The sequence below is a fragment of the Blastococcus saxobsidens DD2 genome (assembly GCF_000284015.1).
GTDB classification, from domain to species: Bacteria; Actinomycetota; Actinomycetes; order Mycobacteriales; family Geodermatophilaceae; genus Blastococcus; species Blastococcus saxobsidens_A.
In genome coordinates this window covers 3,249,903-3,306,989 of the sequence record NC_016943.1, presented here as the reverse complement: position 1 = coordinate 3,306,989, position 57,087 = coordinate 3,249,903, and the positions used below count along the sequence as shown (strand labels likewise).

Here is a 57,087-nt window from a genome sequence, read left to right as displayed (position 1 = left end):
ACGACATCGGGCAGATCCACCCGGCCGGTGAGTCCATCGGGCTCGAGAAAATCCAGCAATACCTGGACGACGGCATCCTCGACCCGGACTACATCCACGCGGGCGCGCTCAGGTACTTCGAGGAGGAGGGTCTCACCATTCCCGGTGCCTGATGACTCGGCCTCCGCCATGAGTCGTCACTGACCGCTTTGCCTCATGGTTCCGCTTGGGCCGTAGGTATCACCTACGGCCCAAGCGGGACCACCTCCTGTGACGAGCAGCTACTCGGAGACGTTGATGGTCAATGAAAAAAAAGCGGGGCGGCCGCAGTCGCGCGAGGCCGCAATCGATCCGGATCTCGCACACGACGCCGAAGTCACGGAGCCGGCCACCTACGAGGGGGCCGTGGACCCTGTCGATCCGCCAGATGAGGAAAAAGAAGGCAAGCCCTTCCGCTACACCATCGCGTTCCTGTGCGTGGCATGGACAGCCTTCCAGCTGTACACCGCTGCTACCGGCGTCCTGCCTGCTTTGCAGTACCGCTCCGTCCACCTGGCCTTCGGGGCCGTCATCGCGTTCCTGATCTTCCCCGCGTTCCCCAAGCGCACGAGGGATCGGCACCGGTTCACCGTCGAAAAGGTGATCATGGCGCTCGTGGCCCTGGCGGCTATCGGATACGTGATCGTCAATCACTTCGCTCTCTGGACCACGACCTCCAGCGTGACGACCACCCAGATGGTCGTCGGCCTCGTGCTGATCGTGGTCGTGCTCGAACTGGCGCGCCGGAGCATCGGCTTGGCCATCCCGATCATCGGCGTCGTGTTTCTGATCTACTCCTATGTCGGTGAGTCCCTGCCGGGCGTCCTGGGGCACGGCGGGTTCGACCTGCCGCAGATCGCCTTCTACCAGGGCCTCAGCCTGCAGGGCATCTTCGGGATCCCCCTGGGCGTCATCGCCACGTTCGTTTTCCTCTTCGTGCTCTACGCCGCACTTCTCCAGGTCTCCGGCGCCGGGCAGATCTTCATCGACATCGCCACAGGCCTCTTCGGGATGGTGCGCGGCGGCCCAGCCAAGGTGGCCGTCGTGGCAAGCGCGTCGTTCGGCACCATCTCGGGCAGCGCCGTGGCCAACGTCGCCAGTACCGGGCCGTTCACCATTCCATTGATGCAGAGGATCGGCTATAGGGCGCGATTTGCGGCCGCCGTGGAAGCAGTTGCTTCTTCGGCAGGCCAAATCACGCCCCCACTGATGGGCGCGTCGGCATTCCTCATCGCCGAGATCCTCGCGGTTCCGTTCTGGTCCGTCGCAGTGGCAGCCGCAGTCCCGGCCTTCCTCTACTTCGCCGCCGTCTTCATCACCGTGGACATCGAAGCCGCGAAGCACCATCTCACCGGGATGCCTCGTGAGGAGCTGCCCAGCGTCCGGAAGGCCGTCAAACGTGGCTGGCACCTGTTGCTGTCGCCCGCGCTCCTCGGCGTGCTTCTCATCGTGTACCAGCTGTCGCCGGCGCGGTCGGCCTTCTACACGATCTGCCTGACCCTGGTCCTGGCAATGATCCACCCGTCCACCAGGATGAATCCGGCTGAGCTGGTCAATGTCGCCGTCGTGGGTTGTAAGTCGGTCCTCGAGGTGACCATCGCGACCGCCAGTGTCGGCATGGTCATCGGAGTCATGACCCAGACCGGTCTCGGGTTCACGCTGTCGGGACTTCTTATCGATGCAGCCGGCGGCTACCTGATCGTCTTGCTGGTCCTAACCATGCTGACCTCCTTGGTGCTCGGTATGGGCCTGCCTACCGTTGCGGCCTACTTGGTGCTCAGCGTCACGGTGGCGCCGGCGTTGATCGAGTTCGGAGTCAATGAACTCGGGGCTCACCTGTTCATCTTCTACTTCGGGATCCTGTCGGCGATAACCCCGCCGGTCGCGCTGGCTTCCATGGTGGCCGCAGGTATTGCCAAGTCGCCTCTCTGGCCAACGAGTTTGACCGCCTTCCGACTCGCCATCCCCGCGTTCATCCTCCCATTCATGTTCGTCTACAACCCGTCTCTCCTGCTGCAGCAGGACAGCATCCTCAGAATTGTCGTCGGGGTGGTCTCGGCGTTGGCGGGTGTCTACGGCGTAGCCGCCGGGCTCCAGTTGTTCATCTTCCGGAGGATGAACCCGGTTCTTGCCGTGCTATCGGTCATAACCGGTTGCGTCCTGATCGCTCCCGGGCTCTACACCGCTGCCATCGGCTTCGGGGTCCTCGGTGCGATCTTCGCGTATCAGCGGTTCGGCGGCTCCCGTGGCAAGGAACAGGGGGCGCGGGTCGGGGACAGCTCGACGGCGCCCGCGGGGGCCACCGCAACCGACCAGCCGGCTGGCCGCCAATGAGCATCGGCAGGTCCCGGCGGTCATTCGACTGTCGACTTACCTCTGAAGGAGACGTATGACCCAGCGGTCACTCGAAAAGTTGTTGAGGCCCTCGTCCATCGCGGTCGTCGGCGCATCCGACGATCCGACAAAGGTCAGTGGCCGCCCCATCGCATACCTCAAGCGCTATGGCTTCGCGGGGAAAATCTACCCGATCAACCCCCGCCGTACCGAAGTCCAGGGCTTGACGTGCTATCCGTCGATCGAAGCGACGCCCGGAGCCGTGGACCTGGCCGTCATCGCCATCCCTGCGACCGCGGTGGTTCAGACCCTCAACGACTGCGTGGACGCGGGAGTGCGCAGCTGCATCATCTTCAGCTCCGGCTTCTCCGAGCTCGGCGAGGAGGGTGGTGCCCTCCAGCGGGAGATCACCGGGATCGCGCGGCGGTCGGGGATGCGCGTCCTGGGGCCGAACTGCCAAGGCGTCTTCAGCGTGGGGACGAAGGCAGCTCCGACTTTCGCTTCCGCGTTCGCTCAGGGAGACCTGACGGTCGGGTCCGGGGCCATCGTCAGTCAGAGCGGCGCCGTGGCGGCGATGCTGTACCAACTGCTGGGCAACGCCGGGAGCGGTATCCAGTACTACGTCGCCACCGGGAACGAATCCGACGTCACCGTCGCCGACGTGATGCTCGACGTGGTCCGTGACCCCGAGGTGTCGGTGGTGCTCGGGTACCTGGAAGACCTGAAGGATCCGGACGGCCTGGCCGACGCCGGGCAGGTCGCGCGGCAAGAGGACAAGCCGATCCTCGTGCTGAAGTCGGGACGGACGGCGGAGGGCAAGGTCGCGGCCTCGTCCCACACCGGTGCCCTGGCCGGAGACGACGACGCCGTCGACGAGTTCTTCCACAAACACGGCATCGTCCGCGTCGGTGACCTGATCGAGCTGGCAGCCTTCAGCCAGATGTTCGGGCAGAAGAGGCGGGCCGCCGGGAGACGGGTCGCCGTCATCACGAACTCCGGTGGACTCGGCGTGATGGTCGTCGACCAGTGCAAGGCGCTCGGCCTCGAGATCGCGGTCCTGCAGTCGGACACCATCGCCGGGCTGAAGGCCATGCTTCCGACCTTTGCCTCGGCGGCGAACCCGGTGGACGTGACCACTCAGCTCCTGGTCGAGCCCCGCTTGCTCTCCCGCGCCGTGCCGCTCCTCATGGAGGACCCGGGTGTCGATGCGGTCCTCGCGAGCTTCGGTGCCTTGGGTGGCGGCTACGACATCGACGCGATCATCGGTGACCTGGCACAGGCCAACGACGAGCACGATGCGTTGCTCGCTGTGGGCTGGGTTGGCAGTCACCAGAGCATCATCCAGCGGTTGGGTGCGGGGGGAGTTCCGGCCGCACAGAACCCCAGCCTCGTCGTCCGGTCGCTGGCTGCCTACGTCGACTTCAGTCTCGATCGAGCCGACTCGGCCGGAGACGACTCGGCGACATCCGCGCGGGGCGCCGTGGCGAACGCGGCCACGGCTCCCGGGCTCGTGTCGATCCCTGATGCCGCTGCTGTCATCGCCGCCTACCAGCCGCTCACGGACGACGGCTTCCTGAGCGAATACAACTCCAAGCGGCTCCTCGACCAGCTCGGCGTCTTCCAGATGTCCGACGTCCTCGTGGCGCCCACATCGGCGGTCACGGATGGTCCCGCCCAGCTGACTTTCCCAGTCGTCGCCAAGGCATCGTCGCCGGCTATTCCGCACAAGAGCGATCACGGCCTGGTGGTGCTCAATATTGCGGACGAGCAGAGACTGGAGACGGTTGTCAAGGAGCTCATCGCGCGGGCAGAGGACATCGCGCCGATGGGCACGGTCGAGGGTGTGCTCGTCCAGAAAATGGTGAAGGGAGGTTTCGAGGCATTCCTGGGCGTCAAGCAAGATCCCACATTCGGGCACGTCGTCGTGGTGGGTGCCGGTGGCGTCTTCATCGAGATATTCAGCGACTACCAGTGTGTTCTGCCGCCCATCAGCTACGGATACGCGCTGGACAAGGTGAAGGCACTCAAGGCGTTTCCTGCCATGACCGGGGCACGTGGTGGGGACGAGGCGGACTACGAAGCCCTCGCCCGATTGGTCGTGGAGGTCGGGCGCGTCGTCGAGCACTTGGGCGACGCCCTCCTCGAGATGGACCTCAACCCTGTGAAGGTGCTGCCCAAGGGGCAAGGCGTGGCCGTCCTCGACGCCTTGATCAGGTTGCGGACGGACGAGTCGGCGGCCCGGATGTCCTAGCCGGCCACCGGAGCGAAGGGTGCACGCCTGGTGGGGACGGTCCGGCTCACACGTCCGGACGAATGGCGGTCCGGCCGCCCCCGTGGCCGCGGTGTCGCATCTCCGCCCCTCCGCATTGCCAGCACGACCGCCGTCGGAGCAAGCCGCGGTCCGCCGCCGGTTTCTGGCTCGTGGTCCGGGCCCCCAGTGCACGCGAGGCTGAGTGATCGGGGAATTCCCCGCACCGGTCCGGGTTTTCCGGAGGGCTTCTATGGCCTAGGGTTCCAGTAATGCCGCCGAGTGGGATTCGGGCCTTTGCGTGACTGCCCCTGTCGCAAATCGATGTCCACGGCGGCGCTACTCATCTGAGGTTAGCAATGGTAGAGGCGGCTTTCTCGGCGCGAGTAGGGAGTGGCTGGCCATGGATCAGAGTTGCCGGTGGGCGCATTGCACGAGTGCCCGAATCGCATGACAGACAGAAAGGATTGCGCGTGAGCGAGTCGCTAGATCTGTACCCCTATGCGGTGTATGTGGAAGGCCTGAAGAGCCGTGAGCTGCGGTATCAGCATTGCGATGCCTGCAGTCGCTCGATCTTCCCTCCTCGGGTGCTCTGCCCTTCGTGCGCCTCCACGGAACTGTCCTGGCGGGTGAGCTCAGGACGTGGCGTCGTGTACTCCGCGACGACGATCGAACGACGCGATGGGTCCTACAACGTGGCTCTGGTGGACGTGGACGAGGGCTTCCGGATGATGAGCCGCGTCGACGGGTACCCGGAGGCTGAGATCCCGATCGGGCTCGCTGTCACGTGCGCCTGGCGGCCCGCACAGGAGGCCGACGCGTACCTGCCCGTCTTCGAGCACCGTGGGGGATCCGATGACTGAGCAGCTCCGCGGTAGCGCGGCCATCGTCGGGATCGGTGAGGCCGGGGTCGGCCATGTCGGCCGAGGGGTGATGCCGCTCGACCTCCTGGCGGAGGCCACGCGCACGGCTCTCGATGACGCCGGCCTGTCCCTCTCGGACGTGGACGGACTTTTCTCGGCGTCGGCCTACTACCCGATGGCGGCGCTGAACGTCGCCGAGTACCTCGGGATACGCCCGCGCTTCAGTGACGGCACGAATGTCGGGGGGAGCTCCTTCATCGCTCACCTGCAGCATGCCGTTGCCGCCGTGAATGCCGGAATGTGTGACGTCGCCCTCATCTGCTACGGGAGCACCCAGCGGTCGGACAGCGGGGGCCTCGTGTCCATCGGTGAGCAGTCCCCGTACGAGCGGGACTACCGGCCTCGGTACCCGCTCAGCGCCTATGCGCTGGCGGCGGCCAGGCACATGTACGAGTTCGGCACGACGCGCGAGCAGCTCGCGGAAGTGGCCGTGGCGGCACGGCAGTGGGCCCAGCTCAACCCGGATGCCGTGGTACGGGACCCACTCACCGCAGAAGATGTCCTGAACTCGCGCGTCGTCTCCTCACCTCTGTCGGTGCTCGACTGCTGTCTGGTCACTGATGGCGCCGCGGCAGCGATCGTCACGCGCGCCGAGCGCGCTGCCGACTCGCCGAACCCGGCGGTGTTCATCCTGGGTACCGGCGCGGCGCACTGGCATCGCAGCATCACCAACATGCCGGACCTCACGACGACCGCGGCTGCGGACTCGGGGCCGCGCGCCTTGACCGCGGCCCAGGTGCAGCACTCCGACATCGATCTCCTCATGCTGTACGACGCCTTCACCATCAATACCCTGCTGTTTCTGGAAGACCTGGGGTTCTGCGGGAAGGGCGAAGGCGGGCCCTTCGTGGCAGGCGGTCGAATCCGGCCGGGTGGTTCGCTGGCGGTGAACACCAACGGCGGGGGCCTGTCCTACGGGCATCCCGGGATGTACGGCATGTTTCTGATCATGGAGGCGGTCCGACAGCTCCGTGGTGCTGCCGGAGACCGGCAGCTGGAGAAGCACGACGTCGCCCTCCTCCATGGGAACGGCGGGGTGATGTCGCATCAGGCGACAGCCATCCTGGGTACTGCGGCGGCTCTCTGATCCGACTCCGAAGAGTCGATATGCCGCCATGGCAGCAAACGGGGGCGTGTAGCAGCCCCATTCCTCGACAAGGAGAAGACGGTGCCGGAGAGCAAGGACGTCGAAGTCAGCACAAGGGGACGGATCGGGATCCTCACCATCAATCGCCCCTCCGTCCGTAACAACCTCGGCGGTGATGTCGTCCGCGGCATCTACGAGGCGCTCGACGCGTGGCGGGACGACGATGCGGTAGGCGCAGTGGTCCTCACCGGCGCGGGGGACAAGGCCTTCGCGGCCGGCGCAGACATCGGGGAACTGCAGCGTCGGGTGCCGACGGATGCCCTCGTGGGCCGGATCTCCGGCCTCCTGAGGACCCTCGAGGAATACGAGAAGCCCACGATCGCAGCGGTGAACGGGTACGCCCTGGGCGGAGGGTGCGAGGTGGCCATGGCCTGTGACATCCGTGTCGCCGCCAGGAATGCGAGGTTCGGTCAGCCGGAGGTGAACCTCGGCATCATCGCGGGAGCGGGTGGGACGCAACGGCTCGCCCGTCTGGTGGGCAAGGGACGGGCTCTGGACATGCTCCTCACCGGACGCCTCGTGAGCGCGGAAGAGGCCGAGCGCTACGGGCTGGCCACCTACGTCGTCGATGAGGGCGCGGCGCTGGAGTGTGCGGTGGAGGTAGCTGAAGGACTGCTGGGGAAGGGGCCGTTGGCCCTCCGGCTGACCAAGCTCGCCGTGCACGCCGGAACCGACGTCGACATGGACACGGGCCTGCTCGTGGAGCGGTTGGCGCAAGCCGTTGCTTTCGCCAGCGCCGACAAACTGGAAGGGACCAAGGCGTTCCTGGAGAAGCGCGAGGCCTCCTTCACCGGACGCTGACCATCGCCACATCCTAGAAAGGCGCGAAATGGACGTGAACAATGTACTCGTCGTCGGTGCGGGCGCGATGGGCAGGCAGATCGCCATGCTCTGCGCCCTGAGTGGCCGCAACGTCGCACTCGTCGACGTCGATGCAGGGATGTTGACCACCGCAGAACAAGAGTTGCGGTCCAGAATCGGCCGCAACGTGGAGAAGGGGCGCCTTGCTCAAGAGCAGATGGATGCGGCGTTCGGGCGGATGCGGATGACGACGTCGCTGGAGGAGGGGGCTGCCGACGCCGACTTCCTCATCGAGGCGATCGTCGAGAAGGTCGACGTGAAGCGGGACCTCCTGTCGAAGGTGGACAAGATACTTCCCCCGCACGCGATCATCGCAACCAACTCCTCGACGATCGTCAGTTCGCGGTTGGCCGACGCCACGTCGCGTCCGGATCGGGTCTGCAACATGCACTTCTTCAATCCCGCTCTTGTCATGAAGTGCGTGGAGGTCCTTGGCAACCCGGAGACATCCGAAGAGACGATCGAGACGACCGTCGCTCTCACCAAGAGCATCGGCAAGAGCCCGGTCCTCCTGAGGCAGGAGATCTCGGGATTCGTCGCCAACCGTCTCTTGGCCGGCATCCAGGACGAAGCGGTGTCCCTGTACGAGAAGGGAATCGCCTCGGTCGCAGACATCGACACGGCGGCGCGTGAGGCGCTGGGACATCCCATGGGCCCGTTCGAGTTGATGGACATGACCGGTATCGACGTGAACTTCTACGTGCGCACGGCTCGCTTCGAAGAGAGCCGTGACGAGGCGCAGAAACCCAAGCGTGCCGTGGTCGAGAAGTTCGAGCGCGGCGAACTGGGGCGCAAGACCGGAGTCGGCTGGTATCGCTATGACAGCGCCGGCAAGAAACTCGGGCCCGCCGATTGACCCGGTGCACATCCCCGTGGCCGCTGCCGTAACGCGCATGCAGGCGGTCGCTGCGCCCGGGGGCGGACACGCGGGCACGGATCCCCGAGTGTTCACCTCATGACGCTGCCCGTCGGGCGGGGAGGCGGCCGCGGCCGCCTCCCCGGGGACGGTGACGTGCTCGGCGGCCGCGGGCGCTCCCATGTCGGCCCGCCACCGTGCGGCACAGGCCTGAGGGCCGGGGGACTCGGGGAGGCCCGGGCCGCCCACGGCCCGGCACAGGTTGGTGCTGAAAGAGGAGTCGCGGTCGTCCCGGACGACGCATGTGCGGATACCGGCTCGCATTCGATGGTCGGCCCACAGAGCCCTCCGGGGAGGGCTACGTTCCCGACCCGCCGTTCGCGGGTCGCCGACTGACGGAAGGCGATCAGTCCGAATGGTTCTCGGGCCGCAGCGCGAGGCCGGCAAGCCTGCACCGAAGCAGGCAGCGGCCGTGCTGTTGGCCGTCTCCGTTTCCGTCGTCGCGGTCTTGCCCGCCTTCCTCGTCGGCGCCCTGGCCCTGCAGATCCGCCCTGACCTGGGGATCGGGCTCGCGGTGATCGGAATGGCGACAGGCGTGATGTTCGGGATCTCCGGGCTCAGCGCACGTCCGCTGGGAGCGCTCGTCCAGCGGCTCGGGGCCCGTCGCGGCATGGCGCTCTCCGCCCTCCTCTCGACCGTGGCTCTCGCCGGCTGCGGTGTGGCGGGATCCACGACCTGGCTCATGGGCGCGCTCTTCGTCGCCGGGTTGAGCAACGGTGCGGGGCACCCAGCCGCTAACATGGCGCTCTCCGAAGTCATCACGGAGGCCCGGCTGGGGCTGGCTTTCGGCATCAAGCAGGCGGCGATACCTGCGGCCACGCTGATCAGCGGTCTCGCCGTCCCTGCTGTCACTCTGCTGGTCGGCTGGCGGGCGGCGTTCGGGCTGGCCGCGGTCCTGTCCGCCGGGATAGCCGTGTGGGCCCTGTTCTCCGGACGCGATTCGCGGACACGGAAGGCGGCGAGAACCGGAGTACCTCGGCTCGGCGTCCCACGTCGCGCTCTGCTGATCCTGGCGCTCGGCGGCGGTCTCGGCCTCGGAGCCGCCACGTCCCTGGGTGTCTTCCTGGTTGGCTCCGGCGTGGAGGCCGGTCTCGATCCGGCCATGGCTGGGCTGCTGTTCTCAGCGGCCTCTCTCTTCGGCATCCTCGTCCGGGTCGGCCTCGGCTGGCTGGCCGACCGTCGTCCGCACGTCAGCCTCTACCTTCCTGTGGCGGTGCTCCTACTCGGGGGCACGCTCGGCTACCTGTTCATCTCGGCGGAAATCGTCCCGTCGCTCGTCGTCGGATCCTTCATAGCCTTCGCCACGGGCTGGGCCTGGCCGGGGCTGTTCCAGCTGGCCGTCGTGAAGGACAACCGACTGGCCGCAGCCTCCGCCACCGGGTACGTCCAGACCGGCACGTCATCGGGCTGTGCTCTCGTGCCGCTCATGTTCGGGTTCGTGGCGGAGGCGGCCTCCTACTCGACGGCGTGGGCGGTCGTCGCCGGCTTGAGCGCTGCGGCCGCAGTCACTGTGTTCGTCGGTGGCCGCATGGCGCGCGGATCCCGCCAGGAGCTGCCGATGCCGCCCGGAGCTCGTGACGACGCGTCCGGCGCCGCCGGCGCAGAGACCGTCCTGCTCTGCTCCCCGGCCGACCATGACCGCACGGGCTGCGACGCCCCGAAGGCACCACGGCGGGGACGTGGCCGCAGAACCGATCATCACGAGAAACCTTCTGGAGGGTGATGTGAAAGAACTGGACGTCCTCGTCATCGGGGCTGGACTCGCCGGACTTCAGTGTGCCGTGACACTGCGGGAGCTGCGCCCGGACCTGCGGGTAGGAGTGCTGGAGAGCCAGCAGCGCACCGGAGGATCATGCCGGTGGGCCGTCGGATCGTTCAGCGCAGGCGGCACGGCATGGCAGTCGCGGGCGGGAGTCGAGGATTCGCCCGAGGAGCACTATCGGCAAATGCTGGACATGTGCCAGCTCGGCGCGACAGAAGCGGACGTGGAGCGGAACAAGGCTCTTCTGTGGCAGATGTGCCAACACGGACCGGCGGCGCTGCAGGTTCTCGAATCGCGCGGGGTCGTCCTCGCCGGGCCGTTCCTGGAGCCGCCGCACACCAAGCCCAGGATGCACAACACCGTCCCTCGGGCCAGCGCGGTCACCGAAGTCCTCGCCGCTGCGTTCGTGCAGGGTGGTGGCACCATCCGGACGGGCCCAGAGGGTGACGTGGTGGACGTGGAGCGGTCTGGAACCGCGGCAGAAGATCTCCTCGTCAAGTCCCGGACAGAGGTGTACTCGGCAGCAGCCCTGGTGATCGCCAGCGGTGACCTCAGCGGGACCCATGCAGTGGTCCCCAGCGTCAACCCAGGGGCGACAGGCGTGCCCGTCGGGTTGGCAGTGGAGCGCCTCGGAGCGCGATCGCACGAGCCACACTTCTCGCCCAGCTTGCGCACCGTGTCCGATCGGGCCGCCTTCGTCGCTCCCACCGAAGACCTGATCCGGGCCGGGTGGATCGTCACGGCCTCCGGTCGCCGGGTCGATGGCGCACTGGCTCTGGCCGGACTGGAAGCCCTCGTGGGTCAGGATCTGCATCTCGAGGTGCCGCAGGAGGCCGTCAGCGACGACGCGAGCCTGTGCACGTATCCCGCGAAGGGATACGGAACCGCGCACGACCTCCTGGCCGACGGCTTGGCCGTCCAGGTCGACGGTGAGGGCACAGGTCCGATTCTCCGCATCGGGCCGATCAGGGTGGTGATCTCGCTCGCCGACGGCGGGCTGGACGTGAACGACTCCATGCAGGTCCTGACCGGGAGCAGTGCCGCGATCGAAGGCCTGTACGCGTGCGGCTCCGCCGCCGTCGGGGGGATGCGGCTGGTCGGCCACGGCCACCACCTGATGTGGGCGGCCGTCACAGGGGCCGCAGCCGCCCGCGCTGTGGTGGCAGCCTCGTGAGCGCGGCTCTGCGCCCCACCGCTCCTGACCGTCCCGGACCGCCGGAGTCGTCCGGCGTCGTCTCGGCCCGAGACGGCGGCGGAGCCGCGAGCCGGAGGTGGAGGGCGGTCGTGACGGACGCCGACACGCCACCGCGCCCCGGCCCCATGTCTCCGCGCACTCGTGCGAGTGCCGCGGCATCGAGAAGGAGTGCTGATGAGGATCACTAGTCTTGCGGGGCGACTGCAGTTGGTGACCGGAAGCGGGATGGTGGACGTCGAGTCCGAGAGCGAGGGACGCTTCGGCCCGGATCCCCAGAGTGTCTTCCCGCGATGGTCGGAGTTCCGTAGCTGGGCCGGCGAACATGGTGCGGCAAGCGGGGACGCCACGGCATCGCTGCCCGAGAACCCGGACCTCGCCGCACCGGTGCCTCGCCCCGCGCAGGTCTTCGCGGTGGGACTGAACTACCAGGCGCATGTTTCGGAGGCAGGCAGGGACCGACCTGATGCGCCGGTGACCTTCACCAAGTTCCCGAGCTGCCTGACGGGGCCGTACACGACCATCGCCCTGCCCGGCGAACGCGTCGACTGGGAAGTCGAACTGGTCGTCGTCATGGGTGAGACGGTGCGCAACGGCCGTCTCGAGGACGCCTGGGGTCAGGTGGCGGGGCTCATGGTGGGCCAGGACCTGTCCGAGCGGGAGGTGCAGCTGCGTCCACCGACCCCCCAGTTCAGCCTCGGCAAGTCCTTCCCGCAGTTCGGCCCCACGGGTCCCGTCCTGGTCACCCCGGACGAGTTCAGTGACCCGGACGATCTCGCCATCTCCTGCGCTGTCAACGGTGAGGAGGTCCAGTCCGCGAAAACGTCGCAGATGATCTTCAGTGTTCCGGAAGTGATCGTTGCGCTGTCCGCCATAGTGACGCTGCTGCCGGGCGACCTCATCTTCACCGGAACGCCGTCGGGCGTGGGCAATGCGCGGAAGCCGCCGAAGTACCTGACCCCCGGGGACGAGCTCACCAGCTACATCGAGAACATCGGGACCATGCGGCACACCTTCACGAGGTGATCGTCCGCGTTCCCTCCTTCCACGATTCGCGCCAGACAGCCCGGCTGGAATCCGCGCACCGGGCACGGTGCCAGGAACGTCGGGCAACCCGAGAAAGAGGAGGATCCACCCCATGACAGGTCCGACCGTGCAGTGGGACGAAGGCGACCGTGGTCTCCTGGGACAAGGCGTACTCGCCATCTGGTGCGACATGGCCCCGGAGTCCGACGACCAGTTCAACGCGTGGTACACCCACGAACACCTGCCGGAACGGGTCGGTGTGCCTGGCTTCCTGCGCGGGCGCCGCTACATCCGGGACGACCGGCACGGCGTCGACGGTCAGCGCTATTTGGCCTTCTACGAGGCCACCGACACAGCCGTGTTCTCCTCGCCGGCTTATCTGGAACGGCTGAACAACCCCACGCCTCTCACGCGCACCATGGCGCCGCGGCTCGAGAACGCCAAACGAACCGTCCTCTCGGTCCAGGCTTCCTACGGCAGAGGGGTGGGCAGGGAGCTGACCATCGTGGAATTCGGGCCGACGGATGCGGGAGCCGTCTCCGAGTGGGTCTCCTCCTCCCTGGTCCCACAGGCCCTGTCCCGTCCGCAACTCACGGGGCTGCACCTCCTCGTCCCGGACGAGGCGGCGACGAAGGCGAAGGAAGGGACGCAAGAGGCGCGCGGCGTGACGCGAGCGATGGCCCAGTGGGTGCTCGTCATGGAAGGCACCGGCGGGGTGCCGGACGTCGCTGCGGAGTTGGTCCTGGGCGCTGATGGACTGGCGTCTCACGGTGCCAGCGGGACGCCGACGTCCATCACCTACGAGTACACCGTGTCCCTCCTCTCGCCCGATCTGCACACCGGTCCAGGTGCTGCGGCGGCCTCGTAGATCGGTGGAGCGACAGCGAGCGGCCGATCACCGCGTCCCCTGCCCCCTCGGAGCAGCCGTGGACGGCTGTATGGACGGCTCGGGAAGGTGATGGCGATGAGACTCGCGGGAAGACTGGCGTTGATCACCGGGGGAGGTGGCGGCCTCGGTCGCGGGGTGGCCCTGGGGATGGCGGCGGAGGGCGCCAGCGTGGCAGTGGCCGACCACGATGTGTCGCTGGCCAGGCAGGTGGCCGAGGAGATCAGAGAGGCCGGGGGACGGGCGGCCCACTATCCGGTGGACGTCACCGACAGCGGCTCCGTCGACGAGCTCGTCGATGCGGTAGCCCGCTGGGCCGATTGCGTGGACGTCCTGGTCAATTCCGCGGGCGTTGGTGGCTCCGCACCGTTCCTCGACATGAGCGAGGACGAGTGGGACCGGGTGATCGATGTCAATCTCAAGGGGACGTTCCTGGTGTCTCAGCGGGTCGCGCGCCGAATGTGCCGTGGCGGGGGAGGTTCCATCGTGAACCTCTCTTCGGTCCTGGCCCAGGTCTCCCGGCCAGACCAAGCGCACTACGGCGCGAGCAAGGGCGGCGTCGGGCAACTCACCCAGGCCATGGCTCTGGCACTGGCGCCCCACGACATACGGGTGAACGCCATCGCGCCGGGGCCCTGCGATACGCCGCTCACCGTCAAGGCCTATGCCGCGGACCCGCCACGGCGCGCCGCGGCTCTGTCCCGCGTCGCCCTCGGCCGGCCAGGAACGCCGCGTGACATCGCAGGCGCCGCGCTCTACCTCGCGTCCGACGAGGCCGCGTGGGTGACGGGGACGACGATCTACGTCGACGGCGGTCTCCTGGCGGCCCGATAGGTGAGGCGTCCGGAGAGAAGAGCGCGGCGCGGCACCGCCGGCCGGTCCGCGCGCGGACAGCGCGGTCATAGCGGCTGTCGGGAGAGGAGGATCGGTGGAACTGGACGGAAAGGTCGCCCTGGTCACGGGAGCGGGTTCTGGCATCGGCCGCGCGACGGCGCTGAGGCTGGCACGGGACGGGGCTCGCGTGGTCGTGTCCGACGTCCTGGAGGTCAGGGCGGCGGAGACGGTGCATCTGATCACCGCCTCGGAAGGTGAGGCCATTGTCGCCCAGGGAGACGTATCCCAGGGGGACGACGTCAAAGCCCTGGTGAGTCGTGCGGAGGAGCACTACGGAGGTCTTGACGTAGTGCACAACAATGCCGGCGTCCTGACCGGGCCGCGCTTTCCGGACTCGCCACCGCACTACTGGTCCCGAGCCATAGACATCAACCTCCGCGGCGTCCTCTACGGCATTCACTACGGGGTTCCAGCCCTCAAGAAGCGTGGTGGCGGAGTCATCATCAACACCGCGTCCATCTCTGGGCTCGTGCCGCATCACATCGACCCTGTCTACGCCGCGACGAAGGCGGCGGTCGTGAACCTGACCCGGTCGCTCGTCTTCCTCCGTGACGAGGCGGGAATCCGCGTCAATGCGGTCTGTCCCGGACTGGTCCGCACCGAGCTCGAAGAGCATTCGAGTGAGACCTTCCGCCCCGAGGACCGGCGGAGGTTCCAGGAGGGGCGTGCCGCAAAGCGCGGGCTACCGGCACTGGATCCGGCGGAGATAGCCGAGGCAGTGCTGGAACTGATCAGGGACGACTCGTTGACCGGTGTGGCGTACAAGCGCGCGGTCGGAGAGACCTGGGAGATGGTATGAGCAGCCCGGTGGTGGATCCGGTGGACGTCGTCGTGGTCGGCGCCGGGATGGCAGGGCTCTGTGCCTCTGTTGCGGCTCTGGAACGGGGCGCGCGGGTCCTCGTGATCGAGAAGGGGCCGCGGGCCGGCGGCTCGATGTTCCTCTCCGGTGGACTCGTCTGGACCTTCACGGACAAGGCGAGGCTCAGGAAGGAACTGCCGGATGGGGACGAGGCCTTGCAGGACCTCGTCATGGATTCGCTAGGTCCATCGCTGAACTGGTTGGAGAGCCACGGGATCGCGGTAGGTCCGGAGCAACCGTTCATGTGGTATGGCCGGGGCCGCCGGGTGGAGCCACCGACCTTGACGCAGGCCCTCGTGCGTCGCGTGGCGGAACTCGGCGGCGGCGTCCGCTTGCGTACCCCCATGCTCGGTCTCATGTGGGAGGGATGCCTCGTCAGAGGAGTCGAGGTCTGGACGCCCGACGGATCGATGAAGATCCCCGCGGGGAGGGTGGTACTCGCCACCGGCGGATTCCAGGGCAACGCGGAATTGCTGGCGCGTTACGTCACCCCGTATGCCGACAGGTGCTACGTACGCAGCAACCCATGGAGCACGGGCGACGGACTCGTCTCCGCGCAGGCGGCCGGCGCTGCCCTCAGCCCATGGCTGTCCACCTTCTACGGCCACGCGGTCGTCGCGCCGCCGGCGCGCTTCGCGGCCGAAGAGTTTTGGGGCATCTCGCAGCGCTACGGGCAGCAGGCGGTCGCGCTCAACTTGGAAGGTCGGCGCTTCGTCGACGAGTCAGCAGGGACGGGGGAGGAGTACCTGAATCAGGCTGTCGCGCGCCAGCCGGGCGCGACGGCGGTCTACCTGGTGGACCGGGCCATCGCAGAGATGTCCCTCCACGGAGCGAATCCGCCGAGGCCCGCCATCGACCGTGCTGTCGGAAGCGGTGGACCGGTCCTCCGGGCGGACACCCTCGAGGCGATGTGCGACTCTCTGCAGGACTGGGGAATTCCCGCCACCAGGTCTTTGGAGACCCTCCGGCAGTACAACGCGGCCATCGGGAGTGGATCGTCGGACGAGCTGTATCCGCCCCGCCACAAGAACCGCCTGATGCTGGTGGAGCCTCCCTTCACGGCTGTGCAGGTTCGACCCGGGATCACGTTCACCTGCGGCGGGCTGGCCACGGACACCGACATGCGTGTGCTCCACCGCGCCAGGACGAACTCCGTTCTGCCCCTGGTGACCGCAGATGCGTCGGACTTCCTCTGGGGATACGTCGAGAACCTTTACGCAGCCGGTTCCGACGTGGGCGGCGTCCACAACTACGGGTACATGGGCGGATTGGCAACGGCGTTGGTGACTGGCCGTATCGCGGGCAGCTAGGACTCGTCCCTGCAGTCATCAGTGCCGGAGAAGGACCGATGCAAGGCCGACGGCTCCGCGGTGGGCGAGGGCGTCACGGGTAAGGTCACAGCCCTTCGATCTCTCGAGGGATCACGGATAGCGCCTTCGCCCTTCCTCGTGAACAGCAGGGGAGCCCTCCCCGTGACCGCTGACCTGGCTCCGCGCCGGAGCCTTGGATCGACCGCTGGCGGTCCGGCGCCGGCGCTGCTCCTGGGCGGCAACGAGGGCGGGACGGTCGCGTATGAGCATCCGTCGTCCCTGCAGGACGATGGCGCCGGCGACCAGCGACATCGCGGCGGTGACGTACCAGGCCACGGCGTACGAGGTCACGGCCACCAGGACACCGAAGACGAGTGGCCCGAGGGCGGCACCGGCACCCATCCCGCCCTGGGTGATCGCGGTCGCACGTGCCGCCATCCCGGGGTGCATCCGCGAGACCGCGAAGGTCGAGAGCCCCGACCAGGCCCAGCCGGTGCAGTAGCCGATGACCGCGCCCGCCGCCACGAGCACTTCGACACCGGTGGCCAGCAGCAGGTACGCGAGCCCGCCGATCACCATCTGGGTGGCGACGACGTTCAGCCACTTCCTGCGCAGCTTGTCGGCCAGCCAACCGAACCCTATCCGCGCACCGGCCCCGAGAGCGCTGGCGACCACCGCCAGCACGCCGGCGCCGGAAGGGCTGATCCCGCTGTCGACGGCGGTGGCCACGAAGAATGAGCCCAGCGCGCCGCCGCTGGCCGCGCCGAGCATGATCCCCACGGCCAGCACGACGAGGGCGGTCCGGTTGAACGGCCCTGCCGCGTCCGAGGGCGCTGACGACGCGCGGGACTTCAGTCGTCCGCTCCCCGGCACGACCAGCAGCACGAGCAGGGCGAGGACGGCACCGCCGGCGAACGCGGGCCGCCAGCCGAACGGGATGGCGATGAGCGGAACGGCGACGCCGGCGATCATCGTGGAGAGCGGGATCGCTGCCTGTTTGGTGCCGAAGGACAGGCCCTGCCGGTGAGGGGACACGGCTTGGGAGATGAGGTCGTTGCTCGCTGGCGAACCGACGCCGTTGCTCCAGCCGGCAAGACAAAGTGCTGCCACCAGGATCTCCGTGTGCTGTGCCCCGAGCGCGATCGCGAGCATGGTCGCCGCACTCATCACCGCCGACACTCGAAGGATCGGGGACGTGCCGAACCGGCCGACGAGCATCCCCGCGGTGAGAGACGTGACCGCCGAGGTGAGGAAGAAACAGGCGACGAGGGAGCCGAGCAGAGACGGACCGAACTCCAGATCCTCCCGAAGCTGCACCCACAGGACGCTCACCATGTAGACCGGCAAGACACCGACCGTGGTGACGGTGACCGCCGCCGTGCCGGCGCGACCCGAGCTGGTAGGGCTGTCGCTGTGGCTGCCGGCCATCTCAGCCCGTCCGGCGTTCGCCGGGTGCGGCGGTGATCCGTGCGGGTGCTCGAGGGCCGCGTCGAGGATGTGCTCGCCGATCCTCGGCGAGGATGTGGCGGCGGGGTAATGGCCTCCCGAGGAACGAGGAGCGCGGATCGGGGACCCAGTCGACCTGAACCCCGGCGCACCGGACGACTTCGCCCACCACGGCCATCGTCCTCCGATCTCGGGGGAGCCCTGTTCCCGGCTCCCGGGCGGGGCCGGGGTGTCCCGCGGGCGTCACGGTGAGCGGATGAGTGCAGCAACGCCGAGCGCACCCGGCAGCCCCGAGGCCTCGATCGTCTCGTTCGCGGTCGTAGAGCCGTCGAGCACCCGCGCCGCTCTGGGGCCTGCGCGAACTGTTCGTGTCACAGAGCTCGGTCCTCCGAGCGCCGCCGGGTTCAGGTACAGCACCACGTCAGGCCGATAGCTCCCTCGAGTCCCGGACTCCGAGCACTTCCCGGCCTGCCCACCCGGTCACTCAGGAACCGAGTGCGGGCACTCGGGCGTATCCCACCGTGACGAGTCGCTCGTCCTGGTCCTGGGTCAGCAGGGAGAGTTCATTCACCTGACGACCGTCGATATCCAGCTGACGACGCACGGTCGCGTAGCTGGACAACGTCGACCCGGTCATGACCGGGGCGATGAATGACAGCGCCAGCTTGCTCCCGTTGATCACCCGGTCCCCGTAGTAGTCGAGGAGCAACTGCGTCAGATGGCCGGCCGAGAGGAGTCCTTGGATCACTGGCCGTGGGTAGCCGGCACGGCGTGCCGTTTCCGGGTCGGTGTGCAAGCCGATCCGGACCGCGGACGGGTGCTCCTGGGCCCAGGAGAAAGGAAAGCCGGAGAAGGCGACGCTCTCCTCGAACGACACCTCGCGGACGAGAGGTCCCAGGGTCTGCCCGACAGCCGGCTCGGCGCCTCCCGGCTCGATGCGCGTGCTTCCGTCGATCTGGCCCTCGACCCTCGGGAACCCGTCCACCCACGACTCGGGGGGCTGGCCGTGCTCACCCGCCTCGTCGACGGCGTATCCGACCGTCTCGGTGGCGAGCATCCGAGCCACCACGTTGCCGGACGGGGTCTGGGCCTGGCTCGCGCACGAACGATGCGGACGTCCTCGGCGTACGTACTTGGCGACGTGTGTACCTGTCAGAACCACAGGATCTCCCACCGGCAGGGGTGCCAGGTAGTCGATCTGGGCCTTCGTGTGCAGTCCTCCGACGGCCGGGGGAGTGCAGTCGTAGCCCAGCAGAAAGAGCTTGAGCAAGTCGTTGACCAGCAACGACGGAGGCGCAAAACCGTCCTGTTGTCCCAGGTATCTCTTGGGGTCGTCCCCGATCGCGAAGGCGTGAGTGCGGACCGCTGCCGCGTCGACGCGTCCTTCGACGCGGCCGAGGTCATCGCCGACGCTCAGGTTCTCCCAGGAGAACTTTGGTCGGTCGGAAGGCAGAACGATGGGCACGGTGTGACTCCTTCGTGTTGGCTGCCGATCGAACCGGTATACACCCCGGCTGCGGGGCAAGGAAACAGTTGGCGGCCACATCGACCACGTCGTCGGGGTGCCGATGAGACCCTCGACGGGTGAGCGGGGAGCGTTCCGGCCGGCGAGTCGAAATGCCAGGCCGGGGCTCCGCGCACTTGGCTTCCGCGACGCACCGCGAGGCGCGCGGACACGAGGTGCTCAGCCCGTGCCCTGGAGCGTGGTGCAGCGCGGAGGCCCCTGTCATCCTGACCTCGTCCCATGATCAGCCGCTGTCGCCCCTCCCCGACATGCCCTACCATGACCGGTGCCTGAAGCCAGCGAATGTTCCCAGACCCGAACTCGAAGATCCCGATAAGACGTGGACGAAGGGTGAAGAATTATGGGCGATGTGACGACCGGAGTGACGAAGTTCGACGATCTGGAAGTCGGGCAGACCTGGGATGACTACACCTACGACCTCACCCCCGAGGCCGTGAGTGCCTACCGAGAATCCGTCCGACTCGGAGGCGAAGACGACTCCGGCGATGTCCCTCCGATGCTCCTTGACACCTTGTATCCCGTGAAGAAGTCGCTGCAGTTGCCCGAGGGGACCTTGCACGCGCAGGAGTCGGTTACGTTCCTCGGGCGGCCGGCCGTGGGGGAGCGGGTGTCGGTATCCCTGGTCGTCAAGGAGAAGTTCGTCAAGAAGGAACGGAAGTTCGTCGTGATCACCCAGGACTGTCGGGCGAGCGACGGGCGGCTTCTGGCCACCGCCGAGAAGACCTTCGTGTGGGCCGAGTGACACCCTGCTCCACCTCAATAGGCAGGTCCTCCCGACATCTGTAGTGAGGAGTGCACGTGACCGCGAACGAGACGTTGGAGATCGAATCTCTCGAGATCCATCTGACGCAGGAACGCATGAACGCGTTCGGTGATGCAGCCGGGAGTGCCGGCCGTGTGCACACGGATCCCGAATGGGCCGAGCCGGTCTTCGGGAGCACGTTGGCCCAGGGCATGCTCGTCCTCGATCCCGTTGTGCAGATGATGGTAGGTGTCTGCGGTTCGGACAACTGGTTCGAGGGTGGACGGGTGAAGGCGAAATTCGTGGGGATGACCCGCCCCGGCGATACGGTCGTCGCCCGCATGAAGGACGTAGAAGTGGTCGAGGAGGAGGGCCGCAAGCGGGTGCGAGGCAGCTTCTCCTGCGAAACCCAAGCCGGCGTGGTCGTGATCGTCGGTGAGGCCGAGGGGCCGCTGCCCCAGTAGATCTGCGCCATGTCTCCATGGGCGCGAGTCGTGATACGTCGGACGACGTCCATCGCGACCGGTGCTCTCATATCGCTGCTGCGCAGATGATCGGCCCGGCAGGGGGCGGGGCGCCTTATCCCTGCCGGGCCGATCCGCCATCGTTCACGGGCGACCCGTGTGCCGCCGTCGTCGGCGTTCTCTGACGCCTCTGGCCCTTCTCTACGTGCGGGATCCCAGGTCGTTGGGGCGGGTCGACGTCGGTGAGGCGGGAGACGTCCGACGTTCGAGCACCTCGAACAGGGGGACGAGCTGCTGGCCGAAGCGCTGGAACCGGGCGGTGACGCGGTCGCCCGGTTCCGCGCCGGAAACGCAGCGACCCATGACTCGGACGCCCTCGTCGAGATCGATCAGGACGATGCCGAACGGTACGTCGGCCGCGGACGTGCCGGGTGGGGCGCGGTGAATCGTCGTTGCAGCCGCGACCGTTCCCGTGCCGCTGGATGTTCGGGTCGCGACATCCATGGAGCCGCAACGGGGACAGAACGCCCTCTTGAAATGCCAGCGGTGTCCGCATGAGAGGCAGGACCGGACGAGGAGCCGTGGCTCGTCCTCCGTCCAGTCCGGGTCGTGCGCGCTCCGGCCCCGGTTCATGTCGGCCGCTCTCGCCCGTGCTGCTCTGCTGGCGACAGTGCGGCTGTCGCTGGTCCCTCCAGGACGGCGGTCACATGCGCCGACATGACTCCGCCATCGGCATGCACCAGCCCCCATCTCGCGGACCGCGGTATCTGCCTCGCCTCCGCCTCTGCCCGTAACTGCGTCACCACTTCCACCAGGTGAGCCATGCCCCCGGCGACACCGGAGTGGCCGTAGGACAGTAGGCCTCCGTGCGTGTTGAGGGGGATGGCGCCGGCGAGATCGAACTCACCTGCGGCCGCCATGGCTCCGGCGCGCCCGGCCTCCGCGAGCCCTATCTCCTCCAGCAACAGGGCCACGGTGATCGTGAAGCTGTCGTAGACCCCGGCGATGTCGATGTCATCGATGTCGACCGAGGCCTCGACGAGAGCCTGGCCGGCCGAGCGTCTCGCGCCGAAGTGGTCGAAGTCCGCCTCGCTGATGTGCTGGTGGAGGTGTGCTTGTCCTAGGCCGGCCACCCGGACGTTGCGGGGCGTCGTCGGTTGATCGGTGACCAGGACAGCCGCTCCTCCGTCGGACACGGGGCAGCAGTCCAGCAGTCGGAGCGGATCCGCGATCCGCCTGGACGCCAGCACGTCCGCGACCTCTATGCCCTCTCGAAAGTGCGCACCCGGATGGCGCCCGGCATGGGTGCGCATCTGTACCGCTAAATGGGCCAGTGAGTCGGGGTGCAGACCGTGTCGGTGCAGGTACGCGGAGGCCAACAGTGCGTAGTAGCCCGGCACGTTGGCGCCGACCGGGACTTCGTAGTCCCGGTGCCCGACCTGTGCCAGCGTAGTCATCGACGTGTCGACCGTCTGCCCGCTGGCACGGTCCTCACCGGCCACCACCAGGACACGGCCGGCGGCTCCCGAGTCGACGAGACGGGCAGCCTGCGCCAGCATGGCGATGCCGGTGGCACCGCCCACGCTCATTCCGAACGAGATGTCCGGTTGCACTCCCAGGTGCTCGGCGAGCAGGTTCGCCGGCATGAGGTGGTTGAGCGTGGTGGCGTAGCCGACGATGAGTCCATCCACATCGGTCTGAGCGACAGCTCCATCCGACAGTGCCTCCCGGGCGGCCTGCGTCTGCCAGTCGAGAGCACTCGCCGCCTGCCTCCCGAAGGCGGTCAGTCCGACGCCGGCAATCCATGCCACACCGTGAGGTTAACCTCATCGGCTGCGCCCGTGCAGATGGCGGATGGTCGGAGGCGGGGCGGACCTGTGCGTAGAGGCCACCGGGATCAGCGCCCGTCCAGCAAGTGCTGCGACACGGCTGCGTAGCACCGATCGGGGCCGGGGGAAGGTCTGTGGTGGCGTCCTTGCCGGCCTGCCCCTCGCTGACTCCATGACGGGGGTTGGCGCGGGGATCGTCCCCCTCTAGGCTCGTCCAGTCGGCCATTCGTTTCCGGCCTGCCATGGCACTCGACCTGCCGGTACTTGCGCTGAAGATGAGGTGATGCCCGTGACACCCCTGCGAATCCTGTCGACTGCCGACATCGAAGAGTTGTGGGATGTGCACGTCATCCTCGACGACGTCGAGAGGGCATTGGAGAACATCGCTGCGGGTGAGGCCCGGTGGCCACGGCGCACGGCCATCGACATCGATGGGAACAGGCTTCTCACGATGTCCGGATACGCCCCGCTGGTGGGGCTGGGCCTGAAGTGCGTCTCGTCGTATCCCTCTAACGCCGGCAACGACCTCCCTGCGCACCAGGGCCTGGTCATTCTCTTCGATCCGGAGAACGGGACCCCCGTGTGCCTGCTCGACGGGTCCGAGTTCACCGCGATGCGAACCGCGGTCTGTTCCGCCGTGGCGGCGCGCCGCCTCGCTCGGGCAGATGCCTCGCGCATGGCCGTGATCGGATCGGGAGCGCAGGCGCGAGGGCACGTGCAGGTCCTCTCGAGCGTCCTCGACGTCGATGAGGTTCGTATCGCGGCGAGAAACCCCGCTGCCGCGGCCTCACTGGCCGGACGATATCCGGGGGCCGGCGCGACGTCGTCGATCGAGGAGGCGGTCCGAGGCGCCGACATCGTCGTGTTGTGCACCGCCTCGCCGGTGGCCGTCCTGGACCCGAGCTGGATCGCCCCGGGAGCGCACATCTCGTCCGTAGGTTGTGCGGCGCCGGACGGCGAACTCGGGCCGGACCTCGTTCGATCCGGCCGGGTCTTCGTCGAGTCGCTCGATGCGCTCGAGCCCCCGCCCGTCGGCGCTCCGGATCTGCGCGCGTCGGCTCCGGGTGAGGTGACGCTGCTCGGTGACGTCCTCATGGGGGTCGAGCCGGGGCGTCGGGTGGAGGACGAGATCACCATCTTCAAGTCCTGCGGCCACGCCCTCGAGGATGTCGCTGTCGCTCGGGCGCTGTACCGGGCGAGCATCGACCGGGGAATGGGAGCCGACATCGGACTGTAGGAGCCGGAGCGTCGGAACGGTCGGCTCCTCGGCGCTGCAACCAGGGCCGCCGGCTGACGGACCGTGCAGCCTGAGGCCTGGATCGTCGGAGGCCCGGGTCACTCAACGTGGGGCGTGACATGCTGGAGATCCGACATCTTCGATACTTTCTCGCCGTCGCCGAGGAACTGCATTTCGGTCGCGCGGCCAAGCGTCTGCACATTAGTCAGCCGCCGCTGTCCAAACGGATATCGGAGCTGGAGCGGCAACTGGATGTCCGACTGTTCCACCGACTTCCCACTGGTGTGGTGCTCACGGACCAGGGGCGAGCGTTCCTGCCATACGCCCAGGACGCCCTCGAGTCGGTCCTCAAGGCCGAATCGGTGCTTCGGCGCCACTCGTCCGAGCGCGTCGGTCGTATCCGTATAGCCTTTCCGCCCGACACCTCCGCTGGACTGGTCGCGACGGTCAGTCGGGGCATGTGGGAGAACGGTTGCGACATCGAGGTGCTGGAGGCGTCCACCGCCCAGCAACTCGACATGCTGCGCACCGGTGCCATCGACGTAGGGCTCGTCCGACATCCTTACTCCGCGAAGCAGGCCGTATCGTCGCCCGCCCTGTACAAACCCCTGGGCGTGGCCGTGTCCCGGGACCACCCGATCGCCTCCCGAACGACCGTGGACCTGGCTGATCTCGCGGGTCAACCGTTGCTCATCTTTCCCCGTGACCTTGCTCCCGACCTGCACGACTCGATGCTGGGCGCGTGCCGGAAGCATGGCTTCGTTCCGCAGCGCATCCGGTACGCGGCGAGATTGGTCGATGCCCTGCTCGTCTTGGAGAAGTCGGTGATGCTGACCTCCGCGGAGGCCACATCGCTCTGGCCGGACGTCGTCTGGGTGCCCTTGACCGGCGAGCCACTCGAGTGGCGAACGTCGGTCGTCGTCTCGGATCGCCCCACCGGCAACGACATGCTCGAGCGTACGGCGGCACTGATCCTGGAGGCGCTCGTCGCGCAGGAGGGATGGCGTCACCTGCCTTCGACCCCGGGCCTGGCGCCGGGCGCCGTCGAGGCGCCGCGACCGGGCGCCCCGACCGGCTGACCCTGCGCCGAGCCCTCGATAGCGGGTGGATATCGCGCGGTTCCCTCTTGGTCTTGGACACGACGGCCGGGAACGGAATGGATGTCACATGTACCCATCAGGGCGATCGACGGCCGGCCGATCCGGTCGGCGGCACGACCGGTCCTGTTCCGGTGCGACCCTAGGAGCCACGATGTCCGAAGCCACACCCAGCTACCCAAACGTGTCCGTCTCTCTCGGCGACGACGGCACATGTGAAGTGGTCATCAACCGGCCCGACAGACTCAACGCGCTGTCCGTCGGGGTCAAGGACGAACTCGTAGCCGCCCTGAGTTACGCAGACCGGACGGACTCGGTCAAGAGCGTGGTGTTGACCGGGGCAGGGGAGCGGGCCTTCGCGGCCGGACAGGATCTGTCCGAGGCTCAGGAGTTCTCGCCCGAGGCGATCGACGGGTGGATCGATTCCTTCCATCGTTTGTACTCGGCCGTGCTGGACTGCAGCAAGCCGACGGTCGCAGCAGTGAACGGTTACGCGGTCGGAGCGGGCTTCCAGCTGGCGCTGCTCTGCGACCTGAGGATCGCATCGAGCGGTGCCAAGTTCGGCATGGCGGAGATCGACGATGCGATCCCGTGCATCACCGGGACGTGGACCCTGTACGACTCCATCGGGCATTCCCGTACCGCCGACCTGATCCTCACCGGCCGGATGCTTCCAGCAGAGGAGGCGAAGAGCTGGGGGCTGGTCAGCGAAGTCGTGGCACCGGAAGACCTCATGACGAAGGGGCGGGCGCTCGCCGTCCTCTTGGGAGCCAAGCCGGCCGTCGCGGTCAGGCTGAACAAGAACCGGCTCGCGTGGCTGCTCAGCCGTGAGCGCGAGAGCGCGGAGAGTTTCGCTCGGCAGGCACACGCCGAGGCGTACGGCACCGGCCTGCCGCAGGCGAAGATGGCCGACTTCCTGGCGAGGCGCCGGGAAGGCCGAAGCGAGTGAGTGGTGCGGCGTCGGAGGCATCCCCGTGCAGATGACCGAGCACCAGGGCAAGCAGCTGCTCGGGCGGCACGGCGTTCCCGTGCCGGCCGGCGTGCTGTGGTCGGAGTCCCATGGGGCGACCCAGCGGTTCCCGGTCGTGGTGAAGACGCAGATCCAGGAAGGCGGACGGGGCAGGCGTGGCGGTGTGGAGTTCGCCCACTCCGACAGCCAGGTGCGGAGCCTCGTCGAGCGATACCGCTCCGGAACCGAGCTGCTGCCTCCCAGCCGGGATGTACTCGTCGAGGAAGCCCTGGACATCGCCCGCGAGCTCTACCTGGCGGTTCTGGTCGACCGCGATGTCCGAGGGCCCGTCCTCTTGGCGGGTCGGGCGGGCGGGATCGACGTCGAGTCGCAGGAATCCGAGCACTTCCTCCGGATCCCGCTGGAAATCGACGTCGCCATCCCTGAAGGGATCCACCAGGAGATCGCCCGGCACCTGGGCGTGGCCCACGCGGTCGAGGCCCAGCTCCGCTCGGCCGTGGTGGGGCTGTGGAGGGCGTTCCTCGGCGGTGACTGCCTGCTGGCCGAGGTGAACCCACTCGTGGTCACCGACAACGGTCGGCTGGTGGCCGCAGATGCCCGTGTGGTGGTGGACGACGCAGCTCGGGTGCGACACCCTGACTGGCCGCCCGCTGAGGGACAGGACCCCTTCGAAGCGAGCGTGGAAGCCGCAGGCGCGGTGGGGACCTTGCTCGACGGCAACGTCGCGGTGGTTACGAGCGGCGCAGGCCTGGGCATGGCGACGGTCGATCTGGTCACCTCGCAGGGCGGGCGACCGGCATGTCTGGTCGATCTGGGTGGCACCGTTTTCCGGGGCCCCGATGTCCTGACCGCCGTCCTGGCAGCCGTAGGGAGGGTGCAGCCGGACATCGTCTTCGTCAACGTGTTCCTCCAGGCCGGCCCCTGTGATGATCTGGCCCGGGCGCTGCGACGGGCCGGCCCTGAGCTGTTTCCCGCCGATTTGGTCCTCCGGCTCCGAGGCAACCGCGCACCGGAGGCGCGGGGGATCCTCGCGGGGTTCCCTGCGTTCGTCACCGAAGACCTCGCCGGGGCCTTGCGCGAGGTCGCCCGACTGGTTCGGGCATGAGCATTCTCGTCTCCCGGGCATCGTCTGTCGCCATCCAGGGGATCTCCGGCAGCACCGGGCGGCTCTTCGCCGAGCGGATGATCGCCTCCGGAACTCCTCTGACGTGCGGAGTGGCTCCCGGACGGGGAGGACTGGAAGTGGCCGGTGTCCCGGTTTACGGATCGATGGCGGAGGCGGTAGCCGAATGCGGCGTCACGGTGTCGCTCATGATCGTGCCGCCGGTCGCGGCGCTGGGAGCCTTCACGGAGGCGGCCGAGGCAGGGGTCCGGACCGCGGTCAGCTATACGGAGAACGTTCCTGTCCACGATGCGGTACGCATGCTCGCGGTCGGACGTGCGCGCGGAACGCAGCTCCTGGGTCCGAACTCGGCCGGCGTGGTCTCGCCAGGGAAGGCGAACGTGAGCGATCTGCTCGACGAGAATGTTCGCCACGGGCGCATCGGCGTGGTGTCCAAGAGCGGAACCTTGACCTACGAAGTCCTGGACCTCATGCGGATCGCCGGGTTGGGGGCCAGCACCGTGGTGTGCCTCGGTGGTGATCCCGTGGTCGGGATGGATCACGTGACCGTTCTCGACCACTTCCTCCGTGACGACGCCACGGAGGCCGTTCTCCTCATCGGAGAGATCGGTGGAACCGCCGAGATCGCGGCGACCGCTCGATGGGCAGAACTCGGCCGCCCGAAGCCGTTGACGGCGTACGTCGCGGGCCAGAGCGCCCCGCCGGGAAGACGGATGGGGCACGCCGGTGCCATCGTGGGAACCCCCGCGGAATCGGGCGCGGTGAAGTCTCGTGTCCTGGCGAGCCTCGGGGCGCGGGTCGCGACCGTGGTGACGGATGTGCCGGAGTTGCTCGTCGCTGCCGGGGACGCCGCATGAACGAGGAATCTCACCGTCGGTGCTCGTCATGTGCAGCCGGACCTCGCCGTGTGTCGTCCGCAGGTCGGGGCGGCCCATCCGACGGATCGGCCGGCTGAACGTGCGGCGGTGTCAGGTCACGACATCTGGACCAGGAAGCGGTAGGCCGTCGTCCCCGGGGCCACGTGCTGGATGCGCAGCGGGCTGGCCTCGATGCGGGCCAGCAGCTCCGGCAGCCCCTCGACGCGGCCGAGCTCGATGCCGGTCAGCGCCGCCCCGGTCTCGCGGTTGTCCCGCTTGATGTACTCGAACAGCACGATGTCGTCGTCGGGGCCGAGCACCTCGTCGAGGAAGCGGCGCAGCGCGCCGGGCTCCTGGGGGAACTCGACGAGGAAGTAGTGCTTGAGGCCGCGGTGCACCAGCGACCGCTCGACCACCTCGGCGTACCGGCTGACGTCGTTGTTGCCGCCGGAGAGCAGGCAGACGACGGTCTGACCGGGCTCGACGGGAACCAGCTCACCGCTGAGCGCCGCCGACGCCAGCGCCCCCGCGGGCTCGGCGATCACGCCGTCGGCCTGGTAGAGGTCGAGCATCTCGGTGCAGATCTGCCCCTCCGGGACGGCGACCAGCTCGGCGCCGGAGTCGCGGACCAGGGGAAAGGTGACGGCGCCGGCGCGGCGCACCGCGGCGCCGTCGACGAACGTGTCGATCTCCGGCAGCTCCACCGGCCGGCCCGCGGCCAGGGCCGCGGCCATGTTCGCCGCGCCCGCCGGCTCCACGCCCACCAGCCGGGTGGTGGGGGAGGCGACCTGCAGCCAGGTGGCGCAGCCGGCGAGCAGCCCGCCGCCGCCCACCGGCAGCACGACGACGTCGGGTGCGGCGCCGAGCTGCTCCAGGATCTCGACGGCGACCGTCGCCTGGCCGGTCACCGTCGTCAGCGCGTCGAACGCCGGCACCAGCGCGGCGCCCGACGCCGCGGCGGCCTGCGCGGCGGCGGCCGCCGCCTCGTCGTAGGAGTCGCCCACGACCACGAGCTCCACCATGTCCCCGCCGAGTGCGGCGATCCGCTCCCGCTTCTGCCGCGGCGTCGTCCCGGGCACGAACACCCGACCGTGCACCTGCAGCGCCCGGCACGCGTAGGCGACGCCCTGCCCGTGGTTGCCCGCGCTGGCGCACACCACCCCGGCCGTGCGCTGCTCGGCGTCCAGCCGGCTGATCGTGTTGTAGGCCCCACGGATCTTGTACGAGCGGCCGACCTGCAGGTCCTCCCGCTTGAGCCACACGTCGGCGCCGGTCAGCCCGGACAGGCGGGCGTTGCGCTGCAGCGGTGTCCGCTCGGCGACGCCGTCGAGCCGGCGGACGGCGTCGCGCACCTGGGCGGGGAAGTCCAGCGCGTCGTCGCCGGGAGTGCTGCTCACACCGCCCATCGTCGACGACGCACCCCCGCGGTGGACCGACAGGGCAGAGATCGCGCCGTGATCTGCCCCACGAAGGCGCTCCCTGGCCTACCGTCGGCGGCCCCTGAGGTCACGCGAGGCGGTGAGTGTTCCATGGCACGAGCCCTGGTCGTCTTCGAGTCGGTGCCCGGCGAGACGCGGCTGATCGCGATGGCGGTCGCCCAGGGGCTGGCGACCCGCCTGCCCGTCGACGTGGCGTGCGCGCAGAACGCGCCGACCGCCGTGCCCGGCGACGTGCGGTTGCTCGTGGTCGGGGGGCCGGGTCACCCACCGGCGGGGCCGGGCGCGCCCCGGTACGGGCTGCGCGAGTGGCTGGAGGCGGTGACGCTGCCGCGCGGGGTGCACGTGGCCGTCTTCGACCTGCGCCCCGACGAGCCGGCCCGGTTCGCCGGCGACGGCGCCATGGGGATCGAGCGGGCCCTGGTGCGCGGGCTGGGCGCCAACGCGGCCGCACCGCCGGAGCACTTCCTGCTGCCGGATCCGCAGGGTCCGCTCGCCGACGGCCAGGACGACCGCGCGCGCCGGTGGGGGCAGGCGCTGGCCGAGGTGGTCGCGCCGCGCCCGGTGGCCAGTGCGGCTCCAGCAGCCGCGGCCGGGTGACCCGCCGCTGCTCGGACGTCACCCGGTGCCGGCCGTCGCCGTCCGCCACGGACTGCGGCCGGTCGGCCAGCGCCCGTACCCAGGCTCGGCGCGTTCCTCCCAGGAACGCCCGCCGCGGCGGGGCATCCTGCCGGGGTGAGGGAGGAGATGACGAGTGCCCGGTCGCTGCCGGCCCGGCTCGGACCCCTGCCGGGCCTCGCCCTTGTCCTGCTGGGCGCGCTGATCGCCCTCGGCACGCTGGCCGCCGCCTGGGCGCCGGCGCTGGGCGACGGCCGCCACGAGGCCTGCACCTCCCGCGGCGTGCCCTACAGCCCGCCCTACGAGTCCTGGCGGGTCGAGGTCGCGGTCTCTGCGCTGCCGATCGGGGTCACCTGCACCTGGACGGACCCGGATACCGGGCACGTCGTCCGGCAGGAGCCGTCGTGGGGGCCCACGGTCGCCGCCGGGATCGGCGCCGCGTTCGGCTGCGGCTGGCTGGCCGCCGCCGGCTGGGTTCGCATCCTCCGCGGAGCGGGCGGGACCTGAAGCTCAAGCGGCGCGGCGCTCGTGCACGCGGGCGTGCACCCAGCCCGTGAGGCAGTAGAGCGCGGCATGCTGCTCGGCCGAGGCGTAGCCCTGCTCGAACGTCACCGCCTCGAGCAGCTCGGCGCTGTCGACCTCGCCGCCGCGGAAGAAGCGCTCCAGCACCTGCCCGGAGTCGGTGCGGCTGACGAAGAAGCCCGCGATGCCGAGGGCGACCGAGTCGGTCACCGCCACGCTGACCGGGGCGTGCGCCATGGAACCGCGACGGTCCAGGACCTCCTGGACCTGGGTGATGATCTGGCTCTCGGTGGCGGGCACCGTGGCCCGGCAGGTGATGCGCACTGTTCCCTCCTGGTCGGATGTCCTCACAGGTCTGAACGGCCGGTCCGGCCCGGAACTGCACCCCCCGCACGGGTCAGACCGTGAGCCGGTCCGGTGGGCTGCTCGCTGCCGTGGCAGCCGTCTCCATGTAACAGCGGAATGCCCGCTCGGCCCGTCCGCGGTGTGACCACACGTTCGGGCCGGGGCCGGTCAGCAGGTCAGCAGGTCAGCAGTCCGTCGTCCTGCTCGCTGAGCCGGCCGGAGTCCACCGCGAACGTCAGCGCCTTCTCCAGCACCGGCGTGACCGAGGCGGCCCGGCGCTTGTAGCCGAACACCGCCGCGGTGGCGGACAGCAGCTCGTCGCGCTGCATCCCCGCCGCGGCCCGGCACAGCGCCGCCATCGCGTTGGCGACCTCCTCGGGCGCGACGTGCTCGATCGGCCGGTCGGTGCTCGACACCTGCCGGCGGAAGCCCCTCCACGTCGCACGGTCCAGGCCGTCGGGCCAGAGGTGGTCGCCGTCGACGGCGGAGGGCGGCAGCAACGACAGCAGCAGCTGCTTGCGCGCCTCGGTCACCCGGCTGAGCCCGAAGGCGCCGACGGTCAGCTTCGCCAGCCGATCGACGTGGATCGGACCCTCCGCCTTCACGCCGGCGGTCATCACCCGGCGCACCACGCGCGCGGCCTTGGCGACCGGCAGCTCGTCCAGCACCGACTTCTCCCCGGCGGTCTTCGGGATCCACGGCACGAACGGCGTCTCGCCGTCCAGCGCCGCCGGCCCGGCCGGCTTCCTGGCGGCGGCTGCCTTCGGCGCCGGGCGGGTCGGCGTCGCCGGCACCGCCATCGAGGTCACCGAGGACCGCAGCGCCGCGACGCCCTTGAACGACTCGACGGCCGCCGTCGGCAGCCGGAGCGGCTCCGCGACCGGCACCGACGACACCGGCGCGGCGTCGACCGCCGCCACCAGCCGGTCGACGACGGCGGACGGGTCGGCCAGCCACGACGGCAGCCACACCCGCTGCACCACCGGCCAGCGCAGCATGTCGCCCAGCACCTCGCCCGGCAGGCCGTCGCGGTCGCCCACGGTGCCCCGGCGGGCCCAGGCAGGGCCGTCCAGGAGCACCGCCATCACCGGCGTCGCCGGATCGGCGGGCCGGGAGACCGACAGGTCCACCCGGAACTCCGAGAGGCCGACGTCGGTGCGCACGACCAGCCCGCGGGCGCGCAGCGCCGCGGCGATCTGCTCGCGGTGCCGGTCGACCACGGCGGCCGATCGTGCCGAGCGCGGCAGCACGTCGGTGCCCTGCTCGGCCATGTCCAGGTAGGCGCGCAGGTGCTTGATCCCGACCGAGGAGGTCTCCTCGGCGCGCAGCTGCGCCGGGTCGAACGACGAGAAGACGACCACCTGGCGCCGGGCCCGCGTGATCGCCACGTTGAGCCGCCGCTCACCGCCCTGCCGGTTCAGCGGGCCGAAGTTCAGCGGCAGCGTGCCGTCGGCGGTGGGGGAGAAGCCGGTGGAGAAGAAGATGACGTCGCGCTCGTCCCCCTGCACGTTCTCCAGGTTCTTGACGAACAGCCTCTCGCCGTCGGAGCGGTCGAGTGCGGCGGCCAGCCGGTCGTCGTCGGCGTCGCGCAACAGCGCCTCGATGCAGGAGCGCTGCTGGGCGTTGAAGGTGACGACGCCGATCGAGGGCACCGCGTCGATGCCCTCCCACTGCGGCACCGCGTCGAACCGCCGCCGGATCTCCGCCACGATCGCCGTGGCCTCGATCGGGTTCGTGCGCAGCAGCCGGCCCGCGCCGGAGCGGTGGAACGTGCCGGGCACGCGCACCAGCGACACCCCACGGCCGTCGGGCTCGGCCGAGGCCCGCCCGTGTGTGGGCGCCGGGAACGACGACAGCCGGTTCTCGTAGTACTGGGCGTTGGAGAACGCGATGAGCGACTCGTCCTGGCTGCGGTAGTGCCACGACAGCCAGTGCCGCGGCACCCGGGCCTGCACGCATTCGCCGAGGATCGACTCCTCGTCCTCGACCGCCGTCTCCACGACCTCCACCGAGTCGTCCGACGACGACGTCGCCGGCTCGAGGAAGGAGGTGGGCGGCATCTGCTTGGAGTCGCCGACGACGACCGCGGCCTTCGCCCGGCCCAGCGCGCCGACGGCGTCGGCCACCCGGATCTGCGAGGCCTCGTCGAAGACCACCAGGTCGAACTGGTCCGCCGCCGCCGGGAAGAAGCGCGCCACCGAGTCCGGTGACACGAGAACGCACGGCATCACGGCGGTGATCAGCTCGCCGTACCGCGTGAGCAGCTGCCGCACGCCGAGCCCGCGCCGCTGTTTGGCCAGCTCGCGCTGCAGCGCCCCGACCTGCCCGGTGCCCGTCGCCGGGTCGAAGGGCCGGGTACCCAGGACGGCGGCCGGCAGCGCGGCGGCCAGGTGCTCGCGCACGGCCCGGGACGCCGAGGTGAACCGGGTGATCGCCGCCTCGTGGGCCTCGACGTCGAAGCCGTCCAGCCCGGTGGCGTGCAGCCGCTCGGCCACCGACGCCACGGCCAGCCCGCGATCCAGCGCGCGCACGGCGTCGTCGGCGGCGATCGCGCCGGTGATCAGCAGCGTCCGCGCGTCGAACAGGCCCGCGTAGCGCAGCGGCTCCAGGGTGTCGAGGAAGGAGACCCACCGGCGCAGCGACATCAGCACCGTGCCCTCGACCCCGCGCTCGGGCCGGGTCATCGACCAGCGCAGCACCAGACCGTCGTCGCCGGCCCACGCCGCGAGCTGGTCCGACGAGCTGCGGCAGACCCGCAGCAGCGTGGTCACGGCGTCCCGCAGCCGGGCGACGGCCGAGGCGGCCTCGGACCCGGCGGGCATCCCGGCGACGATCAGCTTGCGCAGGGCCACGTGGAAGGCCGAGGAGCCGTCGACGGCGGCACCGGCGCGGCGCAGCCAGTCGACCTCGCGCTCGAGCAGGCCGGGGTCGGTGAACGGGTTCCAGCCCTCCGGCGTCGACAGGCCCGGCACGGCGCTCGCCCGGCCGGCGATCGCCTGCACCGCGGTCTGCACCCGCCAGAGGTTCTCCACCAGGGCGGGGACGTCCGTGGGCTTCACCGTCGCGCCCGGCCGCAGGCACGAGGCGATCTCCTCGCGCACGGCCATCAACCGGCGGCGGCGCCCCCACCAGCTGGACGCGGCCGCCGTCTGCGCGGCCACGTAGATCTCGGCCAGCGGCAGGCCGAGCACCTCGGGGGAGGCGAGGTCGAGCCCCGGGTGGCGGAAGGCGGCGAACGCCGCCACCTCGCCGAGGACCGCGCCGGTCGCCGTCGTCCACCGGCCGCTGAACGTCTCGTCCAGCACGTCGAGGCCCACCGGGGGACCGGACAGCAGGTGCACCAGCGAGTCGAGGTCCTCCGGCGTGCGGGCGTGCCGCAGAACGCCGCCGAGCGCGGCGAAGGTCCCGACCTCGCGCACCGCGGCGTCCACTTCGCCGGCGGCCTCCCGGGCCGCCGGCAGGTCGACCTCGGGGGAGTCGACGAACGCCCACGGGTGCCGCGGCGACGGGCGGGTGAGGTCGGCGATGTCGGGCAGCAGGGCGAGCGCCCGGCGCACCGCGGTCAGCACCTCGGCGGGCGCGTTGGCGACGAAGGGCAGCGGCACCGGCAGCGGCTCGACGTCGGTCCCGGCGGTCAGCTCCGCCGTCCGCGCGGTGTACAGCGACAGCCCGGCGGCGTTCCCGGTGTGCAGCCGGTCGGCGTAGCGGGCCAGCTGACGGCGGGCCGAGCGCAGCGTCTCCGACTCCGCCGCCAGGCCCTGCTCGTCGACGGCGACCGCGTGCTCCAGCGCCACCCGGATCTGCGCGCGCACCATCGAGGCGCGGGAGCCCTTGTCGTGCAGGTCGAGGGCGAACATGCCCATGCCGACGGCGTCCAGGCGCCGCGCCACGACGTCCAGGGCGGCCCGCTTCTCGGCGACGAACAGCACCCGCTTGCCGTCGGCGACCGCGCGGGCGAGCAGGTTCGTGATGGTCTGCGACTTGCCGGTCCCGGGTGGGCCCTCCAGCACGAAGGTGCGGCCGGCGCTCGCCTCGGCGACCGCCCGCAGCTGGGAGGCGTCGGCAGGGGCGGGCAGCCGGCCGGCCAGGTCGTCGAGGTCCACGGAGGCGCCCGAGTCGCGGGCCGGGTCGAGGAACGGCTCGGTCGGCTCGTGCACGAGGTGGTGCACCAGCGGGTTCTGGGCGAACTCGGACCAGTGCTCGTCCAGGTCCTTCCACAGCCGGTACTTGGCGAACTGCAGGATCGCCAGGTCCGCCGTCGCCTCCACCCGGTAGGGCAGGCCGTGCCCGACCAGCGCGACCCGCATGGCCTCCAGGGCCCGGTCGAGTTCCAGGGTGCTCTCGGCCGCGTCGGTCAGCGTCGGGACGACCAGGCCGTGCACCTGGCGCAGCTTCTCCAGCAGGCAGTAGTTCGGGGTGCTCGACCCCGACTCGTCCAGCGACAGCCGGTAGGAGCCGGTGCGCCCCACCGGCGCCAGGACGACGGGCACCAGCAGCAGCGGCGAGCGCAGCGGCCGCCCGTCGAGCTCCCACACCAGCGAGCCCAGCGCCAGGTACAGGTTGTTGGCGCCGGTCTCCTCCTGCACCGTCTTGGCGCGGTAGGCGAGGTTGCGCAGCCGGGGGAGGTACCCCCCGGAGGTGACGTCGGCGTGCACCTCGCGCCGCTCGACCAGCAGCTCGGTCAGCTGCTCGGCGGGGAGCTCCGCGGCCCCGGTGAGGCCGCGCTCCTCCTGGACGGCGGCCAGCTGGTCCCCGGGCAGCAGGGTGACCGGGGTGCCGTCGTGGATGAAGTTGTCCAGGATCGGCAGCGCGGTGCCGGGCACCGTGAGCGGCAGGCCGGCGCGCTCGGTGTAGTTGATCAGCCGGTTCCGCAGGCTCAGGTCGAGCAGGGCGTTCTTCCACTGCTGCACCCGGGCCGGCGCCTCCGGGCGGCTGCTGGGGTGCACCGCGGTCGTCCGAATCGGGAACGCCGGTGCGCCGTGCTCGGCCGGCCGGTACTCCACGACCTGCAGCAGCCCCTCCGGCGTCCGGGCGCGGGCGGGCAGCGGCAGGATGCCGTCGCGCCGGGCCCGGTGGACGTCGGTGACGCCGAGGACGCGGTCGAGCTCGCCGGTCAGCCAGCCGTCGTAGGCGGCGCGGTGCAGGTCCTGCTCGGGGTCGGCGGAGCCGGTGAGCAGCGTGGTCTCGACCAGGCCGATGAGCCCGAGGTCGACCAGGTTCACCAGTGGGGCGGCGTCGGTGGTGGCGGCGCTCTCCGAGCTGCGCTCCTCCCGCCAGTAGCCGAGGAACGCATGAGCTCCCCCGACCCTCCCGCCGATCCCGTCCGCCAGCCACAGCAGCGGCCGGATCCCGGCCTGTTCGCACGCGGCGGCCAGGAGGACCACGGTGTCCAGCGGCGTGCCCACCCGCCAGGTCAGGACGTCGCCGGGGGAGCGCACCTGCTGCCCGAGGTCCGCCCAGCTGGCCGGGGGCTCCGAGTGCCGGACGCCGCGGCGCCGCAGGGCCTCGGCGAGGGCGTGCACCACCTCGTCGACCCGCTCGGCGGTGGCCGCGTAGCCGACCATCGCGCCGCTGCCGGTCCGCTGCTCCAGGAGCTCGGCGGCCTCGGCCACCAGGCCGGTGACCGCCGGGTGGTTGGGCAGCACGTGGGCGGCGAGCATCTCGAGCGCCAGCGGCAGGGGAGTGGCCAGCCACTGGCTGGCGGCGAGCACCTGCACCGGCGCGGTGGCCTCGCCCAGCAGCTCGCCGTCGAGCTGCACCTCGACGTCGACGACGCCGGGGCGCTGCTCCTCGACGTGCAGCATCGCCGCCGGGTCCATGACCAGCCCGATGCCGGTGAGCACGGTGGTGCGGCCGGCGTCGACGTCGGCGAGCAGCTCGACCGGCTGGGCGATCGACCCCTCCGCGTCGCGCACGGACAGCCGGACCGTGGCGCCCCGCAGGGTCCGGTCGGCGGTCAGTGCCAGGCGGGAGACGACCGGCAGCCGGTTGTGCGCCAGGGCGTAGCTGAGCACCGGGGTGGCGGTGAGCTCGATGGAGACCGCCCTCGACGGCGCGACGACATCACCGAGCTCGATGTCGGCGGTGGTCTCCATGTCACCTGTCTACCGGGTCGGACGGACTGGTCCGCCCATGGTCCCCGACGGGTGGGGCGGATGTGACGGGTGCGGTCGATCGTTGCCGGGGATCACAGCTCTGCCGTGCACGAGGGTTCGGGACCGCCGGGAGCTGTCGATGGGCGGGCCGACGGCGCGCAGGCACCCGCCCCCTCCGGCCTCCGGTTGCCGGGCTCCGCGACCTGCAGCATGTTCGTCCGCATCTCCCTGCGTCGGCGCCGGAGGCGGTTCGAAATGCTGCGTGCGATCTCCCGTCCCATGGTCACCCTCGTCGAGCGGTACATGCCCGGCTCGCTCGTCTTCGCGGCGATCCTGACATTCGTCGTCGGCGGGCTGGCGCTCGTCCTCACCGATTCGGGGCCCGTCGACGTCGTCCGCGCGTGGGGCGACGGGCTGAGCGGGCTGCTCGCCTTCATGACCCAGATCGCGCTGGTGCTGCTGTTCGGCTACACCCTCGCCCACACCCCGCCGGTCCACCGGTTCCTGGTGCGGGTGGCGGCGGTGCCGAAGTCGCCGAAGGCCGCCTACGCCTTCGTGACCGTCATCGCCGGCATCGCCTCGCTGATCAGCTGGGGGCTCGGCCTCATCGTCGGCGGCATCCTGGCCATCGAGGTCGGCCGCAGCGCCCGGCGCCGTGGCATGAAGGTGCACTACCCGCTGCTCGTGGCCTCGGCCTACTCCGGCTTCGTCATCTGGCACATGGGCTACTCCGGCTCCGGCCCGCTGGCCGCCGCCACCGAGGGCAGCTTCTTCGCCGAGGAGTTCGGCGTGGTCCCGGTGACCGAGACGACGTTCTCGAGCTGGAACATGATCGCCACCGTCCTCACCCTGACCGCCGTCGCCGGCGCGATGGTCCTGCTGGCGCCGGGCAGGGACGACCGGGTCGTCGAGCTGCCCGCACACGCCATGGAGGCCGACGACGAGGAGGGCGAGAGCACCGACCCGGCAGCGGGCGGCGCCGCGGTGCCGGCCGGGGTCGACGAGACCGCCCCCGCGCCGACGACGTTCGCCGACCGGGTCGACGGCGCGCGCGCCCTCACCCTCGCCATCGGGATCGCCCTGGTCGTCTACCTCGTCGTCTACTTCGCCCAGGAGGGGTTCAACCTCACCCTGGACATCGTCAACTGGACCTTCCTCGCGGCCATCCTGCTGATCGTCCGCTCGCCCCGGGAGCTGGCCACGCTGGTCGTGGACGCCGGCCGCACCGTCGGCGAGGTGCTCATCCAGTACCCGCTCTACGCCGGCATCCTCGGCATGACCACGGCGACCGGGCTCGCCGCGGTCGTGAGCGAGTTCTTCGCGAACGTCGCCACCCCGCAGACGCTCGGCCTCTTCGCGTTCCTGGCCGCCGGGCTGCTGAACATGTTCGTGCCGTCCGGCGGTGGTCAGTTCGCGGTGCAGGCGCCGATCTTCATGGGCAGCGCCGAGACCCTGGGCGTGGACGCGGCGCCGATCATCATGGCCATCTCCTACGGCGACCAGTGGACGAACATGATCCAGCCGTTCTGGACCCTGCCGCTGCTCGCCGTCGCCCGCCTCGGCGTCCGCGACATCCTCGGCTACACGATCATCACGCTGTTCGTCAGCGGCATCATCTTCGCTGGCACGCTGCTCGTCGTGGGCGCCGGATAGCGTCGCGGAGAGACGACCGAAGACCGTCGACGGAGCTCGGGCGCTGCTCCTCGAGGGCAGCCGGGTTGCCGACCGGCCGGCGCCGGCGGAGGTTGCACGGATGAGCGATGCCTACCGCCACGAGTCCGGACTGCTCGCCGAGGACCGGGAGCACGTCCGGGTGCTGACCCTCGACCGGCCCGAGCGGCGCAATGCGCTCTCCACCGAGCTGCAGGCCGATCTGGTGGAGCAGTTCCTGCGGGTGGTCGAGGACGGCGTCCGCGCGGTGGTGCTCACCGGCACCGGGCCGGCGTTCTGCGCCGGGCTCGACCTCAAGGAGATCCGGGCGGCCGACGAGCGCGGGGAGCGGTTCCGCCCGCCGATGAACCGGCCGGCCCGGGCGGTCTTCGAGGTGGTCACCGAGACGCCGGTGCCGGTGATCGCCGCGCTCAACGGCCCGGCGGTCGCGGGCGGTTTCGAGCTGGCCCTGGCCTGCGATCTGCGGATCGCGTCCCCGGCGGTCAGCTTCGCCCTCCCCGAGGCCGCGATCGGCATGGGCGCCAATTTCGGCTCGGTCGTGCTGCCCAAACGGATCCCGGTCGGGATCGCGCTCGAGCTGTTGTTCACCGGCGATCCGATCGACGCGACCGAGGCCCAGCGGTGGGGGCTGGTCAACCGGCTGGTCGAGCCGGAGCAGGTGCTGCCGACCGCCCTGGACCTCGCCGACCGGATCGCGGCCAACGCACCGATCTCGGTGCGCCGGATGAAGGAGACCGCGACCAAGGCGCTGGAGCTGCCGCTCTGGCAGGGGCTGCGGCTCGACGTCGGGCCCAACCCCTACCTGAGCGAGGACCGCAAGGAGGGCATCGCCGCCCGGCTGGAGAAGCGGCCGCCGCGCTGGACCGGCCGCTGATCCGAGCGGGTGCGCCGGCACCCCCTTCCCCTGTCGGGAGCGGGGCGTGGGCGCAACCGCCGGCCACGGCGGCGAAGCGGCGGACGGTCAGGCGCCCGAGAAGCGCTGCTCCAGCGCCTGCACCTCGGGCAGGCCGATCAGGTCGGTGAACTCCTCGAAGGTCGGCACCGCGTCGAGGGCCGCCGTGGGCACCCCGTCGCGCTTCAGCGCGGCCAGCAGCGTGCGGATGCCGGCGGTGGCCGCGAGCAGCGTGCCGATCGGGTAGATCACCAGCGAGAACCCGAGCTCGCTGATCCGCTCGAGCGGCATCGGGGGCGTCTTGCCGCCCTCGGCCCAGTTGAAGACCAGCGGAGCCACGTCCCGCAGCTCGGCGGCCACCCGCTCGATGTCCGCGTCCGAGGTCGGCGCCTCGACGAAGAGCACGTCCGCCCCGGCGTCGGCGAACGCGCGCGCCCGGGCGATGGCGTCGTCGGTCCCGGTCACGGCGACGGCGTCGGTGCGGGCGATGATCAGCAGGTCCGGGTCGCGCCGCGCCTCGACCGCCGCCCGGATCTTGCCGACCATCTCGTCGGCGCCGATCAGCAGCTTGCCGCTCATGTGCCCGCACTTCTTGGGCATCACCTGGTCCTCGAGCTGGATCCCGGCGACGCCGGCCTGCTCGTACAGCTGCACCGTGCGGACGACGTTGATCGCGTTGCCGTAGCCGGTGTCCGCGTCGGCGATCACCGGCACGTCGACGGCGGCCACGATCCGTCGGGCGTTGTCCACCATCTCGGTCCCGGTCAGCAGCCCGACGTCGGGGCGGCCGATCAGCGACGCCGTCGTCCCGAAGCCGGTCATGTAGACGGCGTCGAAACCGGCCTGCTCGATCAACCGGGCGCTCAGCGCGTCGTAGGCACCGGGGGCGAGCAGCGGCTCCGGACCCTCCACGAGCTCGCGCAGCCGAGCCCTCGTTGTGCGTCCGTTGCCCAGCAGATCCGCCACGTCGGCCCCCTCTTGTATGCAGTCAGCTGAAAATTACGCCGGAAACGTTGCCCCCGTCACCCCACCCCCCTAGGTTTGCACACAATCTCCGAGGGGTGTGACGGGTGCCACGATCGACGACGGCCGCCGAGCGGGCGCTGCACGAGCTGCGCGAGCTGATCCTGGCCGGCGCCCTCGGCGCGGGCGCCCGGCTCGGCGAGGTGGAGCTCGCCGCCCGGCTCGGGGTCAGCCGCACGCCGGTCCGCGAGGCGCTCAGCCGGCTCGCGGCGGAGGGACTGGTCGACATCAGCCCCAACCGCGGCGCCCGCGTCGCCACCTGGACGGTCGCCGAGCTGGAGGGGGTCTTCGACCTCCGGATCTCGCTGGAGCCGCAGCTGACCGCCTTCGCGGTCCCGAACGCGACCGCCGACGACGTCGCCGAGCTCGACGACCTCGCGCACCGCATGGTCGAGGTGGGCAGCCCGGGTCCCGGCCAGGACCTCGACGCCCTCGTGCCGCTCAACCGCGCGTTCCACGACCGGCTGGTCGTCCTGGCCGGCCACCCCACCCTGGCCACCGCACTGGCCGCGGCCATCCACCCGCCGATCGTGCGGCGCAACTTCCACGCCTACGACCCGGAGTCGCTGCGCCGCAGCCTGGCCCACCACCTGGAGATGGTGGCCGCCGTGCGCGCCCGCGACCCCGAATGGGCCCGCGCGGTGATGACCGCGCACATCTCCAACGCCCGGGCCGTCATGGTCCGGGCCGCCACGGCACAGATCACGACCGCACAGACCGCGACCGCGCAGCACGCCAGCGATGAGGAGGCCTCATGAGTTACCGGCTCGGAGTCGACGTCGGAGGCACGTTCACCGACGTCCTGCTGGTGGAGGAGGGGAGCGGGAACACCTGGCGGGCGAAGACCGCCTCGACCCCCGCCGACCAGGCCGTCGGAGTCCTGAACGGCATCGGCAAGGTGTGCGCCGAGGCGGGCATCGAGCTCTCGGAGGTCGCCCAGGTGCTGCACGGCACCACGGTGGCGACCAACGCCATCCTCGAGGGGAAGGGCGCCACGGTCGGCCTGGTCACCACCAGGGGCTTCCGGCAGGTCCTGCAGATCGCCCGCTCGTTCGTCCCCGGCGGGCTGGCCGGCTGGATCATCTGGCCCAAGCCCGAGCCGCTGGCCGCGCTCGAGAACACCGTCGAGGTCGACGAGCGGATCACCAGCGACGGCGCCGTCGTCCGCGAGCTGGACGAGGCCGACGTGCGCGCCCAGCTCGAGAAGCTGCGCGGCAACGGGATCCAGGCCCTCGCGATCTCGCTCATCAACTCCTTCGCCGACCCGGCCCACGAGCGGCGGATCGGCGAGATCGCCGCCGAGGTGCTGCCCGGCATCCCGATCTCGCTGTCCTCGGACGTGCTGCCGGAGCTGCGCGAGTACGAGCGCACGCTCACCACGGTCGCCAACGGCTACGTGCAGCCGCAGGTGAAGCGGTACGTGCAGAGCCTCGCGGGCAACCTGGCCGACGGCGGCGTCGCCGGCGAGCTGGCCATCCTGCGCAGCGACGGCGGGCTCTCCTCGGCCGCGAACGCCATCGACTCCCCGGTGACGCTCCTCCTCTCGGGCCCCGCCGGAGGCGTCACCGGCGCGGTGTGGATCGCCGAGCAGGCCGGCTACCGCGACCTGATCACCTTCGACATGGGCGGCACCTCCACCGACGTCGGGCTGGTCCAGGACCTCAACCCGAGGATCGGCCGGGAGACCAAGGTCGGCGACCTCGTCGTCCGGTCCTCCAGCGTCGACGTCCGCACGGTCGGCGCAGGTGGCGGCTCCGTCGCGCACGTCCCGGAGCTGACCAAGGCGCTGCGCGTCGGCCCGCAGTCCGCCGGCGCCGACCCCGGTCCGGCCGCCTACGGCAGGGGCGGCACCGAACCCACGGTCACCGACGCCAACGTCGTCCTGGGCCACCTGCCCACGACGCTCGCCGGTGGCGAGATCACCCTCGACGTCGAGGCCGCGCGGACCGCCGTCGGCACGGTCGCCGAGGCCATGGGCCTGGAGTCACCCGAGGCGGCGGCCGCCGGGATCATCGACATCGTCAACGAGAACATGCTCGGCGGTCTCCGCCTGGTCTCGGTGCAGCAGGGCTTCGACCCGCGCGACTTCGCCCTGGTGGCCTTCGGCGGCGCCGGCCCGCTGCACGCCAACGCCCTCGGGAAGCTGACCGGTGCCTGGCCGGTGATCGTGCCGCCCGGCCCGGGCCTGCTCTGCGCCCTGGGCGACGCCACCACCAGCCGGCGTGACGAGTCCGCCCGCACGGTGCTGCGCCGGTTCGGCGAGCTGACCGGCGACGATCTGGCCACGATCCTGCGCGACCTGGCCGCCGACGCCGGCCGGCGGCTGGAGGAGCAGGGCCTGTCCCGCGCCGAGCAGACCGTCGGCTACCAGGTCGACGTCCGGTACCACGGCCAGGGCTTCGAGATCCCGGTCGCCGTCGACCCCTCCTGGCTGGACGACATCGGCGGGGCGGGTGGGGGCAGCACGGACGGCGTCCTGGCCACGGTGGGGAAGCGGTTCGACGCCGAGCACGACCGGCTGTTCAGCTTCCTGCTCACCGTCGACCACGAGATCGTCAACGCCCGCGCGACCGTCACCGGCCCCAGGCCCGACGTCGCGCCGGTGACGCTCCCCGAGGGGGACGGCGACCCGGCCGGCGCCCTCGTCCAGGACCACCGCATCTACGCCGGCGGGGAGTACGTGCCGGCCGGTGTCTACGACCGCGCCAAGCTGCGCGCCGGTGACGTGGTGGCCGGTCCGGCGATCGTCACCGAGATGGATTCCACCACCCTCGTCCTGCCCGGGCACGCCGCCACCGTGCACCCGTCGGGCTCCCTGCTGATCACCCCGGAGGCCTGAGCCATGGCGCAGATCATCGAGACCGCGACCGGCACCGTCGAGAAGGGCGAGGTCGACCCGGTCACCCTCGACCTCATCGAGAACGGGCTGCGCAACGCCCGCTACGAGATGGACGAGGTGCTCTTCCGGACGGCGCTCTCGCCGGGCATCCGGGAGCAGCACGACGAGTTCCCGCTGATCGCCGACCCCGACGGGAAGATGGTCGTCGGCCAGTTCGGCCTCTCCATCCCCGACTTCCTCGAGGGCTTCGACGGCACGATCGAGGAGGGCGACGTCCTGCTGACGTCGGACCCCTACGCGTGCGGCGCCGCCATCAGCCACGCCAACGACTGGCTGGTCGTCGTGCCGATCTTCCACGAGGGCCGGGTCGTCGGGTGGTCGGCGATGTTCGGCCACATGTCCGACGTCGGTGGCAAGACGCCGTCGTCCATGCCGACCGACGCGCTCACCATCTACGAGGAGGGCGTCGTCATCCCGCCCTTCAAGCTCTACAAGAGGGACGAGCTCAACGACGACGCGCTGCGGATCATCCTCAACCAGGTCCGCAAGCCCGACTGGAACCGCGCCGACCTCAACGGGCTGGTCGCCGCCTGCCGCACCGCCGCCCGCCGCGTCGTGGAGATGTGCGAGCGGTTCGGCACCGGCTCCTACCTGTCGGCGCTCGATTCGCTGCTCACGCGCAACTACGACGCCATGAAGGTGCTGCTGTCCATGGTGTTCGAGGAGGGCCGCACCCTCAGCTTCACCGACTACATCTGCGACGACGGCGTCGGCAACGGCCCGTACGAGCTCAAGCTCTCGCTGACCCGCACCGGCGACAAGGTGCACCTGGACTTCACCGGCTCCTCGCCGCAGGCGGCCGGGCCGATCAACTACTACATCAACGAGAACCTGACCCGGATGTTCTTCGGGATCTACATGATCACCGTGGCCGATCCGCAGATCCTCTGGAACGACGGCTTCTACCCGCTGGTCGACGTCACGATCCCCGACGGCTCCTACTGGAAACCGGCGCACCCGGCGTCCCTCAACGGCCGCAACCACGGCATCGGCCGGGTCTTCGACCTCTTCGGCGGACTCCTCGGGCAGACCAACCCGGCGCTGCTCAACGCGGCCGGCTTCTCCTCCTCGCCGCACTTCATGTACTCCGGCCACTACTCGGGCGGGGAGCGGAAGGGTGAGTGGTTCCAGCTCTACTCGATCGGCTTCGGCGGCATCCCCGGCCGGCCGATGGGCGACGGCCCGGACGGGCACTCGCTGTGGCCGAGCTTCACCAACATCCCCTGCGAGTACCTCGAGTCCTACTACCCGCTGCGGATCGAGAAGTGGGAGACGATCGCCGACACCGGTGGCCCCGGCCTGCACCGGGGCGGCAACGGCGTCGACGTCGCCTATCTCTTCGAGGAGCCGGGCACGATCGCCATCCACGACGACCGCTGGCTCACCTACCCGTGGGGCGTCAACGGCGGCCACCCCGGCGCGCGCGGCACCAAGTGGATCGAGCGCGCCGACGGCACCCGCTCGGTGCTGCCCAGCAAGTGCCACGACGTCCCGGTGCGGCCGGGGGACGTGCTGCACTTCGTCACCTGGGGCGGCGGCGGGTGGGGCGACCCGCTCGAGCGCGACCCCGAGCTGGTGGCCCTGGAGGTGCGGCGGGGGCTGGTGACGCCGAAGGGCGCCGAGCGGTACGGCGTCTGCGTGGAGGAGGACGGCACGGTGAACGCCGAGGCGACCGAGAACCTGCGCGACCAGATGCGCGCCGACCGGCCCGCCGAGCTGCCGGTGTTCGACATGGGTCCGCCGATCGAGGAGCTCCTGGCCCGGTGCGAGGAGGAGACGGGGCTGCCCGCGCCCCGGCGCCCGGTGTGGGCGGCCGGATGACGGCGGCGATGGCACCCGGTGCGGGCTCGTGAGCATCGCCGAGCCCGCGCCGGGCCCGCACGGCGCCGCCTTCTCGGGCCGGGTCGGCTGGGGGCGGCGGCCGGCGGTGCTGGTCATCGACCTGGTCCGGGCCTACACCGAGCCGGACGGGCCGTTCGCGCTGCCGGAACCGGGCCCGGCCGTGGCCGCGTGCGCCGCACTGGTGCAGGCCGCCCGGGCGGCCGGCCGGCCGGTGCTGTGGACGGCGGTCCGCTACGGACCCGGTCTCGCCGACGGGGGGTTGTTCGTGCGCAAGGTGCCGGCGCTCGCGGCCTTCGCAGCGGACGCCGAGGGTGACTGGGGCGCGCTGACGCTGCCCGCTGGACCGGGGGAGCCCGTGGTGGTGAAGCAGTACGCCTCAGGGTTCTTCGGCACGGTGCTCGCGCCCACGCTGGCCACGCTGGGGGTGGACACGCTGGTGATCGGCGGGGTCTCGACGTCGGGCTGCGTCCGGGCCACCGCCATGGACGCGCTGAACTCCGGTTTCCGCCCGCAGGTCGTGCGGCAGGCGTGCGCCGACCGCACGGCGGCCGTGCACGACGGGAACCTCGCCGACCTCGACGCGAAGTACGCCGACGTCACCGAGCTGGACGACGCGCTGGCACGGCTCCGCGGACCCGATACGGAACGCAGTCGTCCATGACGGTCCCGTAACGGCTCGTCACTCCTGTCCGAACGGGGTGCCGATCGTCGGCCGGTGCTGCCAGGGTCCGGCTGTCCGCGTCCGTACCGATCCCCGAGGAGTCGTCATGAACTGCGCGCACTGCGGAGCCGTGCACCAGCGAGGCCGCTACTGCGTCGGCTGCGGCAAGGCCATGCCGCCCTCGACGCTGCCGCCCCGTCCGGTCCGGCTGGCCCCGCGCCCGCCGTACGAGGTCACCGACGACATGACCCAGCCGGTGCTGCGCTTCGACGTCCGGCCCCGGCGGGCGCCGGCGACCGAGCAGGTCGTGGCCGAGGTCGGCTGACGTGGTCCGCGGATGGTCGTGCTGTGGGTGCAGGGCTACTCGGAGCACGGCCGTCCCTGCCGGGCCGGTACCGCCGTCGGTTCACCCGTACGGGTGACCAGCCTCACTGCTAGCAATCTGCTTGCAGTTGTTAGCACCCCGGGGATGCGGGGCATGAAAGAGACCGTCAGGTCATCACCCACGTCCCTGGAGCTGTCTCTCTCATGACCGACAACAACGCCAAGATCATCAACCAGCTGCGCGCCCTCGCCCTGCTCACGCAGACCGAGGAGCAGATCGCCCGCACCCGCATCTCGCAGGCTCGTACCGACGCCGTCCGTCGTGAGCTGACCCAGAACGCCGACAACGCCGCCGCCCGCTCGCTGGAGATCACCGAGCAGCTGCGGGCCGTGGGCGGGGTCCCCGACGTCGTCACGCCGGTCGTCGGCCGCCTCTCCGCCGGCCTCAAGGCCACCTTCGAGCAGGCCACCTCGGTCGAGGAGGCGCTGCTGCAGGACCTGCAGCTCGAGCACCAGCTGCTCGACCGCGCCACCTACCTCAAGGTGCTGGCCGACACCGCCGGTGAGGCCAAGGTCCGCCAGCTCGCCGAGAAGCTCATCGACGCCCACAAGGCGACCGTCGAGTGGCTCACCGTCGTCCTCGCCGAGGAGGCCCTCGGCGGCCCCGCCGCCCTGGTCGCCACCCCGGCGCAGCGGGTCGCCGGTGCCGTGGCCCGCGGCGTGAACGCGCCGGTCCGCTTCTGGGCCAACACGGTCAACACCGCCGTCGACACCGTGAAGCACGCCGGCGAGGAGACCACCGACCGCTTCTCGTCCGTGTCGGACCGGGCCGCCGCGCTCACCGACGCCGTCCGCGAGACCCTCACCGTCGGCCGGGCCGCCTCGCTGCGGCGCGCCGAGCGGATCGCCCAGCGCGAGGGTGACGAGGACGCCGCGAAGGTGGCCCGCGAGGCCCGCGAGGAGCTCGGCGACGTGACCGCCGACGAGCTGCCGATCAAGGGCTACGACTCGATGTCGGCCGGCGATGCCGTGAAGGCGATCAAGCAGCTGAAGACGCCGCACGACATCAACGTGATCATCCGTTACGAGGAGACCCACAAGAACCGGGCGAACGTGGCCAGCGCCGCGCAGACCCAGTTCGCCGCCCTGGCCAAGGACGCGGTCGGCGTCACCAGCTGAGCACAGGCCCCCGCCACCTCGGAGGGGGACCTCAGGGCCCGCACCTGCACGGAGGGTGCGGGCCCTCGGCGTGTCCGAGATCGCCCCGTCCGCGCGTTTGGCACACCGGCGGGGGAGGAAGCCTGTACGCATGAGCATCACACCCGAGGCCCTCGAGGCGGAGTTCTCGCTGACGACGGCCGCGACCCGGCTGGACTTCCTCAGTCGCCGCGACAACGGCGACACCGCGCTCAACACCGTCCGCGACGACGACGACCCGTGGTCCGCCACCCTCCGCGACACCGGCACGCAGCTCGACGTCCACGAGGCGCTGGAACTCCTGGCCCTCGGCGAGGTCGTCTCCCGCAAGGCGCACGACAGCCAGCTGGTCGGCATCCGCGCGGCACTGCGCGGCGGTGCCGACTGGGACCAGATCGCCGCCGCCCTCGGCGGCAGCCCGCAGCAGGCCTACGACTCCTTCACCGAGGCCGTCGCCCGGCAGCTGGACTCCGACGCCGCAGCGTCGGCCCGCGAGCTCGCCGGTAGCCGCCCGGCTCGCTGAGCGCGGCGTTCAGCGCACCTCGACGCCCTTCCAGAAGGCCACCCGCCCGGCGATCTCCCGCGCGGCGTCCTCCGGCTCGGGGTAGGTCCAGGCCGCATCCCGGTTGACCTGGCCGTCGACCTCCAAGCTGAAGTAGGAGGCCGTCCCCTTCCAGGGGCACACGCTGTGCGTCTCCGAGGGCCGCAGGACGTCGTTCCGCACGGTGTCCCGTGGGAAGTAGGCGTTGCCCTCGACCGTGACGACGTCGTCGGACTCGGCGACGACGCGCCCGTTCCAGGTGGCAGTGGTCATGGTCCGATCGTTCCCGTCCTGACCCGGCCGTGCCCGTCGGGAGGAGTGACCGGCGACGCCGTGGGCATGGAGCCGGGGACGGCGGCCACCCGGCCGCTTCCGATCCTCAGGAGGCCCGCATGTCGCACCCCGACGATCACGGACGCAACGACCGCCCCGAGGAGGCCGGCGGTACCCCGGAGGGACGGCGGCGCGGGCGGATCCTCATCCCGCTGGTCATCCTGCTCGTCATCGCCGCGATCTTCGCCTACATCCTCCTCGTCGGCCTGAGCAACGACGACGCCGCGGAGGACATCGGCGCGCCGGCGCCCGCACCCGTGGTCGCGACCGCGGCGGGCTGACGCCGGTCAGCGGGTGAGCAGCGCGAACGTGGCGACCGCGTGGACGAGGGACTTCCCGTCCTGCGCCACGTCCGCCTCGCACACGGTCAGGTGCTCCCCCCGCGTGCGCAGCCGGGCCGACACCTCCAGCCGTCCGGGGGTGCCCGGGACCGGTGGGGCAGTCGCGGTGCTTCGTTGCCTGCCCGCGACCGGGTCAGGAGCCTCTCGGGTCCGGCGGCCGACGGGATGGGACAGGATCGGCGACGACGCACGACTGCCCGCGACAGCACAGGAGCCCTCATGAGCCACCCCGGACCGGACGGCACCCCGTCCGACCGGCCGCCCGGTCAGCCCGGCCAGCCCGCGCCCGACGACCAGCAGCCCGGCCAGCCCTACGCCGCTCAGCCCCACGGCCAGCAGCCGGGTCGGCCGGGGCCGTACGAGCACTGGAGCCAGCCGGGTCAGCCGGGTCAGCCCGCCGGCGCCTGGGTGCCCCCGCAGGGCGGGGCCAGCCCTGCGGGCCCGACGGAGCACAGGGGCGGTACCGGCAAGAAGGTGCTGCTGGCCATCCTGGGTCTGGTGGTCGCCGTCGTCGTCCTCGGGGTCGCCGCTTTCGCGCTCCTCGGGGGCGACCCCGAGGTCGGCGACTGCCTGCGGAACGCCGCGGGCGACCAGGTCGAGGTCGTCGACTGCGGCTCCGCCGAGGCCGAGGTGCGGGTCGTCGGCGTCGACGAGCGGGAGCTCGACTACGCCGAGTTCCTGGCCGAGATGGTCTGCGCCGACTTCCCGGAGGCCACCAACGCCGTCTGGGTCGGTGACGACCAGGCGGAGCCCGGCACCGTCCTCTGCGCCGAGCCGGTCTGATCCGTCGCTCCCGGGTGCCCCGCCGGTACTCCCGGCGGGGCACCCGCCGCGTCAGCCGGCCGGCCGGTGCTCGCTCTCCCGGCGGTCCAGGAAGTAGGCCCCGAACGCACCGGCCAGCGTGGCGAACACGGCCACCGAGTAGATCGCCAGGGCCACGTCGAGGAACCGGGCGAGACCGGTGTCGGCGGACAGCGGCTCGCCGCTGATGGTGGCCAGGGCCGCGTCGTACAGCGCCGCGCCGTACGACCCGTAGGCGCCGAGCACGTAGAGCAGCTGGCTGACCGCCAGCACCACGACGACGGTCACCGCGCTCAGCCAGCCGATCCGCCCGGTGAGCAGCCGGCCGGCCGAGCGCGACCCGCGCACGGCCGCCGACACCACCCCACCCACGCGCGCGGCCCGCAGCAGGGTGAGGGCGCGGGCGAAACGCAGGAACGGCAGCGCGAGGAAGAGCACCTGCCACCAGTTGCGGGCCCAGAACCGGCGCCGGTCGCGGGCGGTGACCGCGCGGAAGACGAACTCGGCCACGAACACCGCCCAGAGCAGCCAGCCCACCACGCTCAGCGTGGTCACCAGCCAGGCGTCGCGGGCGAGGGACTGGCCCAGCACCACGAGCACGAAGACCAGCCCGAGCGCCCCCATCGGCTTGTCCAGCCGCCGGGCCAGGCCCTCCTTCTCGGGCGTGGCCGGACCGGCCTCGACCGGAGCAGGACCGACGGGTTCGGGTGCCGGGCGTCGTCGCATCTCCGGCGACTACCCAGCCCGGCCGCCGCTCAGGGCAGGCGCTCGACCAGCCGGCGGGCGACCGCGACGGCTTCCGGGGACGCCGGCTCCCGGGCGGCTGCGCGCAGCCACGCCGCGAGCGGTCCGGCCAGCGCGGGTGAGAGCGCGACGATCCATGCGCCGCTGCGGGTCCGCGCCTCGGCGACGTGCTCGGTGCTGCCGTCGCCGGCGGAGGCCACCACCTCCGGCCGGCTCGCCAGCAGACCGCCCGGCCGCCACTCGCCGGGCGTCGTCCGGGCCGCCAGCCGCTCGAGCCGGTCCGCCGCCTCGCGCAGCAGCGCCTCGTCCCCGGTCACGCCGGCTCCCGCCGCATCGGCACGTGCGGGATGCCGTCCTCCACGTAGCCGGGGCCGCTGCGCCGGAAGCCGAAGCGGGCGTACCACTCCTCCAGGTGGGCCTGGGCGCCCAGCGTGAGCGGGCCGTCGCCGTAACCGGCGATGGCCTCCTCGATCAGCCGGGCGGCCAGCCCCCGGCCGCGCGCGCCCGCCGCGGTGGCGACCCGGCCGATGGCCCGCGAGACGCCGTCGTCGAGCACCCGGATGGTCGCCAGCACCGCACCGCCGTCCTCCAGCCACAGGTGCTCGGTGGCCGGCTCCGCGTCCCGGCCGTCGAGCTCCGGGTAGGGGCACTGCTGCTCGACGACGAACACGTCGACCCGGAGGCGGCACAGCGCGTACACCTCGAACGGCGTCAGGTCGGCGAACCGGGCACGGCGCAGGCGGGGGCCGTCGGGGTCGGTGGAACGCATGGGCTCCGTTGTAGCCCACGGCCCGCCCGGCCCGGGCGCCTGCCCGGAGCCGCAGCGGGCATGCTTAGGTGTGCCTTGCCTATCTGCAGGAGGACTTTCGTGACCAGGCTCGGGCGCGCGACCGTCGGCGCCGTCTCCACCCTCACCCTCGCGGCGTCGCTGGCCGCCTGTGGTTCCGACTCCGACACGCTGACCGTGTACAGCGCCCAGCACGAGAGCCTGGTGCGCACGATGCTCGCCGACTTCACCGAGGAGACGGGCATCGACGTGGAGTTCCGCGACGCCAACGACTCCGAGCTGGCCAACCAGATCGTCGAGGAGGGCGACGCCTCGCCCGCCGACGTCTTCCTCACCGAGAACAGCCCGGCCATCGACGTCGTCGACCAGGCCGGCCTGCTGGCGCCGCTGGACGAGGAGACCCTGGGCCAGGTCGACGAGCAGTTCCAGCCGTCGTCGGGGAACTGGGTCGGCTTTGCCGCGCGCTCCACCGTGCTGGCCTACAACCCCGAGGCGGTCAGCGAGGACCAGCTGCCCACCTCCATCCTCGAGCTGGCCGACCCGCAGTACGCGGGCCGCGTGGGCATCGCCGCCGGCGGCGCGGACTTCCAGGCCATCGTCAGCGCGGTCCTCGCGCTGGAGGGCGAGGAGGCCACCCGGGAGTGGCTGGCCGGCCTGGAGCGCAACGCCGAGGTCTACGCCAGCAACACCGCGGTGATGAAGGCGGTCGACGAGGGCGAGATCGACCTCGGGGTCATGTACCACTACTACTGGTACCGCGACCAGGCCGAGGGCGGGCTCGTGGGTGACGACGCCGAGCTGCACTACTTCGGCAACCAGGATCCGGGCGCCTTCCTCAGCGTCTCCGGCGCCGGGGTGCTCGCCTCCTCCGACCAGCCGGAGCAGGCGCAGCGGCTGGTCGCCTACCTCACCGACCGCGCGGCGCAGGAGCGCCTGGCCGACAGCGACGCGCTGGAGTACGCGGTCGGCACCGGTGTCGAGTCGGCCGACGTGCTGCCACCGCTGGCCGAGCTGGAGGCCCCCGAGGTCGACCCCGGCGCGCTCAACGCCCCGCAGGTCACCGAGCTGATGCAGGAAGTGGGCCTGCTCTGACCGCTCCCGTGCTCGGCACCGCGAGCCCCGGAGCGCCGGTACCACCGGCGCCCCGGGGCTCCGGTGCGTCCGCGCGCGGCCGCCGGCGGCTGCGGCGCTCCCCGGTTCCCCTGGCGCTGGCGGCCGGCGTCGCGGCCCTGGCGCTGCTCCCGCTGGGCTACATCGCCGGCTACACCGTCGACGTCGGCTGGTCCGGCGTCCGCGAGCTGGTGCTGCGCCCGCGGGTCGCCGAGCTGCTCTGGAACACCGGCCGGCTGGTGCTGGGCACCGTCGCCGTGTGCGCCGTCGTCGGGGTGGGGGCCGCCTGGCTGGTCGAGCGCTCCACGGTCCCCGGCCGCCGGATCTGGCACGTCCTGCTGGTGGCCCCGCTGGCGGTGCCGGCGTTCGTGAACAGCTTCGCGTGGATCTCGCTGCTACCCGGGCTGGACAGCTACGCCGGGGCGCTGCTGGTCGTCTCGCTGTCCTACTTCCCGTTCGTCTACCTGCCCGCGGTGGCCGCCTTCCGCGGCCTGGACCCGGCGCTCGAGGAGACGGCCCGCGGGCTGGGCCTGTCCAGCTGGGCGGTGTTCGCGCGGGTGCAGCTGCCGCAGCTGCGGGTGGCGCTGCTCGGTGGCGGTCTGCTGGTGGCCCTCCACGTGCTGGCCGAGTTCGGGGCGCTGCAGATGCTGCGGTACCCGACGTTCACCACCGCCATCTACGACCAGTACCGGGCGACCTTCAACGGGCCCGCGGCCACGATGCTCGCCGGGGTGCTCGTGCTGCTGTGCCTGTTCCTGCTGATCGGGGAGCTGCGGTTGCGGGGCGCCCGCGGCTATGCCGGCAGCGGTCGCGGCGCCGTCCGCCCGGTCCGCCTCGCCGCGCTGGGCCGGCTGACCGGCCCGGCGCTGCTCGCGCTCGCCGGGCTGGTGGCCGCCGCGCTGCTGGTTCCGCTCGGCGGGATGGCGTACTGGTCGCTGGCCGGGGCCTCCAGCAGCCTCGACGTGGCCGATCTCGCCGCCACCACGGCCAGCACGCTCGCGCTGGCCGCCGCGGCGGCGCTGGTCACCACGGCGATGGCGCTGCCGACCGGCTGGCTCGCGGTGCGCGCCCGTGGCCGGGTGTCGACGCTGCTGGAGCGGGCCACCTACGTGGGCAGCGCGGTCCCCGGCATCGTCGTCGCCCTGGCGCTGGTGACGCTGAGCATCCGGACCACCCCCTGGCTGTACCAGACGGTGCCGGTCCTGATCGCCGCCTACGCCATCCTGTTCCTCCCGCGAGCGGTCGTTCCCGTCCGGGCGGCGGTCGAGCAGTCCCCGCCGCTCTACGACGACGTGGCGGCGTCGCTCGGCTCCTCGGGCGCCGACCGGCTGCGCCGGGTGACCCTGCCGCTGCTCGCCCCCGGGATGGGCGCCGGCGCGGCGCTGGTCTTCCTGGCGGTGGTCACCGAGCTGACCGCCACCCTGCTGCTCGCCCCCACCGGAACGGCGACGCTGGCCACGGCGTTCTGGTCGGCGAGCAGCGCGTTCGAGTACGGGGCGGCCGCCCCGTACGCGGTCGTCATGGTGCTGCTCTCCGCACCGGCGACCGTGCTGCTGTCCCGCGACACCCGACGAGGTCTGGTCCCATGAGCTCCCTCACCGTGACCGCGCTGACCAAGGCGTTCGGCGCCACCCCGGTGCTCACCGGGGTGGACCTGCATGTGCCGGCCGGTGGTCTGGTCGCCCTGCTGGGCCCCTCGGGCTGCGGCAAGACGACGCTGCTGCGGCTGGTCGCCGGGTTCGACGACCCCGACAGCGGAACCGTCGTCCTCGGCGACCGCGTCGTGGCCGGTTCCGGGCGGGGCGTGCCCGCCCGCAGGCGCGGCATCGGGTTCGTCCCGCAGGAGGGCGGCCTCTTCCCGCACCTGTCCGTGGCCGGCAACGTCACCTTCGGCCTGCCCCGGCAGCGGCGGCGCGACCGTGGCCGGGTCCGGGAGCTGCTGGACCTCGTCGGCCTGGACGCCGCGCTGGCCGACCGGTCGCCGCACCAGCTCTCCGGCGGCCAGCAGCAGCGGGTGGCGCTGGCCCGGGCCCTGGCTCCCGAACCCTCCCTGGTGCTGCTCGACGAGCCCTTCTCCTCCCTCGACGCCACGCTCCGGGAGGACACCCGGCAGGCCGTGAGCGCGGCGCTGATCGCCGCCGGGGCAACCGCGCTGCTGGTCACCCACGACCAGGCCGAGGCGCTGTCGATGGCCGACCAGGTGGCGGTGCTGCGCGGCGGGCGGCTGGTCCAGCTGAGCGACCCACGCACCCTCTACCAGCGGCCGGCGGACCTGGACGTGGCTGCCTTCGTGGGGGAGTCGGTGGTCCTGGCCGCCGACGTCCGCGACGGGCGCGCGGAGTCGGTGCTGGGCAGCCTGGCCGTCACGGGCCCCGCCGGCCCGGGCCCGGCCCGGGTGCTGCTGCGCCCGGAGCAGCTCCGGCTGGTCGCTCCGGTCGGCCCGGTGCCGCGGGGGCGGGTGCGGAGCGTCGACTTCTACGGTCACGACTCCCGCGTGCGCCTCGACCTCCCCGGCGGCGGGACCGTGACCGCCCGTCTGGAGGGCGCCGACCTGCCGTCGGTCGGTCAGGACGTCGGCATCGAGGTGTCCGGTGCGGCCGTCGCCTTCCCCGCCGCCGAGGGCGCGGCCGGCATCGCCGGGCCGGCCGTCGTCGCCGGTCCCGCCGGTGCGGCGGCGACGCGCCGACGCGCCGTCGAGCCGATCAGTTAGGGAAGCCTAAGCTGCCCGCTATGGATCTGTTCCTCTTCACCACCGACGCCGCCTGGGGCCGCGACGTGGTCGCCGCGGGTGCGGCAGGGCTCGTCGTCGACTGGGAGCGGCGCGGCAAGCTGCGCCGCCAAGCCGGTGAGGGGACCCAGATCAACTCCGACACCCCCGCGGACCTGTCCCGCCTGCGGGAGGCGACGCCCGGCCGGCTGCTCTGCCGCATCAACGGCCTGGGGCCGTGGACCGCCGGGGAGGTCGCCGAGGCGGTCGACCGCGGGGCCGACGAGCTGCTCCTGCCCATGGTGCGGTCGGCCGACGAGGTCGACCGGGCCCTGGACGTCGTCGCCGGCCGCATCCCCCTGGGCATCCTGGTCGAGACCCAGGACGCCGTCGACCGGGTGGGCGAGCTCGCCCGGCGGCCGCTCGCCCGGATCTACGTGGGGCTCAACGACCTGCGCATCGACCGCCGGTCCACCGAGCTGTTTCGGCCGCTGGTCGACGGCACGGTCGACGACGTGCGGGCACAGGTGTCGATGCCGTTCGGGGTCGGCGGTCTGACGCTGCCCGGGCACGGCTTCCCGCTGCCGGGGGACCTGCTGGCCGCCGAGCTGGTCCGGGTCGGCGCGCAGTTCACCTTCCTGCGCCGCGCGTTCACCGCCGACATGGCCGGTCGGGACCCGTTCGTGGAGGTGCCCCGGCTGCTCGCCGGGCTGGACGAGCTGCGCCGGGCCGACGCCGAGCGGGCCGTGGCACTGCGGGAGGCGTTCGCCGCGGCCGTCGCCGGGCTGCCCGTGGCCCAGGTGGCGCAGCCGGCGTGAGAGCACTGGTGACCGGTGCCGGCGGCTTCGTCGGGCGGCACCTGGTGGCACGGCTGCAGCACGAGGGCTGGCAGGTCACCGGCCTCACCCGCCGCGACGTCGACCTCGCCGATCCGGTCGCCGCCGCGGCCGCGGTGCGGGCGGCCGACCCGGACGTCGTGTTCAGCCTCGCCGCGGGCCGGGCCAAGGGCACGCCGGGCGAACGGGCGGCCACGGTGGCGGTCAACACCAGCCCCTGGCTGGTCGACGCGCTGCCCGACCGCTGCCGCACCGTCGTCCGGCTGGGCTCGTCGACCGAGTACGCCGCCGCTCCCCGCCCCCTGGCGGAGGACGCGCCCCTGGAACCGCGCGGCTTCTTCGGCGCGACCAAGGCGGCCGGCTCCCTGCTGCTCCAGGCGGCCGCCGCCGAGCGGGGCGTCCGGGCGGCGGTACTGCGCGCCTTCCAGGTCTACGGGAGCGGCGACCACCCCACCCGGCTCGTCCCGGTGGTGATGGCCGCGGCCCGCACCGGGGGCACCGTCGACCTGCCCGCGCGGCTGAGCCGGCGGGACTGGGTGTGGGTGGGCGACGTCGTCGACGCCTGCCTGCGTGCCGCCGTGGACGACGGCCTGCCCCCGGGCGTGGTGCTGAACATCGGCACCGGTGTGCAGACCAGCACCGAGGAGCTCGTGGCGACCGCCGAGCGGGTCACCGGACGGCCGATCGCCACCGTGCCGGGCGGGCACCCGGGCCGCGGCTGGGACACCGCCGACTGGGTCTGCGACCCGGCGCTCGCCCGGCGGCTGCTCGGCTGGGCGCCGACGGTCGACCTCGCCGAGGGCCTGGCCCGTACCTGGGCGGCCGGGTGACCGACGGGGGAGCCGGGCCGCGGGTGGCCGTGGTGGTACCGGTGTACGGGAACGAGGCGACCCTGCCCGAACTCGCCGACCGGCTGGCCGCCGCGCTTCCCGGCCGGGACTGGCGGCTGCGCCTGGTCATCGACGCCTCGCCGGACGACAGCGCGCGGGTGGCCCGCGAACTGGTCGGGCGGGACGGGCGGATCGCGGTCACCGGCCTGACGGTCAACGTCGGCCAGCACGCCGCGCTGGCCCGGGGGCTGGCCGAGGAGCCCGACGCCGACGTGTGGGTGTGCCTGGACGCCGACCTGCAGGATCCGCCGGAGGCCGTGCCGCTGCTGCTCGACCGGCTCGCCGCCGGGGACGTGGAGGCGGTCTTCGCCGGCCGGCGCGGCCGCTACGAGTCCCCGCTGCGCCGCGCCACCGGCACGCTGCACCGGCGGGTGGCCGCCGCGCTCACCGGGCTGCCACCCGACGCCGGCGCCTTCCTCGCGATGGGCCCGGCCGTGCGCGCCGCCGTCGTGACGGCGGTGGAGGAGCGCGGCGCGCCCAGCGTGGTCCTCGCCGTCGGCCGGTCCGGCCGCCCGGCGACCAGCGTGCCGGTGGTCCGGGACCAGCGGCCGGTCGGGCGGTCGGCCTGGACCCCGGGTGCGCGACTGCGGCAGTCGGCCCGGTCGCTGTCCTGGGCCCTGCGCGCTCGCCGCTGAGCGGACCGGACTACCTGGCCCACACCTGGACGGCCAGGAACGTCTTGTCCGCGGGGAACTCGTACTGCCGGACCAGCCGCAGACCGGCGTCCCGCAGGATCGCGTCGTCGTCGGTGGGCGTCGGCTCGCCGCGGACGATGCGGCGGACCAGGAACACCCGGTCGGCGTCGT

53 protein-coding genes (2 of these 53 running past the window's edge) are annotated in these 57,087 nt (G+C 71.2%); 40 read left to right on the top strand and 13 right to left on the bottom strand.

The window, feature by feature from the left end:
• From BLASA_RS15715 to BLASA_RS15650, 14 genes are all read left to right on the top strand, one after another.
• A protein-coding gene (locus tag BLASA_RS15715; RefSeq protein ID WP_166486563.1) for a TAXI family TRAP transporter solute-binding subunit crosses the window boundary here: on the top strand, positions 1–152 show its final stretch. The gene continues 946 nt to the left of window position 1, outside the view; the window shows 152 of its 1,098 coding nt (coding positions 947–1,098); the start codon falls outside the window, past its left edge; its stop codon occupies positions 150–152.
• A gap of 97 nt (positions 153–249) precedes the next feature.
• A complete protein-coding gene (locus tag BLASA_RS15710) occupies positions 250–2,352 on the top strand; it encodes a TRAP transporter permease (protein WP_014377184.1) in 2,103 nt (700 codons plus the stop codon).
• 55 nt (positions 2,353–2,407) lie between these two features.
• Positions 2,408–4,603 carry an acetate--CoA ligase family protein gene (locus BLASA_RS15705; protein ID WP_014377183.1) on the top strand — a complete coding sequence of 732 codons (2,196 nt, stop codon included), beginning with the start codon at positions 2,408–2,410 and terminating at the stop codon, positions 4,601–4,603.
• 470 nt (positions 4,604–5,073) lie between these two features.
• On the top strand, positions 5,074–5,463 hold the full coding sequence (locus tag BLASA_RS24330; RefSeq protein ID WP_014377180.1) for a Zn-ribbon domain-containing OB-fold protein: 390 nt from the start codon (positions 5,074–5,076) through the stop codon (positions 5,461–5,463).
• Positions 5,456–6,610: an acetyl-CoA acetyltransferase gene (locus tag BLASA_RS15695; protein WP_041776603.1), complete on the top strand. Its 1,155-nt coding sequence runs from the start codon at positions 5,456–5,458 to the stop codon at positions 6,608–6,610. Before BLASA_RS24330 ends, BLASA_RS15695 begins: the two co-directional genes overlap by 8 nt.
• 81 nt (positions 6,611–6,691) lie before the next feature.
• Positions 6,692–7,471 carry an enoyl-CoA hydratase/isomerase family protein gene (locus BLASA_RS15690; protein WP_014377178.1) on the top strand — a complete coding sequence of 260 codons (780 nt, stop codon included), beginning with the start codon at positions 6,692–6,694 and terminating at the stop codon, positions 7,469–7,471.
• A gap of 28 nt (positions 7,472–7,499) precedes the next feature.
• Complete coding sequence (locus BLASA_RS15685) at positions 7,500–8,387, top strand: 3-hydroxyacyl-CoA dehydrogenase family protein (protein WP_014377177.1); 888 nt, start codon at positions 7,500–7,502, stop codon at positions 8,385–8,387.
• A gap of 472 nt (positions 8,388–8,859) precedes the next feature.
• Positions 8,860–10,170 (top strand): MFS transporter, encoded by a 1,311-nt coding sequence (locus BLASA_RS15680; protein ID WP_231839473.1) that lies wholly within the window; start codon positions 8,860–8,862, stop codon positions 10,168–10,170.
• Entirely contained in the window at positions 10,127–11,383 is a 1,257-nt protein-coding gene (locus tag BLASA_RS15675) for an FAD-binding protein (protein ID WP_014377175.1), read from the top strand. Before BLASA_RS15680 ends, BLASA_RS15675 begins: the two co-directional genes overlap by 44 nt.
• A 246-nt stretch (positions 11,384–11,629) precedes the next feature.
• On the top strand, positions 11,630–12,427 hold the full coding sequence (locus BLASA_RS15670) for a fumarylacetoacetate hydrolase family protein (RefSeq protein ID WP_231839472.1): 798 nt from the start codon (positions 11,630–11,632) through the stop codon (positions 12,425–12,427).
• A 127-nt stretch (positions 12,428–12,554) separates the two neighbouring features.
• Complete coding sequence (locus tag BLASA_RS15665) at positions 12,555–13,295, top strand: DUF4286 family protein (RefSeq protein ID WP_051005036.1); 741 nt, start codon at positions 12,555–12,557, stop codon at positions 13,293–13,295.
• A 96-nt stretch (positions 13,296–13,391) separates the two neighbouring features.
• On the top strand, positions 13,392–14,147 hold the full coding sequence (locus BLASA_RS15660; RefSeq protein ID WP_014377172.1) for an SDR family NAD(P)-dependent oxidoreductase: 756 nt from the start codon (positions 13,392–13,394) through the stop codon (positions 14,145–14,147).
• Between the two features lie 94 nt (positions 14,148–14,241).
• Complete coding sequence (locus tag BLASA_RS15655) at positions 14,242–15,006, top strand: SDR family NAD(P)-dependent oxidoreductase (protein WP_014377171.1); 765 nt, start codon at positions 14,242–14,244, stop codon at positions 15,004–15,006.
• Positions 15,003–16,376, top strand: a complete 1,374-nt coding sequence (locus BLASA_RS15650; RefSeq protein WP_014377170.1) for an FAD-dependent oxidoreductase — start codon at positions 15,003–15,005, stop codon at positions 16,374–16,376. The genes BLASA_RS15655 and BLASA_RS15650 overlap by 4 nt, the downstream gene beginning before the upstream one ends.
• Positions 16,377–16,487: 111 nt before the next feature.
• On the opposite strand, the gene BLASA_RS15645 is transcribed toward BLASA_RS15650, so the two are convergent.
• Both BLASA_RS15645 and BLASA_RS15640 read right to left on the bottom strand, forming a co-directional pair.
• On the bottom strand, positions 16,488–17,804 hold the full coding sequence (locus tag BLASA_RS15645) for an MFS transporter (protein ID WP_014377169.1): 1,317 nt from the start codon (positions 17,802–17,804) through the stop codon (positions 16,488–16,490).
• A gap of 502 nt (positions 17,805–18,306) precedes the next feature.
• Entirely contained in the window at positions 18,307–19,287 is a 981-nt protein-coding gene (locus BLASA_RS15640; protein ID WP_014377168.1) for a MaoC family dehydratase, read from the bottom strand.
• Between the two features lie 421 nt (positions 19,288–19,708).
• On the opposite strand from BLASA_RS15640, the gene BLASA_RS15635 reads away from it, so the two are divergent.
• Both BLASA_RS15635 and BLASA_RS15630 read left to right on the top strand, forming a co-directional pair.
• Positions 19,709–20,089 carry a hypothetical protein gene (locus BLASA_RS15635; protein WP_041775799.1) on the top strand — a complete coding sequence of 127 codons (381 nt, stop codon included), beginning with the start codon at positions 19,709–19,711 and terminating at the stop codon, positions 20,087–20,089.
• 56 nt (positions 20,090–20,145) lie between these two features.
• Entirely contained in the window at positions 20,146–20,553 is a 408-nt protein-coding gene (locus BLASA_RS15630) for a MaoC family dehydratase (protein ID WP_014377166.1), read from the top strand.
• Positions 20,554–20,754: 201 nt separating this feature from the next.
• Here BLASA_RS15630 and BLASA_RS26590 read toward each other — a convergent pair whose 3' ends face one another.
• Positions 20,755–21,186 (bottom strand): OB-fold domain-containing protein, encoded by a 432-nt coding sequence (locus tag BLASA_RS26590; protein ID WP_083878027.1) that lies wholly within the window; start codon positions 21,184–21,186, stop codon positions 20,755–20,757.
• Positions 21,183–22,364, bottom strand: a complete 1,182-nt coding sequence (locus tag BLASA_RS15625; protein ID WP_014377163.1) for a thiolase family protein — start codon at positions 22,362–22,364, stop codon at positions 21,183–21,185. Before BLASA_RS15625 ends, BLASA_RS26590 begins: the two co-directional genes overlap by 4 nt.
• 307 nt (positions 22,365–22,671) lie before the next feature.
• Here BLASA_RS15625 and BLASA_RS15620 point away from each other — a divergent pair, with 307 nt between their 5' ends.
• The 5 genes from BLASA_RS15620 to BLASA_RS15600 all read left to right on the top strand — a co-directional run bounded on the left by BLASA_RS15620 (position 22,672) and on the right by BLASA_RS15600 (position 27,666).
• A complete protein-coding gene (locus BLASA_RS15620) occupies positions 22,672–23,619 on the top strand; it encodes an ornithine cyclodeaminase family protein (protein WP_014377162.1) in 948 nt (315 codons plus the stop codon).
• 119 nt (positions 23,620–23,738) lie between these two features.
• The gene (locus BLASA_RS15615) at positions 23,739–24,698 is read left to right on the top strand and encodes a LysR family transcriptional regulator (RefSeq protein WP_014377161.1); all 960 of its coding nucleotides are present in this window, start codon (positions 23,739–23,741) and stop codon (positions 24,696–24,698) included.
• A 172-nt stretch (positions 24,699–24,870) separates the two neighbouring features.
• Positions 24,871–25,665: an enoyl-CoA hydratase/isomerase family protein gene (locus BLASA_RS15610; RefSeq protein ID WP_014377160.1), complete on the top strand. Its 795-nt coding sequence runs from the start codon at positions 24,871–24,873 to the stop codon at positions 25,663–25,665.
• A gap of 31 nt (positions 25,666–25,696) precedes the next feature.
• Entirely contained in the window at positions 25,697–26,791 is a 1,095-nt protein-coding gene (locus BLASA_RS15605; RefSeq protein WP_166486562.1) for an ATP-grasp domain-containing protein, read from the top strand.
• On the top strand, positions 26,788–27,666 hold the full coding sequence (locus BLASA_RS15600) for a succinate--CoA ligase subunit alpha (RefSeq protein WP_014377158.1): 879 nt from the start codon (positions 26,788–26,790) through the stop codon (positions 27,664–27,666). The genes BLASA_RS15605 and BLASA_RS15600 overlap by 4 nt, the downstream gene beginning before the upstream one ends.
• A 116-nt stretch (positions 27,667–27,782) precedes the next feature.
• On the opposite strand, the gene ilvA is transcribed toward BLASA_RS15600, so the two are convergent.
• On the bottom strand, positions 27,783–29,072 hold the full coding sequence (gene ilvA / locus BLASA_RS15595) for a threonine ammonia-lyase IlvA (protein WP_051005028.1): 1,290 nt from the start codon (positions 29,070–29,072) through the stop codon (positions 27,783–27,785).
• A 123-nt stretch (positions 29,073–29,195) separates the two neighbouring features.
• Here ilvA and BLASA_RS15590 point away from each other — a divergent pair, with 123 nt between their 5' ends.
• Both BLASA_RS15590 and BLASA_RS15585 read left to right on the top strand, forming a co-directional pair.
• On the top strand, positions 29,196–29,702 hold the full coding sequence (locus BLASA_RS15590) for a hypothetical protein (protein ID WP_014377156.1): 507 nt from the start codon (positions 29,196–29,198) through the stop codon (positions 29,700–29,702).
• Between the two features lie 147 nt (positions 29,703–29,849).
• Positions 29,850–30,227: a hypothetical protein gene (locus BLASA_RS15585; RefSeq protein WP_041775798.1), complete on the top strand. Its 378-nt coding sequence runs from the start codon at positions 29,850–29,852 to the stop codon at positions 30,225–30,227.
• Positions 30,228–30,230: 3 nt separating this feature from the next.
• Here the strand turns inward: BLASA_RS15585 and BLASA_RS15580 are convergent, their stop codons facing one another.
• The gene (locus BLASA_RS15580; RefSeq protein ID WP_014377154.1) at positions 30,231–30,566 is read right to left on the bottom strand and encodes a hypothetical protein; all 336 of its coding nucleotides are present in this window, start codon (positions 30,564–30,566) and stop codon (positions 30,231–30,233) included.
• Positions 30,567–30,763: 197 nt separating this feature from the next.
• Positions 30,764–36,682, bottom strand: a complete 5,919-nt coding sequence (locus BLASA_RS15575) for a DUF4011 domain-containing protein (RefSeq protein ID WP_014377153.1) — start codon at positions 36,680–36,682, stop codon at positions 30,764–30,766.
• 210 nt (positions 36,683–36,892) lie between these two features.
• On the opposite strand from BLASA_RS15575, the gene BLASA_RS15570 reads away from it, so the two are divergent.
• Both BLASA_RS15570 and BLASA_RS15565 read left to right on the top strand, forming a co-directional pair.
• Positions 36,893–38,335 (top strand): short-chain fatty acid transporter, encoded by a 1,443-nt coding sequence (locus tag BLASA_RS15570; RefSeq protein ID WP_331371015.1) that lies wholly within the window; start codon positions 36,893–36,895, stop codon positions 38,333–38,335.
• Positions 38,336–38,435: 100 nt separating this feature from the next.
• Positions 38,436–39,227, top strand: coding sequence for an enoyl-CoA hydratase/isomerase family protein (locus BLASA_RS15565; RefSeq protein ID WP_014377151.1), 792 nt, complete (start codon positions 38,436–38,438; stop codon positions 39,225–39,227).
• A gap of 87 nt (positions 39,228–39,314) precedes the next feature.
• Here BLASA_RS15565 and BLASA_RS15560 read toward each other — a convergent pair whose 3' ends face one another.
• Complete coding sequence (locus BLASA_RS15560) at positions 39,315–40,211, bottom strand: isocitrate lyase/PEP mutase family protein (RefSeq protein ID WP_014377150.1); 897 nt, start codon at positions 40,209–40,211, stop codon at positions 39,315–39,317.
• A gap of 104 nt (positions 40,212–40,315) precedes the next feature.
• Between BLASA_RS15560 and BLASA_RS15555 the strand changes: the two genes are divergently transcribed.
• From BLASA_RS15555 to BLASA_RS15525, 7 genes are all read left to right on the top strand, one after another.
• Positions 40,316–41,026, top strand: coding sequence for a GntR family transcriptional regulator (locus BLASA_RS15555; protein ID WP_014377149.1), 711 nt, complete (start codon positions 40,316–40,318; stop codon positions 41,024–41,026).
• Complete coding sequence (locus tag BLASA_RS15550; protein ID WP_014377148.1) at positions 41,023–43,107, top strand: hydantoinase/oxoprolinase family protein; 2,085 nt, start codon at positions 41,023–41,025, stop codon at positions 43,105–43,107. The genes BLASA_RS15555 and BLASA_RS15550 overlap by 4 nt, the downstream gene beginning before the upstream one ends.
• Positions 43,108–43,110: 3 nt before the next feature.
• Entirely contained in the window at positions 43,111–44,988 is a 1,878-nt protein-coding gene (locus BLASA_RS15545; RefSeq protein WP_014377147.1) for a hydantoinase B/oxoprolinase family protein, read from the top strand.
• A 28-nt stretch (positions 44,989–45,016) separates the two neighbouring features.
• A complete protein-coding gene (locus BLASA_RS15540; RefSeq protein WP_014377146.1) occupies positions 45,017–45,670 on the top strand; it encodes an isochorismatase family protein in 654 nt (217 codons plus the stop codon).
• A 106-nt stretch (positions 45,671–45,776) separates the two neighbouring features.
• Complete coding sequence (locus BLASA_RS15535; RefSeq protein WP_014377145.1) at positions 45,777–45,995, top strand: hypothetical protein; 219 nt, start codon at positions 45,777–45,779, stop codon at positions 45,993–45,995.
• A gap of 203 nt (positions 45,996–46,198) precedes the next feature.
• Positions 46,199–47,173, top strand: a complete 975-nt coding sequence (locus BLASA_RS15530; protein WP_014377143.1) for a hypothetical protein — start codon at positions 46,199–46,201, stop codon at positions 47,171–47,173.
• Positions 47,174–47,303: 130 nt separating this feature from the next.
• On the top strand, positions 47,304–47,714 hold the full coding sequence (locus BLASA_RS15525) for a hypothetical protein (protein WP_014377142.1): 411 nt from the start codon (positions 47,304–47,306) through the stop codon (positions 47,712–47,714).
• A 9-nt stretch (positions 47,715–47,723) separates the two neighbouring features.
• Here BLASA_RS15525 and BLASA_RS15520 read toward each other — a convergent pair whose 3' ends face one another.
• Positions 47,724–48,005, bottom strand: coding sequence for a DUF427 domain-containing protein (locus BLASA_RS15520; RefSeq protein WP_014377141.1), 282 nt, complete (start codon positions 48,003–48,005; stop codon positions 47,724–47,726).
• 119 nt (positions 48,006–48,124) lie between these two features.
• On the opposite strand from BLASA_RS15520, the gene BLASA_RS15515 reads away from it, so the two are divergent.
• Together BLASA_RS15515 and BLASA_RS25150 are read left to right on the top strand one after the other, a co-directional pair.
• Positions 48,125–48,346: a hypothetical protein gene (locus BLASA_RS15515; protein ID WP_014377140.1), complete on the top strand. Its 222-nt coding sequence runs from the start codon at positions 48,125–48,127 to the stop codon at positions 48,344–48,346.
• Between the two features lie 279 nt (positions 48,347–48,625).
• Positions 48,626–49,189 carry an LppU/SCO3897 family protein gene (locus tag BLASA_RS25150; RefSeq protein ID WP_166486560.1) on the top strand — a complete coding sequence of 188 codons (564 nt, stop codon included), beginning with the start codon at positions 48,626–48,628 and terminating at the stop codon, positions 49,187–49,189.
• 51 nt (positions 49,190–49,240) lie between these two features.
• Here the strand turns inward: BLASA_RS25150 and BLASA_RS15500 are convergent, their stop codons facing one another.
• From BLASA_RS15500 to BLASA_RS15490, 3 genes are read right to left on the bottom strand one after another with little or no spacing between them, the layout of a single operon-like run.
• Positions 49,241–49,933, bottom strand: a complete 693-nt coding sequence (locus BLASA_RS15500) for a hypothetical protein (RefSeq protein WP_014377137.1) — start codon at positions 49,931–49,933, stop codon at positions 49,241–49,243.
• A gap of 29 nt (positions 49,934–49,962) precedes the next feature.
• Positions 49,963–50,268: a hypothetical protein gene (locus BLASA_RS15495; RefSeq protein WP_014377136.1), complete on the bottom strand. Its 306-nt coding sequence runs from the start codon at positions 50,266–50,268 to the stop codon at positions 49,963–49,965.
• Positions 50,265–50,720, bottom strand: coding sequence for a GNAT family N-acetyltransferase (locus BLASA_RS15490; RefSeq protein WP_014377135.1), 456 nt, complete (start codon positions 50,718–50,720; stop codon positions 50,265–50,267). The genes BLASA_RS15495 and BLASA_RS15490 overlap by 4 nt, the downstream gene beginning before the upstream one ends.
• A 99-nt stretch (positions 50,721–50,819) precedes the next feature.
• On the opposite strand from BLASA_RS15490, the gene BLASA_RS15485 reads away from it, so the two are divergent.
• Genes BLASA_RS15485 through BLASA_RS15460 form a run of 6 tightly spaced genes read left to right on the top strand, consistent with a single transcriptional unit; the run spans position 50,820 to position 56,916 of the window.
• A complete protein-coding gene (locus tag BLASA_RS15485) occupies positions 50,820–51,830 on the top strand; it encodes an iron ABC transporter substrate-binding protein (RefSeq protein WP_014377134.1) in 1,011 nt (336 codons plus the stop codon).
• Between the two features lie 8 nt (positions 51,831–51,838).
• On the top strand, positions 51,839–53,437 hold the full coding sequence (locus tag BLASA_RS15480) for an ABC transporter permease (protein ID WP_014377133.1): 1,599 nt from the start codon (positions 51,839–51,841) through the stop codon (positions 53,435–53,437).
• Positions 53,434–54,558: an ABC transporter ATP-binding protein gene (locus BLASA_RS15475; RefSeq protein WP_014377132.1), complete on the top strand. Its 1,125-nt coding sequence runs from the start codon at positions 53,434–53,436 to the stop codon at positions 54,556–54,558. The genes BLASA_RS15480 and BLASA_RS15475 overlap by 4 nt, the downstream gene beginning before the upstream one ends.
• Positions 54,559–54,578: 20 nt before the next feature.
• On the top strand, positions 54,579–55,373 hold the full coding sequence (locus tag BLASA_RS15470; protein ID WP_014377131.1) for an aldolase/citrate lyase family protein: 795 nt from the start codon (positions 54,579–54,581) through the stop codon (positions 55,371–55,373).
• A complete protein-coding gene (locus BLASA_RS15465) occupies positions 55,370–56,221 on the top strand; it encodes an NAD-dependent epimerase/dehydratase family protein (RefSeq protein WP_014377130.1) in 852 nt (283 codons plus the stop codon). Before BLASA_RS15470 ends, BLASA_RS15465 begins: the two co-directional genes overlap by 4 nt.
• Positions 56,218–56,916: a glycosyltransferase gene (locus tag BLASA_RS15460; RefSeq protein ID WP_041775796.1), complete on the top strand. Its 699-nt coding sequence runs from the start codon at positions 56,218–56,220 to the stop codon at positions 56,914–56,916. The genes BLASA_RS15465 and BLASA_RS15460 overlap by 4 nt, the downstream gene beginning before the upstream one ends.
• Positions 56,917–56,926: 10 nt before the next feature.
• Here the strand turns inward: BLASA_RS15460 and BLASA_RS15455 are convergent, their stop codons facing one another.
• A protein-coding gene (locus tag BLASA_RS15455) for a glycosyltransferase family 39 protein (RefSeq protein WP_014377128.1) crosses the window boundary here: on the bottom strand, positions 56,927–57,087 show its end. The gene runs 1,288 nt beyond the window's last position; the window shows 161 of its 1,449 coding nt (coding positions 1,289–1,449); its start codon lies beyond the right edge, outside the window; the stop codon is at positions 56,927–56,929.

What these genes read in the sequence shown, in the direction of transcription:
- BLASA_RS15705 (WP_014377183.1), top strand. Translation starts at nt 2,408, where the DNA reads ATGACCCAGCGGTCACTCGAAAAGTTGTTGAGGCCCTCGTCCATCGCG.
- BLASA_RS15695 (WP_041776603.1), top strand. Translation starts at nt 5,456, where the DNA reads ATGACTGAGCAGCTCCGCGGTAGCGCGGCCATCGTCGGGATCGGTGAG.
- BLASA_RS15685 (WP_014377177.1), top strand. Translation starts at nt 7,500, where the DNA reads ATGGACGTGAACAATGTACTCGTCGTCGGTGCGGGCGCGATGGGCAGG.
- BLASA_RS15670 (WP_231839472.1), top strand. Translation starts at nt 11,630, where the DNA reads ATGGTGGACGTCGAGTCCGAGAGCGAGGGACGCTTCGGCCCGGATCCC.
- BLASA_RS15660 (WP_014377172.1), top strand. Translation starts at nt 13,392, where the DNA reads ATGAGACTCGCGGGAAGACTGGCGTTGATCACCGGGGGAGGTGGCGGC.
- BLASA_RS15650 (WP_014377170.1), top strand. Translation starts at nt 15,003, where the DNA reads ATGAGCAGCCCGGTGGTGGATCCGGTGGACGTCGTCGTGGTCGGCGCC.
- BLASA_RS15645 (WP_014377169.1), bottom strand. Translation starts at nt 17,804, where the DNA reads ATGGCCGGCAGCCACAGCGACAGCCCTACCAGCTCGGGTCGCGCCGGC.
- BLASA_RS26590 (WP_083878027.1), bottom strand. Translation starts at nt 21,186, where the DNA reads ATGAACCGGGGCCGGAGCGCGCACGACCCGGACTGGACGGAGGACGAG.
- BLASA_RS15615 (WP_014377161.1), top strand. Translation starts at nt 23,739, where the DNA reads ATGCTGGAGATCCGACATCTTCGATACTTTCTCGCCGTCGCCGAGGAA.
- BLASA_RS15610 (WP_014377160.1), top strand. Translation starts at nt 24,871, where the DNA reads ATGTCCGAAGCCACACCCAGCTACCCAAACGTGTCCGTCTCTCTCGGC.
- BLASA_RS15605 (WP_166486562.1), top strand. Translation starts at nt 25,697, where the DNA reads ATGACCGAGCACCAGGGCAAGCAGCTGCTCGGGCGGCACGGCGTTCCC.
- BLASA_RS15600 (WP_014377158.1), top strand. Translation starts at nt 26,788, where the DNA reads ATGAGCATTCTCGTCTCCCGGGCATCGTCTGTCGCCATCCAGGGGATC.
- ilvA (WP_051005028.1), bottom strand. Translation starts at nt 29,072, where the DNA reads ATGGGCGGTGTGAGCAGCACTCCCGGCGACGACGCGCTGGACTTCCCC.
- BLASA_RS15590 (WP_014377156.1), top strand. Translation starts at nt 29,196, where the DNA reads ATGGCACGAGCCCTGGTCGTCTTCGAGTCGGTGCCCGGCGAGACGCGG.
- BLASA_RS15585 (WP_041775798.1), top strand. Translation starts at nt 29,850, where the DNA reads ATGACGAGTGCCCGGTCGCTGCCGGCCCGGCTCGGACCCCTGCCGGGC.
- BLASA_RS15575 (WP_014377153.1), bottom strand. Translation starts at nt 36,682, where the DNA reads ATGGAGACCACCGCCGACATCGAGCTCGGTGATGTCGTCGCGCCGTCG.
- BLASA_RS15570 (WP_331371015.1), top strand. Translation starts at nt 36,893, where the DNA reads ATGTTCGTCCGCATCTCCCTGCGTCGGCGCCGGAGGCGGTTCGAAATG.
- BLASA_RS15565 (WP_014377151.1), top strand. Translation starts at nt 38,436, where the DNA reads ATGAGCGATGCCTACCGCCACGAGTCCGGACTGCTCGCCGAGGACCGG.
- BLASA_RS15550 (WP_014377148.1), top strand. Translation starts at nt 41,023, where the DNA reads ATGAGTTACCGGCTCGGAGTCGACGTCGGAGGCACGTTCACCGACGTC.
- BLASA_RS15545 (WP_014377147.1), top strand. Translation starts at nt 43,111, where the DNA reads ATGGCGCAGATCATCGAGACCGCGACCGGCACCGTCGAGAAGGGCGAG.
- BLASA_RS15535 (WP_014377145.1), top strand. Translation starts at nt 45,777, where the DNA reads ATGAACTGCGCGCACTGCGGAGCCGTGCACCAGCGAGGCCGCTACTGC.
- BLASA_RS15530 (WP_014377143.1), top strand. Translation starts at nt 46,199, where the DNA reads ATGACCGACAACAACGCCAAGATCATCAACCAGCTGCGCGCCCTCGCC.
- BLASA_RS15525 (WP_014377142.1), top strand. Translation starts at nt 47,304, where the DNA reads ATGAGCATCACACCCGAGGCCCTCGAGGCGGAGTTCTCGCTGACGACG.
- BLASA_RS15520 (WP_014377141.1), bottom strand. Translation starts at nt 48,005, where the DNA reads ATGACCACTGCCACCTGGAACGGGCGCGTCGTCGCCGAGTCCGACGAC.
- BLASA_RS15515 (WP_014377140.1), top strand. Translation starts at nt 48,125, where the DNA reads ATGTCGCACCCCGACGATCACGGACGCAACGACCGCCCCGAGGAGGCC.
- BLASA_RS25150 (WP_166486560.1), top strand. Translation starts at nt 48,626, where the DNA reads ATGAGCCACCCCGGACCGGACGGCACCCCGTCCGACCGGCCGCCCGGT.
- BLASA_RS15500 (WP_014377137.1), bottom strand. Translation starts at nt 49,933, where the DNA reads ATGCGACGACGCCCGGCACCCGAACCCGTCGGTCCTGCTCCGGTCGAG.
- BLASA_RS15490 (WP_014377135.1), bottom strand. Translation starts at nt 50,720, where the DNA reads ATGCGTTCCACCGACCCCGACGGCCCCCGCCTGCGCCGTGCCCGGTTC.
- BLASA_RS15475 (WP_014377132.1), top strand. Translation starts at nt 53,434, where the DNA reads ATGAGCTCCCTCACCGTGACCGCGCTGACCAAGGCGTTCGGCGCCACC.
- BLASA_RS15470 (WP_014377131.1), top strand. Translation starts at nt 54,579, where the DNA reads ATGGATCTGTTCCTCTTCACCACCGACGCCGCCTGGGGCCGCGACGTG.